Origin of the sequence: Nostoc sp. 106C, from assembly GCF_002154725.1 — a bacterium.
GTDB lineage: Bacteria > Cyanobacteriota > Cyanobacteriia > Cyanobacteriales > Nostocaceae > Aulosira.
This window is the reverse complement of the sequence record NZ_MTAW01000018.1, coordinates 1-48,686: the sequence shown is the minus strand read 5'-3', so window position 1 is coordinate 48,686 and position 48,686 is coordinate 1. Positions and strand designations below refer to the sequence as shown.

General features: G+C 42.8%; 41 protein-coding genes and 2 pseudogenes. 22 read left to right on the top strand and 21 right to left on the bottom strand.

Annotated features, from left to right (window positions below):
- Positions 1–367 precede the first annotated feature (367 nt).
- The gene (locus tag BV375_RS01160; RefSeq protein WP_086756386.1) at positions 368–1,384 is read right to left on the bottom strand and encodes an alpha/beta fold hydrolase; all 1,017 of its coding nucleotides are present in this window, start codon (positions 1,382–1,384) and stop codon (positions 368–370) included.
- Positions 1,385–1,681: 297 nt separating this feature from the next.
- Here BV375_RS01160 and gorA point away from each other — a divergent pair, with 297 nt between their 5' ends.
- The 4 genes and pseudogenes from gorA to BV375_RS01140 all read left to right on the top strand — a co-directional run bounded on the left by gorA (position 1,682) and on the right by BV375_RS01140 (position 5,617).
- Positions 1,682–3,067, top strand: a complete 1,386-nt coding sequence (gene gorA / locus BV375_RS01155; protein WP_086756384.1) for a glutathione-disulfide reductase — start codon at positions 1,682–1,684, stop codon at positions 3,065–3,067.
- Positions 3,068–3,244: 177 nt separating this feature from the next.
- The gene (locus BV375_RS01150) at positions 3,245–3,883 is read left to right on the top strand and encodes a nuclear transport factor 2 family protein (RefSeq protein WP_086756382.1); all 639 of its coding nucleotides are present in this window, start codon (positions 3,245–3,247) and stop codon (positions 3,881–3,883) included.
- 8 nt (positions 3,884–3,891) lie between these two features.
- The gene (locus BV375_RS01145; RefSeq protein WP_086756380.1) at positions 3,892–5,202 is read left to right on the top strand and encodes a glycosyltransferase; all 1,311 of its coding nucleotides are present in this window, start codon (positions 3,892–3,894) and stop codon (positions 5,200–5,202) included.
- Positions 5,123–5,617, top strand: a pseudogene (locus BV375_RS01140) (XisH family protein). Before BV375_RS01145 ends, BV375_RS01140 begins: the two are co-directional and overlap by 80 nt.
- Positions 5,618–5,756: 139 nt before the next feature.
- Here BV375_RS01140 and BV375_RS01135 read toward each other — a convergent pair.
- Positions 5,757–6,296 (bottom strand): hypothetical protein, encoded by a 540-nt coding sequence (locus BV375_RS01135; protein WP_086756378.1) that lies wholly within the window; start codon positions 6,294–6,296, stop codon positions 5,757–5,759.
- Entirely contained in the window at positions 6,296–7,162 is an 867-nt protein-coding gene (locus BV375_RS01130; RefSeq protein WP_086756376.1) for a TIR domain-containing protein, read from the bottom strand. The genes BV375_RS01135 and BV375_RS01130 overlap by 1 nt, the downstream gene beginning before the upstream one ends.
- A 629-nt stretch (positions 7,163–7,791) precedes the next feature.
- On the opposite strand from BV375_RS01130, the gene BV375_RS01125 reads away from it, so the two are divergent.
- The 6 genes and pseudogenes from BV375_RS01125 (at position 7,792) to BV375_RS01100 (ending at position 11,244) form a co-directional block, all read left to right on the top strand.
- Positions 7,792–8,052, top strand: a complete 261-nt coding sequence (locus BV375_RS01125; protein ID WP_086756374.1) for a hypothetical protein — start codon at positions 7,792–7,794, stop codon at positions 8,050–8,052.
- Positions 8,045–8,464, top strand: a pseudogene (locus BV375_RS01120) (retroviral-like aspartic protease). The gene BV375_RS01125 and the pseudogene BV375_RS01120 overlap by 8 nt, the downstream one beginning before the upstream one ends.
- Before the next feature lie 23 nt (positions 8,465–8,487).
- A complete protein-coding gene (locus tag BV375_RS01115) occupies positions 8,488–10,191 on the top strand; it encodes a D-aminoacylase (protein WP_086756372.1) in 1,704 nt (567 codons plus the stop codon).
- A gap of 131 nt (positions 10,192–10,322) precedes the next feature.
- Entirely contained in the window at positions 10,323–10,601 is a 279-nt protein-coding gene (locus BV375_RS01110) for a hypothetical protein (protein WP_086756370.1), read from the top strand.
- A complete protein-coding gene (locus tag BV375_RS01105; RefSeq protein WP_086756368.1) occupies positions 10,594–10,857 on the top strand; it encodes a type II toxin-antitoxin system RelE/ParE family toxin in 264 nt (87 codons plus the stop codon). The genes BV375_RS01110 and BV375_RS01105 overlap by 8 nt, the downstream gene beginning before the upstream one ends.
- An 87-nt stretch (positions 10,858–10,944) precedes the next feature.
- Positions 10,945–11,244, top strand: coding sequence for a DUF433 domain-containing protein (locus BV375_RS01100; RefSeq protein ID WP_243713803.1), 300 nt, complete (start codon positions 10,945–10,947; stop codon positions 11,242–11,244).
- Positions 11,245–11,373: 129 nt separating this feature from the next.
- Here the strand turns inward: BV375_RS01100 and BV375_RS01095 are convergent, their stop codons facing one another.
- Positions 11,374–12,075 (bottom strand): hypothetical protein, encoded by a 702-nt coding sequence (locus BV375_RS01095; protein ID WP_086756366.1) that lies wholly within the window; start codon positions 12,073–12,075, stop codon positions 11,374–11,376.
- Positions 12,076–12,231: 156 nt separating this feature from the next.
- Here BV375_RS01095 and BV375_RS01090 point away from each other — a divergent pair, with 156 nt between their 5' ends.
- The 7 genes from BV375_RS01090 to BV375_RS37440 all read left to right on the top strand — a co-directional run bounded on the left by BV375_RS01090 (position 12,232) and on the right by BV375_RS37440 (position 18,535).
- Positions 12,232–12,651, top strand: coding sequence for an Mpo1-like protein (locus BV375_RS01090; protein ID WP_086756364.1), 420 nt, complete (start codon positions 12,232–12,234; stop codon positions 12,649–12,651).
- Positions 12,638–13,663, top strand: a complete 1,026-nt coding sequence (locus BV375_RS01085) for an aromatic ring-hydroxylating dioxygenase subunit alpha (protein ID WP_086756362.1) — start codon at positions 12,638–12,640, stop codon at positions 13,661–13,663. The genes BV375_RS01090 and BV375_RS01085 overlap by 14 nt, the downstream gene beginning before the upstream one ends.
- 142 nt (positions 13,664–13,805) lie before the next feature.
- Positions 13,806–13,928, top strand: a complete 123-nt coding sequence (locus BV375_RS38565) for a hypothetical protein (RefSeq protein WP_279432887.1) — start codon at positions 13,806–13,808, stop codon at positions 13,926–13,928.
- A 362-nt stretch (positions 13,929–14,290) separates the two neighbouring features.
- A complete protein-coding gene (locus BV375_RS01080; RefSeq protein ID WP_086756360.1) occupies positions 14,291–16,426 on the top strand; it encodes a tetratricopeptide repeat protein in 2,136 nt (711 codons plus the stop codon).
- 68 nt (positions 16,427–16,494) lie between these two features.
- Positions 16,495–16,767 carry a hypothetical protein gene (locus tag BV375_RS01075; RefSeq protein ID WP_208099029.1) on the top strand — a complete coding sequence of 91 codons (273 nt, stop codon included), beginning with the start codon at positions 16,495–16,497 and terminating at the stop codon, positions 16,765–16,767.
- Positions 16,768–17,289: 522 nt separating this feature from the next.
- On the top strand, positions 17,290–17,784 hold the full coding sequence (locus BV375_RS37445; protein WP_208099028.1) for an IS110 family transposase: 495 nt from the start codon (positions 17,290–17,292) through the stop codon (positions 17,782–17,784).
- 4 nt (positions 17,785–17,788) lie between these two features.
- Positions 17,789–18,535, top strand: a complete 747-nt coding sequence (locus BV375_RS37440; protein ID WP_208099027.1) for a transposase — start codon at positions 17,789–17,791, stop codon at positions 18,533–18,535.
- Positions 18,536–18,644: 109 nt separating this feature from the next.
- On the opposite strand, the gene BV375_RS01065 is transcribed toward BV375_RS37440, so the two are convergent.
- The 9 genes from BV375_RS01065 to BV375_RS35690 form a co-directional block, all read right to left on the bottom strand.
- A complete protein-coding gene (locus BV375_RS01065; protein WP_086756358.1) occupies positions 18,645–20,900 on the bottom strand; it encodes a peptidase domain-containing ABC transporter in 2,256 nt (751 codons plus the stop codon).
- A gap of 3 nt (positions 20,901–20,903) precedes the next feature.
- Positions 20,904–21,455: a hypothetical protein gene (locus BV375_RS01060; protein WP_086756356.1), complete on the bottom strand. Its 552-nt coding sequence runs from the start codon at positions 21,453–21,455 to the stop codon at positions 20,904–20,906.
- Positions 21,456–21,528: 73 nt separating this feature from the next.
- Complete coding sequence (locus BV375_RS01055; protein ID WP_086756353.1) at positions 21,529–24,858, bottom strand: type 2 lanthipeptide synthetase LanM family protein; 3,330 nt, start codon at positions 24,856–24,858, stop codon at positions 21,529–21,531.
- 154 nt (positions 24,859–25,012) lie between these two features.
- Positions 25,013–25,261 carry a Nif11-like leader peptide family natural product precursor gene (locus tag BV375_RS01050; RefSeq protein WP_086756351.1) on the bottom strand — a complete coding sequence of 83 codons (249 nt, stop codon included), beginning with the start codon at positions 25,259–25,261 and terminating at the stop codon, positions 25,013–25,015.
- Between the two features lie 210 nt (positions 25,262–25,471).
- Positions 25,472–25,732: a Nif11-like leader peptide family natural product precursor gene (locus BV375_RS01045; protein ID WP_086756391.1), complete on the bottom strand. Its 261-nt coding sequence runs from the start codon at positions 25,730–25,732 to the stop codon at positions 25,472–25,474.
- Between the two features lie 203 nt (positions 25,733–25,935).
- The gene (locus tag BV375_RS01040) at positions 25,936–26,202 is read right to left on the bottom strand and encodes a Nif11-like leader peptide family natural product precursor (RefSeq protein WP_086756349.1); all 267 of its coding nucleotides are present in this window, start codon (positions 26,200–26,202) and stop codon (positions 25,936–25,938) included.
- Positions 26,203–26,276: 74 nt separating this feature from the next.
- Complete coding sequence (locus tag BV375_RS01035; RefSeq protein WP_086756348.1) at positions 26,277–26,534, bottom strand: Nif11-like leader peptide family natural product precursor; 258 nt, start codon at positions 26,532–26,534, stop codon at positions 26,277–26,279.
- A 160-nt stretch (positions 26,535–26,694) separates the two neighbouring features.
- Complete coding sequence (locus tag BV375_RS01030; protein ID WP_086756346.1) at positions 26,695–26,955, bottom strand: Nif11-like leader peptide family natural product precursor; 261 nt, start codon at positions 26,953–26,955, stop codon at positions 26,695–26,697.
- 558 nt (positions 26,956–27,513) lie between these two features.
- The gene (locus BV375_RS35690; protein WP_143841928.1) at positions 27,514–29,037 is read right to left on the bottom strand and encodes a calcium-binding protein; all 1,524 of its coding nucleotides are present in this window, start codon (positions 29,035–29,037) and stop codon (positions 27,514–27,516) included.
- A gap of 336 nt (positions 29,038–29,373) precedes the next feature.
- Between BV375_RS35690 and BV375_RS01010 the strand changes: the two genes are divergently transcribed.
- From BV375_RS01010 to BV375_RS01000, 3 genes are all read left to right on the top strand, one after another.
- Positions 29,374–30,837: an AAA-like domain-containing protein gene (locus tag BV375_RS01010; protein ID WP_086756340.1), complete on the top strand. Its 1,464-nt coding sequence runs from the start codon at positions 29,374–29,376 to the stop codon at positions 30,835–30,837.
- 67 nt (positions 30,838–30,904) lie between these two features.
- Positions 30,905–33,268: a CHASE2 domain-containing protein gene (locus BV375_RS01005; RefSeq protein ID WP_086756338.1), complete on the top strand. Its 2,364-nt coding sequence runs from the start codon at positions 30,905–30,907 to the stop codon at positions 33,266–33,268.
- A gap of 490 nt (positions 33,269–33,758) precedes the next feature.
- Positions 33,759–34,424 (top strand): DUF928 domain-containing protein, encoded by a 666-nt coding sequence (locus BV375_RS01000; protein ID WP_208099026.1) that lies wholly within the window; start codon positions 33,759–33,761, stop codon positions 34,422–34,424.
- Here BV375_RS01000 and BV375_RS00995 read toward each other — a convergent pair whose 3' ends face one another.
- From BV375_RS00995 to BV375_RS00970, 6 genes are all read right to left on the bottom strand, one after another.
- Positions 34,425–37,007, bottom strand: a complete 2,583-nt coding sequence (locus BV375_RS00995; protein ID WP_086756334.1) for a CHAT domain-containing protein — start codon at positions 37,005–37,007, stop codon at positions 34,425–34,427.
- Between the two features lie 88 nt (positions 37,008–37,095).
- On the bottom strand, positions 37,096–39,690 hold the full coding sequence (locus BV375_RS00990) for an S-layer family protein (protein ID WP_086756333.1): 2,595 nt from the start codon (positions 39,688–39,690) through the stop codon (positions 37,096–37,098).
- A gap of 370 nt (positions 39,691–40,060) precedes the next feature.
- Positions 40,061–40,840: an ABC transporter permease gene (locus BV375_RS00985; protein ID WP_243713802.1), complete on the bottom strand. Its 780-nt coding sequence runs from the start codon at positions 40,838–40,840 to the stop codon at positions 40,061–40,063.
- Positions 40,841–41,030: 190 nt separating this feature from the next.
- Positions 41,031–41,978, bottom strand: coding sequence for an ABC transporter permease (locus tag BV375_RS00980; protein ID WP_166507341.1), 948 nt, complete (start codon positions 41,976–41,978; stop codon positions 41,031–41,033).
- The gene (locus tag BV375_RS00975; RefSeq protein WP_243713800.1) at positions 41,968–43,491 is read right to left on the bottom strand and encodes a sugar ABC transporter ATP-binding protein; all 1,524 of its coding nucleotides are present in this window, start codon (positions 43,489–43,491) and stop codon (positions 41,968–41,970) included. Before BV375_RS00975 ends, BV375_RS00980 begins: the two co-directional genes overlap by 11 nt.
- A 233-nt stretch (positions 43,492–43,724) precedes the next feature.
- On the bottom strand, positions 43,725–44,726 hold the full coding sequence (locus BV375_RS00970) for an ABC transporter substrate-binding protein (protein ID WP_086756324.1): 1,002 nt from the start codon (positions 44,724–44,726) through the stop codon (positions 43,725–43,727).
- Between the two features lie 737 nt (positions 44,727–45,463).
- Between BV375_RS00970 and BV375_RS00960 the strand changes: the two genes are divergently transcribed.
- Both BV375_RS00960 and BV375_RS00955 read left to right on the top strand, forming a co-directional pair.
- Entirely contained in the window at positions 45,464–47,527 is a 2,064-nt protein-coding gene (locus BV375_RS00960; protein ID WP_243713799.1) for a hypothetical protein, read from the top strand.
- 11 nt (positions 47,528–47,538) lie between these two features.
- Positions 47,539–47,778, top strand: a complete 240-nt coding sequence (locus BV375_RS00955) for a hypothetical protein (protein ID WP_086756321.1) — start codon at positions 47,539–47,541, stop codon at positions 47,776–47,778.
- A gap of 293 nt (positions 47,779–48,071) precedes the next feature.
- Here BV375_RS00955 and BV375_RS00950 read toward each other — a convergent pair whose 3' ends face one another.
- Complete coding sequence (locus tag BV375_RS00950; protein ID WP_086756319.1) at positions 48,072–48,251, bottom strand: hypothetical protein; 180 nt, start codon at positions 48,249–48,251, stop codon at positions 48,072–48,074.
- A gap of 150 nt (positions 48,252–48,401) precedes the next feature.
- Positions 48,402–48,470, bottom strand: coding sequence for a KAP family NTPase (locus BV375_RS37905; RefSeq protein ID WP_243713801.1), 69 nt, complete (start codon positions 48,468–48,470; stop codon positions 48,402–48,404).
- Positions 48,471–48,686: the final 216 nt, after the last annotated feature.

The following is a 48,686-nucleotide window of genomic DNA, read 5'->3' as shown; positions in this document are numbered from 1 at the left end:
CTTCTTGTTGCTGATGAACACTCACACCTATGTAATAAACCTACACCTGTCAGGGAGAAGGGGTTAGGGGATGAGGGCGCGAGGTATTTGTACAACGCCCGCCGTATATAGCTTTTAGCTTAAGTTGACACGTATGGGCACTGCCGTGCCCCTACAATCTGTCGCATTCTTTTTTCAAATTGGTATTAGTCATCTAAAGATGACTTTTGCTATTAGCAAGGAACTTCAGTTCCTTGCGGTAAAAGGGTTTCGCGTTAAGTTGACACCAATGGGCATGGCAGTGCCCATACAATTTGTATTTGAACGGTATTGCACAATATCCAGATTGCTAATTCATTCGTGGATGATTCTGTATTCTCAATTGTTTTTATGTTTGAGATGGATTAATACACTTGAGATGATCGCAACCAAAACGTTGAGTCATCATTGCAGATAGCTGTTGAGAAGCTTGGCTATCAAGATTTAATTCTTGCTGAATCTGGTCATAAGTCTGTCCCTGCGTTATCTGCTTTGCTATTTGCTGAAACTGTGCCCAGGTTAAATCACTTTCAACAAATGCTTTGGCAAGGGTAATCACTAGTTCTTCATAATCATTATCTTCTAGTTTGGTCATCATTCGGTGTTCAATGTGCAGCGAATCATCAAAGCAGTAATACCAAGATTTTGTTTGTTGCTTGAGTACCATTCTAAAAAGATCCTGCTGTTTAGATAGACTAACAGCGCGATCGCTTTCACTAGACACCATTAATATAGGAGCAGAAACACGAGTTTTAGCCTGTTTTAAAACCTTCTCTCCCAATTCGAGAAATATGCGTAATGCCGGAATCTGAAAACCTTTATAACCAAAATTACCGGATGCGTCTTTGTTGAACCACTCAAAGTAAATTGGCAAGATTTTGATCAGTCGATCAAAAAATGAATGATGACTCCCCAAATAAGGCGTGAACAATAAAGCGCGATCGATTAGTTGTGGATATTCTAAAGCTAACCAAGCAGCTAAAGTTCCACCAGTTGACAATCCACCAACTACGACTTGTTGACCTAAACTTTCGGCAATCTGCAACCACTTCAAAACAAATTCCTGATAAGTCTGAATGTCTGTTGGAAGTGGTGGTGGATTTTGGCGCTTCCACTCACCTGAGATCCCATGACCGGGTTGTAGGGGAATTAAAACGTTGTATCCTTTGTTGAAGAAGGCTTTGCCAATCGGCTCAAACTGGTAAGGGCCTGCTGTGAAGCCATGCAAGAACAGACAAACTTTTGATGTAGTGTGAGGATAAACAAAGAATTTGGAACGACAAGCTTCGTTCCTCAGTCCCAGTGTGGTTTCTGATTGCTGAATTTGTTCAAGGATTTCTGCTGTCGTCTGAATGCCAAGTGTCATCTTCTTACTTGCCGTTCTGGTGCATGTATTTATACATTGTCTTAACTTAATTAGCTTTGCGTATCTAACATCTGACATATTGTTGATTACAACCTGTCAAAAGTCGTAAACCGTTCGCAAGAAAGACATTAGCTCATTCCTAAAGGAGCAGGAAAATTCATTGAAGTTGAAGGATATTAGTTTTTGTTGAGTTTGTATTGACGGATGTAGACCGAGGATTGACGCAGAGAGTCAGAAGTTTCTCGATTGGTCTCCATTGCTCAAAGTTGACAAAGTGCTAAACATGGGAGCAGGTCTGTGGTTGACTACGATTTGTTTGTGATTGGTGGAGGTTCTGGAGGACTAGCAGCAGCCAAGCGAGCAGCTCACTACGGCGCGCGAGTGGCGATCGCAGAACCGTCTTTTTTAGGCGGTACTTGTGCAGCGCGTGGTTGTATTCCAAAGAAGTTAATGGTTTATGCGTCAGGCTTCTCCCAGCTATTTGAAGATGCTGTAGGTTATGGTTGGAGTAAATCAGAATCACAATTCAATTGGCAACGGCTGATCGCTGCCATCAACAACAAAATCCAGCAATTAGACAAACTTCACGCTCACGCTCTGGAATGTGCTGGCGTTACTGTACTTCATGCTAAAGCAACTTTTATCGATTCTCATACGGTAGAAGTTGGCGATTGCAAAATTACCGCCGACAAAATTCTGATTGCAGTCGGTGGAAAAGCAATTAAACCAGACATTCCCGGCAACGAATATGCACTAATCTCAGATCAAATGTTTCAGTTACCGCAACAGCCTCAGCATCTGGCAATTGTAGGTGGCGGCTATATCGGAGTAGAATTTGCAGCCATCATGCAAGGTTTAGGAACTCAGGTGACTCAGATCGTTCGAGAAGAAACAATTCTAGATAAGTTTGATGAAATCATCCGTACTGGTGTTCACCAAGGTATGACCCAGTATGGTGTTCGCTTTTTAATGAATACAGAAGTAAAGTCCATTGAAAAAACGTCCGAGCAATTGCGATTGTCACTCTCGAACGGTTCTCTAGAAACAGTCGATGCTTTGTTGATTGCTACGGGTAGAACACCCAATATCAATGAGTTGCAGTTGGAAAACGCGGATGTAGAAATTGACCGTAAGGCGATCGCCGTGAATGAATATAGTCAAACCAGCCAACCTCATATCTATGCAGTGGGTGATTGCATCAATCGTAAACAACTCACCCCCGTGGCGATCGCTGAAGGAAAAAGCTTTGCTGATACTGTCTTTGGTAATCAACCGCACACAGTCCGCTATAGTAACATTCCTTCATCGGTATTTGGCAAACCCCAAGCAGCGTTTGTGGGACTAACAGAACTTGAAGCTAGGGAACAGTTGGGAGCTGATAACATCACCATTTATTGCACCAAGTTCCAGCCATTGTTTCATAGTCTTACAGATAGAGAAGAAGAAACAGCGATGAAATTGGTAGTAGACAAAAATAGCGATCGCGTACTGGGAGCGCACATGGTTGGCGAATCTGCCGCCGAAATCATTCAAGCCGCCGCGATCGCACTCACCGCAGGTCTGACGAAGAAAGACTTCGACGCCACAATGCCACTTCATCCAACTTCAGCAGAAGAATTGGTCACGTTGCAAATCACCGAAATGCCAGAAGAACCAATGCAGCCTTGCTGGATGGCAAATTAGACTTTTTTATTTCGTGGTCTTGAATTGGAAATAGGCTTGCAAAATTAGCGAATTATTAGTGCTCAACATTTTGACAGAACTTAGTGCTTAGTTGACTAAATAACACCTTAAAATCCATCCTGTTATTAGCATTAAAAAAATCAACCGTAAATCTAACCAAATGTACAGGTTTTTTATATGTTGAAACAGAGATGGGCAAGCCAATACAAATACACTCAGATACTTTGCAGTATTTTGTTGATGCTGGCAATTTGGAACATACCGCAATATGCTCTAGCAGATACTAATCAACAGGAAATCAACGCGATTATTCGCACGCGGGAAATTGCTCTGCAAGCGCTAAACAATCGAGATTTTTCCAAAATTGAACCTTACTTGCATCCCAGCTTTACGATTACAACAGTTGATAACCAGGTTTTTCACAAAATACCTGAATTTGAGAAGTACTGGAATCAGCAGTTCGCCACTACGATCAAAGATATCAAAATGAATCTCAAGGGAGAGCCTGTGAGGACATTTCTCTCGCCAGAAACAGTAGTTTCTTCTGGAGATGCGATCGCAACTTTCGCTTTTAAAGATGGTAACGCTGCTGATATGGGAATGCGGTGGACAGCAGTACTACAAAAACTCCAAGACAAATGGACGATTCAATCGCTGCATTTCTCGTCTAACCTCTTGGATAATCCGGTATTAAATGCTGCGCAACGACTGAGATGGATTATGGCAATTGCCGCAGGCGTGGGCGGCTTTTTATTGGGAGCAGTCACGATGCTGCTATTACGTCGTCAGTCTAAGCAAAAAACCGAGAAGGTATAGTAAATAAAGTGGGAAGAAGTACTTATCAGCCCAGCAATAATATCAGCATTCATCGCGATCGCCGTCTCAAGGCAACCTTAGTAGTTCTACTAACTTGGGGTTTTGTAAGTTTGCTGCACTTGCTACCACAGACACAGTGGTTCATCGTCGGATTAACGTTTGTGCTGACTCTGCAAATGCTGCGAATGCTGATGGCAAAACCAGCCAGTTTGGTAATTGAGAATGACGCTTATTTACCGCTAGTCTCGATTTTAGTTCCTGCTAAAAATGAAAGTGCAGTCTTAGCTGATTTAGTCCACAGCTTATTTCATTTGAACTATCCAAGCGATCGCCTAGATATTTGGATCGTTGATGACGGTAGTACAGATGAAACTCCGCAGATATTGAGGAAATTACAAACTCAATTTCCGGCGTTACAAGTTCATCGACGGGAATCACAAGGTGGTAAATCAGGAGCATTGAATACCGTTTTTCCCTTCACCCAAGGAGAAATTCTCCTAATCTGCGATGCTGATGCTTTGCTTACTGCTAATTTTCTGCGGCAAACATTACCTCTATTCCAGAAGAAAGCTATCGGTGCGGTACAAGTACGAAAAGCGATCGTCAATGCAGACACCAATTTTTTAACTCGTTGTCAGCAGATGGAAATGATCTGTGATAGCTTTCTACAAACCCATCGCATTGCTGTTGGCGGAATGACTGAGTTGCGGGGTAATGGAATGTTAGTTCGGCGGGAACTGATGGAAAAATGCAAGGGTTGGAATGAGGACACAGTTACTGATGATTTGGATCTCTGCTTTAAGCTTTATTTAGTAGGCGTTGAAATTGAGTTTGTCACAGTTCCATCGATTCAAGAAGAAGGCGTGACAACCTGGAGACAGCTTTGGCATCAACATTATCGTTGGGCTGAAGGCGGCTATCAGCGTTTTTTAGACTATTTTCCCCAAATCTTGACTTTGGGTTGGCAAAAAGAAATCGATTTATTATTGTTTTTTCTGCTGCAATTTCTACTTCCAATTGCACTAATTCCGGATTTACTTTGGGCAATATTTTACAGTGATCGCCCGGTTTTGTGGCCGCTGCAAACACTACTCAGCATCATTCTGACAGTTGCTTTCATCGCTGGACTTTACCAATTTCAAAGTCTACGAGGATTGTCTTTGCTGTGGGCAACAATTCAAGGCTCCTTCTACATGGCGCATTGGATTCCTGTGATGATGGTAGTAACTTTAAAGATGTGTGTGCAAAAACAGCGATCGCGCTGGATTAAAACAGAACATCGCGGTAAAACTATTTACAGTGATTCCGGCAGTAAATAAGGTAACGCTTTATATACCTGCAAAAGATATTTATCACTATGGGGTTAAGAATGCTTTAATTCAAGACGGCTGGATAATTACAATTACAGATGACCCTTTACATTTAAAGTAGGGTCAAAAAGATATGTATGTAGATTTAGGAGCCAAACGACTCTTAGCAGGAGAACAATGCACTAGAAAAATAGCTGTAGAAATTAAAAGTTTTGTGAGTCCTTCAGAAATGGCAGACCTCAAAGATGCTATTGGAGGATTGATCATGTATCGTGCTGTTATCAATCGTTTAGAACCAGAAAGAACATTATATTTAGCAATACGTGATAGTATATTTATTACTTTGTTTGAGGAACCAATTGGTACTCTTTTAATGGAAACTGAGAATCTGAAATTACGTTGCGTTCCCAAAGTTATAAGTTAGAAGATGTACAGTTATCTTTGCAAAGAGTGCGATCGCGTGGTTAACACTATTCAATCACAAGCGATCGGGTTGGGTTAAAACTGAGTATTGCAGTATAACTATTACGGTGATTATCTAGTAATACTGTTATTTGCTGCTTTTACTCATGTTGCAGATAAAACCGTTCAACAAGGTCGACAATTAAATCACAAGGATCTTCCCCGCGTTCTTTAATGAAGAGCATTTCCTTCAGATGCTCCTTCGTCATAAACAGAATAACTCTGCGACGCCGACTGTAAATATTATTTCTTTGGATATGAGCACCATTATTAGGAAGCTTGTTGCACACTATTATTGCAAGCTTACCCATAGGCTCTGTCAAGTAATTATCAGTTTGAATTACTTCCTCATGCCCAATATCTGTTACATCATAATTTTTGAATTCAAATAGCACCAATCTTGCTTCAAGTTCACGAAGAAGCAAGCCCCAACCATGCTTTTCGTCAAAATTTCGATTTGGAAATACTGCATCGCGTCGATTTGTACCAGAGTACGTTCGCGGCTGAATAATTGGTCTTACCAATGGCGGGACAAATAAAAATTCCAGAATTTCTACACACAGATCTTCAAACTCTCGCCAACCTTTCTGACCAGCAGGACAGTTATCAAGCCGATTAATAAAATCAGTAATTCGGCTCATTAAGCGTGACCTAAACTGGTAGCAAAGTACTTGGAAACTAGCTCGGTGTTATGAAGAAGAAGCCGCTTTAACTCTGTTCCATCAACGACACGGATTGGGATACCAGTTGATTTAGGAGCATCGCTTACCCAATCGAGAGCAACAGATGTGAGATTTCCATTTGTAACAAGCAGTGCTTTATCAATCTTTGGATTTTTCTTGACATAGCCAATCAATTGCTGGAGTGTTCTCAAGTCAGCACGCGAATCACGGTAAAATTTTGTTTCAACTGCATATACTTCCCGATTTTCAGCCCCAAATGGATCTTTGTGTCGGAATTCAACAATAGCATCAATACCTGAATCACTTTGCTGACTCTCTGATTGCAGATTGATAAAACCTAGTTTCTGAAGAAGATCTGTAACCAGTTGTTCAAAGGTTTGTGGAGACAATTTTTCAAAATCAATCTCCGCAGTAAATCTAAGTGCATTAGCAAGCTTTTCTAAGTTGTCCTCTATTCCGCTTCTCATATCAAAACACTGATACGTAGCAAGTGATGGCGGAATATCACAATCTTCCAAAAGGATAGGCAAGAATGTAATATCTCGGTTTTGCAGTTCTTTTAATACATCTTCAGTTTCTTTGCTTACCCAATGGGAGTTGACCAAATGTTTGGAAACTAAAAGCAGAAAATAGGCACTTGCTGAAACTGCAGAGCGCATAGATTCAGCCCAATTGCTTCTAGGATAGAGTTGATTGTCATCTAACCATACATTTAGATTGTGCGATCGCAGACCCCGCACAATTGCTCTAGCAGCTTCTCGATCGGCAATTGCATAACTGACGAAAACTTGTGGTTGTTTCTCCAAGTTATCAATATTGGTCATGTTCCAGTCTTTTAGCTAAATATCATCATACAAATACTCATCTTACTTAACAGCCTAACTCATCAGCCTCATATCATCCTATTAAAAACTTGCAAATAAAAAAATAGTGAAACCGATGACTAAACAAGCGAGATCGCTCCCAATCTCTGCCTTCAATTGCACTAGGCAAGGTTAAAACAAGAATAGGTTAACCGTTACAGGTCGATGCAATGGCATAACAGACCGACGTATTAACATAACAGACCGATGTATTGGCATAACAAGCCGACGTATTAACATAACAGAGCGACGTATTGGCATAACAAGCCGACGTATTAACATAACAGCCCAACGTATTGGCATAACAGCCCGATATATTAACATTGCAGGCGGTTGCGTTAATATTAAGACCGGGATGCAAATAAGCTAATCCGCCTTTCAGTTGCATAATGCTTAGCCTCGGAAAGACGCGGGGACGCGGAGAAGGGGAGACATGAAGATGCAATTTGAATGATGATTAGCTTACTAAACTCCAAGACGGGAGTAATTGCCAATTAACCAGAGCCGATTCACTAGATTTCGCAGGCGATCGCTCTTTTCAATAAAATTTCAACCTATAATGGCACTAAATTTTATTTAAGAGTAGCAGTATGCTGCTAAATGAACTGCTTCCTGCCGTTAGTCAGCTGTCACACCAAGACAAGCTACGCCTCATTCATTTTCTGTTGCTAGAGGTCGCTAGAGAAGAAGGTTGCGATTTAGAACCAACTGAAGTACAAGAGCAAGAAAACGCACTACTAAAGCAACTAGAATCCACAGAAGCAGTTGTCTGGTCTCCTTATGAGGCTGATGAAGCTGCTCAAACATTATCTGAACTTCTGGAGGCAGCAAAGCAGGAAAACGATGCTTGATGGCAAGAGATTTCCTTTCATTGAACGGAGCAACAGTCTCGGTATATCTAGTACAATGCAATATTTGCCAATTACACTGGTCTACAGAAATTGTTCTTTGGAAGTTATGGCTTTACTAGATACAGGTGCAAGCATTAATGTGTTGCCCTATGAAGTGGGTTTGCAACTGGGAGCAGTTTGGGCGGAACAAAAAGTTCCAGTTCAATTAAGCGGTAATTTAGCTCGGATGGAAGCACGCGGTTTGGTGTTATCAGCTAGAGTTGCCGAATTTTCACCCGTTCTTCTTGCATTTGCTTGGACAGCATCCAGGGAAGCACCAGTGATACTATGACATATGAATTTTTTTGCAGAGTTTGATGTGTGTTTTTACCGCTTTGATTTAGCTTTTGAGGTACGTCCAAGAAGAAAATAGCGACTAGAAGGAAACAAAGAATCATGCTAGATTTGCTGATTCAAAACGGGTTAATTTTCGATGGTTTAGGATCTGCACCTGTTCGTGGGGATATTGGCATTCAAAATGGACGAATTGTGGAAATTGCTCTTTCCTTACCCGTTGCAGCCCGTGAAGTAGTTGATGCTTCTGGGTTGTGGGTGACGCCAGGATTCATCGATATTCATACTCACTATGATTTAGAGTTGGAAATTGCACCAGGACTGAGTGAATCTGTGCGTCATGGTGTTACCAGCGTTGTCATTGGCAATTGTAGTTTGTCGATCGCGATCGGTGAAGCTCAAATGCTGGCAGATATTTTTCAAAGAGTGGAAACGCTTTCCCATCGCCTAATTGCTAAATGGCTCTTAAAGTCGCTTTCTTGGCAAACACCAGCAGAATATTTACAGCATTTACAACAGTTACCCCTTGGCCCGAATGTTGCGCCTTTGTTTGGTCATAGTGCTTTACGCGCTTATGTAATGGGATTGGAACGCAGTTTAACTGTTCAGCCCAGCAAATTTGAGCTAAACATCATGCAGCGAATCACGGCGGATGCTTTAGATGCTGGATTTGTTGGCGTTTCTATTGATATGTTTCCTTGGCATCGGATGAGTGGGGAATGGCAAGGTTACACAATTCCTTCGCAACACGCCAAGTATAAAGAGTATGCGATGCTAGCCAAACTTTGTCGAAAACGCGATCGCGTTTTTCAAGTCACTCCCAATTTACAAAAGCTGGCTTCCTTTGTAGATATTCTGCGGATGGGTTCGGGGATTGGCAAACCACTGCGGCTAACTGTCCTCTCAGCTTTAGATGCTGTCCACGATCGCAAACTATGGCGAATATTTTCTCCCCTCTTGTTTATTTGGAACCGCATTCTCAATGGGAATGTGCGCTTTCAAACATTAACCGAACCTTTCACAATTTACTCTGATGGCCCCGTCACCCCCTTATTTGAAGAATTCTCCACAGGCGCACAACTTAATGGTTGCAAATCACGACAGGAACGGCAACAACTGTGGCAATCTGAAGTTTTTCGTCGTCAATTTCGCCAAGAATGGAACAGTAAATGGCGCAAATCGTTCCATCGTCAATTAGATTTGATGGAAGTTGTTGACTGTCCTGAAGCAAGTTGGCAAGGGTTGAGTTTTGCGGAAATTGCCCATCGAAAGCAACAAGAACCAGTAGATTTGTTTATGCAGGCGTTGCAGACTTACGACACAGATTTGCGCTGGGTAGCCACAGGAGCAAACGATCGCTTAAAACCCCGTTTGGCGATGATGCGACATCCTGATATTTTCCCTGGATTTACTGATGCTGGCGCTCATGTGCATAACCTTGGCTACTATGATGGCGCTTTATCGTTGCTCAAACAAGCAGTTGCAACAAATTTCCTTTCACCGGAAGTTGCGATTTCTCGCGTTACAGGAGAACCAGCGCGTTGGTTTCGCCTGGATACAGGAGTGCTAAAAGTTGGCGCGAAAGCAGATATAGTTTTACTCGATCCCCTTGCTTTAAATCAGCCAATTAGCACGCAAGTGGAAATATCAGATCCAGTTTTGGATGGCGAACCGCGAATGGTGAAGCGTGGTTCGGATGAGATTGTGCAAGCAGTTTATATTAATGGAGTGAGGGTTATTTGTAAGGGTAAGGTGAGCGATCGCTTGGGACGTGAAAGATTGGGAAGCGTTTTGTCTCCTTGTTAGGGAGGGTATTTATTCACGCAGAGACGCAAAGACGCAGAGAATTGCCTAAACTTTTGGGCAAGTAACTCAGATTTTCCTCGGATTGGTTGCCTTACAATGGACTCTAAACACTTGAAGTTGCAAAGCAGGCGATGAATAGTACCGACAATTCCCCAATCGATGATAGGTCGTCAGAAGATTTGGTATCTGTGACAGAGTTACAGCGCCAGCTTAATGAATTACTTAAGCAATTATCACCAGAGCGATTACGGGTGCTTACTGATTTTGCAGCTTACTTAGCAAATGCTGAAAGCGAAGCTGCAACCCAAGAACTATTGGCAATTCCAGGCTTGCTAGAGCGAATTCAGCAAAATCAAGCAACTCCTAAAACTGATTACACAAACTGGAGAACTCTTCGCTCTGATGTATGAAGTTCTTCTGCACCCAGATGCTCAAAAGGTTTATATCAATGCTGACAAAGCCCTAGCGAAGAAAATTGACCGATGTTTGCAGCAGCTAGAGCAAACTCCCCAGTTGCTCCCCAACATCAAAGCCCTCAAAGGAGATTATGCAGGGTACTATCGCTACCGAATCGGGGACTACAGGGTAATCTATTCGATAGACGATGAACTGATGCAGGTATTTGTTGTAGCGATCGCCCATCGCAGTGAGGCGTATGAGCCGTGAACAGGCTAACGTTTGCTAATATTAAAAGCGAATATCTTGGTATTGCTTATGGCATTAGCAATTGTAGCTGAACCTGCACCACTGTAAATTACTGCTGAAGGTGTAGTTCGGGTAGGCAAAACTCGTGTAACATTAAACACCGTAGTTGCAGCCTTCAAACAAGGAGCAACCGCAGAAGAAATTGTTTTCCGCTATCCATCGCTTCAGCTTGCTGATGTATACGCTACTATTGCCTTCTATCTCAATCATCAGCAAGAAGTCGAAGCATACCTACAGCAACGACAGCAGCAAGCCCAAGAAATTCGCAAAATGAACGAAGCAAAGTTTGATCCACAAGGATTGCGTGACAGATTACTTGCTCGCAAAGCTCAACGGGAAGTATGTTGAAGTTGCTAGCTGATGAGAACTTTGATATAAGTTAGCGATCGCTTGGGGCGTGAAAGATTGGGAACTTGTCTCCGTGTTAAGCAGAACTCACGCAGAGACGCAGAGGCACAGAGAGAGAGTAGAGGGAAGTTAATAATTTTCAGGAAATGGCATAGAACCCATATGTGGATAGCTCAAAGCTAACAATCCATTACCTTCTTGTAAAACTGTAGAAAAACATGACAGAATCAAAGATTGAAGCATTTCTGCATAACTTTCATTACAGTTCCCTCTTACCCCAATTGTACGCGCTCCTTGAACAAATTCATCAGTACTAACTTCCGCAAAAACTTCCTGAATAATTGCTAAAACAGTAGCAATATCTTCTGGTAAGACAAACATATTACCCAAGTATCCAGGAAGTCTACTTGCTCTTTTCCAACCTAAACCTCCCCATAACATTTCAGTTGCACTCACGCGATTAGTTACGATCAGCTCTAATAAAGCTTGACTCATTGGCATAGAAATTATTGGAGCATCACCCATAAAAAGATAATCAAACATTTCTATAAAACTGCGTGGGAAGAAAAGATGATAAACGTTATGTAAATCTTCCCAATCAAAAACATCTTCATTCTCTGCTTTATTAACAAAAGCTTTAGGAAAATAACTATTAAACGTCTCTTGCTCCTGCGGATGAAATTGACTTTTATGTTCTGTCCGACTTTGCAGATAATTTTGTAGTTTATTTAAGATTTGTGAATTCTCTACAGCTTCATCAAATACCTTTTTAACCTTAATTACATCAGATGGCTGTACTCTCAGCAAACACCAAACTGGATCTGCACTCATAATCTTAGCCAATGTTCTTTTATTGTAGTGTATATTAATACCAATATAATTAGTGTTTACTTGTATCGACTATCTGACAGATCGCGATGATTACCAAGTCATCAATAGTAAAATTTAGTTTCATTACTTATCCCTTATTTGTACAAACAATCTTTTATGGATCAACTCAATTTTAATACTCAGCAAAATTTAAGAAATAAGATAAACAATCAAATACTGGAGCATCCTTTTACAGATTATTGGGATATTTTTGTTCTTAAACATCAGCATCCTGTTAATATCGCTCTACATATTGTGGGGATATTATTTTTTTATGGATTGCTCTTTTCTACTTTGCAGTTGCAAAACTTTTGGTTAATCTTAGGCTTACCATTAACTCAACTAATTGGATTAACCGGACATTTCTTATTTGAGCGTAGCCATATCGATTTGCAAGATGCTGTGTTTTCTTTGCGGGCTTCTTACTGTTTAGGCAGAATGCTATTTAGGGTTGTAATGGGCAAATATCAAGATGATATTCGACAACGTCAAGAGATATTAAATAATTATCAGTCAAGTAAGTATGCAAATATTTAATAACTGGAATATAGTTGCTAAGGGTTGGTATATTGCCTGTTCTAGTAACGACTTACCTAAAAGCAAAGCAAAATCTGTAGAATTATGCGGTCAAAGAATTGCTATATTTCGTGGTGAAGATGGACTAGTACGTGCTTTAGATGCTTACTGTCCGCATTTGGGAACAGATTTAGGAATTGGACAAGTTGATGGTAATTGGATTCGTTGTGCATTTCATCATTGGGCATTTGATGAAACAGGATTATGCCAAAATATTCCCTGTCAATCAGAGATTCCGGCTAAAGCAAAAGTACAAGCTTATGCAACTATAGAAAAGTATGGATTTATCTGGATTTATCCTGATGCTGTAGCACCTGAAGGTGTGGCTGATTTTGATGAATTAAAGGGTAAAGAAATTATTGCACAACCCGATCGAGCATTTGAAAGAAGTTGTCATCACCATATTTGTATGATGAATGGTATTGATGCTCAACATTTAAAAACAATTCATCATTTAGATATCAAAATGGATTTGTCGCTACATCGCAGCGAATTAGGTACGCAAATTGACTTTACAATGCAAGGAAAATTTCCTCAAACAACGTGGCGAGAACGTTTAGGTCAAAGATTTCTGGGTTCTACATATGAGTATTCCATGCGGTATGCTAATGGTTGCATTGGCTTATTAACAATGATGAAAAAAGTGCGACTTTTTCCGCCGTTGCACATGATATATGCTTATACTCCAATTGCCCCAGGTAGAACGCGAATTCAACCAATTTACGTAACAGAAAAACGTAAAGAAATTTTCGGTTATTTGCTGAGTAAGTTTTTGTTATTTTGTACTCGCTTGGCTTACTATATGCTCAGAGATGAAGATGGCAAGATTTACGATAATATTCGCTTTAATCCAAACTTACTCCTGAGTATTGATACGCCATTAGCTAAATATATGGAATATGTTAATCAACTAGAACCTTCTCAGTGGTCGCAGAATGTAAATAAGGCTACTATTGAGCATGAAATACGGTAGCTGATAGAAATTGTTTAGAAGTACAGACGAAAATTTATGATCGCTAGACTAAGCAGTACAAGCTAAAAATCAGTCGGGAAAAGGTTCTGCGGATTAATGAGGCGTTTTTTCAAAAATACACTCGGTAGAGTCTTGGGAACTAATGGAAGACTATACAGCAATTTATCTTGAGGCATCTCAAGCATTAGCGAATGGTGAATCTCAGCAGGCGTTTCAAAGATTGCGTTGGCTGCTGCACTACCCAGGACACTCGGAACTATACTAAAATTGGCGAGAAGTGTTGAGTTTATTTGCTCAAATTGGCGCAGCGATCGCACCTGCGAAATCTGGGATATAAGCTAAAAATTAGCTATTTTACTGAAATTTACTCATTGATGTAGGAAATTGGGATTACTAATTGCCTAACATTTCTGGCTGGTACTATTGAGAAAATATTTACTTGAGCGAATTAAACATTTCTGATGCTTTTTAGCAAGAATTAGGAAAATTTTAAGAAAGCTTGATACTTGACAAACATACGCTTAGTTAAATGTTATGGTCCGAACGATGAGTTATATTAGCAATATTAGTGAGAATAATTGAAATTATACAGGCTGTAATTCTGATAATTTATAAAATCCAAAGATTGTGATTGGTCTAATTTTAGACAGGCGTTATAAAATTATTAGCTCTTTGTCTGCGGGAGGATTTGGACATACGTATCTAGCGGAAGATACGAAGCGTCCTGGTAATCCTATTTGTGTTGTTAAACAGCTCCATCCCCCGGCTCAAGACCCAAATACGATCAAAATTGCTCGTGACCTGTTTGCTAAAGAAGCAGAAACTTTAGAAAGATTGGGGCAATACCCGCAAATCCCCAGATTATTTGCCTATTTTGAGCAACAACAAGAGTTTTATTTAGTTCAAGAATTCATTCCTGGTTCTACTTTGGCAGAAGAAATTCAAGTTGGACATCCTTGGACTGAAGAAAAAGCCCGTCAACTCTTAATTGCAGTTTTGGAAATTTTAACCTTTGTTCATGGGCAAAGGGTGATTCACCGGGATATCAAGCCGGCTAATTTAATCCGCCGCCAGTCTGATGGCAAACTCGTATTAATTGATTTTGGAGCGGTTAAAGAAATCGCTACACAAACCGTCAATTCTCAAGGACAGGTGACTTCAACAGTGGCAATTGGCACTAGAGGGTACATGCCGCTGGAACAATTGAATGGTTATCCTCAATATAGTAGCGATATTTACGCTTCTGGGGTTATGGGGATTCAAGCCGTGACAGGTTTAGGAGTTAATGACTTATTAAAGCTGAAAGACCCCGATAATCTTAGTGCTGGTGAGATTATTTGGCAAAATCGCGCTCAGGTAAGTTCTGAGTTTGCCGCTATTGTCGATCGGATGGTGCGTGTAGATTACCGCCAGCGATATCAGACAGCCGCAGACGCGCTGACAGTTTTGCGAGATACTGTGAAGATAGCGACCCGTCAACCTTCATCTTTACCTGCTAAACAGTCGGTGAATGTGGCTCAACGCTTGCGCCAATTGCCTAAGCGAGTTTGGTTGATAGTTGCTTCTGGGCTGACTGTTGTCTTACTGAGTGGGCTGGGAATTGCATCCTGGCAGAATTATCAGAAAAACGCTCAGGCTTCAGTCCTTCTAGAACAAGCTAGAGAAAAAATTAACAGAGAAGACTATGGAGCGGCAAGCTCAGATTTGAACCAGCTGCTGCGGATTCAACCCCAAAATGGTGAAGCATACTTTTGGCGGGCATATAGTCATAGTAAATCGTTCGATCTAGATTCCACCAAAAAAGCGATCGCTGACTATACGCAAGCTCTACGTTACCTAAAACCTGTGACACCGCAAGTTGGTATCCAATTTAGTGTCGATTCTAACACCAAGCTGCCAATTATTACTGATGTTCCTTATCAATTGCCTGCGGCTCAAGCAGGAGTGAGGCAAAACGATCAAATCTTAGCCATAGACGGTCAACCGACAGTCAATAAAACAGATACTCAATTACAGAAATTGTTACATGGTGAAGCTAATACACCCATAACTTTACGACTTACTCGCAAAGGAACAAGCGAATTTGAGGTAACATTCAAACGAGTTATGGCTCCTAATCAGCAGTTAGCAGTTATTTACGGACAAAGGAGCTTTACTCGATGGAGAGAGAAAGATTATGCAGGTGCGCTTCAGGACGCTCGTAAAGCCCAAGAGATCGTCCCTGGTTCCAAATCCACAGGCTTGTTTCACTACTATGAGGGACTGGCTTTGGCTGGTCAGGGTAAGAAACAGGATGCACTATACGCATATGGAAAAGCTATTACTGACGACCCGAAGCTCGAAAAGCCATACATTAAAAAAGGAGAAATTCTCCGACAGTTAAATAAACCCTTAGAAGCAGTTGAAGTTTATAATCAAGCGCTTCAAGTCAATCCCAACTTCGTCGAGGCTTATTCTGAGCGTGGTGAAACCCGTTTCAATTATTTGGGACAAAAACAAGCTGCGATTCAAGATTTTACCAAGATAATTCAGCTCCGTCCTCAAGTTCATTCTATTGTTGAGCCGAATTATCTTGCAAATGCTTATTTTCAGAGAGGTAGAGCGTATCTTGATTTAGGAAAATCTCAAGCCGCGATCGCAGATTTTAATTCCCTACTGAGTCAAAAACCTTTAGCACGCCACCCGTGCCGATCTGCTGCGCCGCATCGGAGCCTCAGCATCAGCTGCGCAGAGCTATGCGCTTGCACTCGTGCTGGTCACTAATGACAGCGAACGCCGCTTTCTGGAGCGTCGGCTGCGCGAAGTTCAACCTTAAGATTACGTTGAGGAAGATGCCAAAGCGTGGCGACATATCTGTGCGGTCAGCACTGACCATTCATCGGGGTACTGCCAACCAATCTCAAAAATCGCGCTTGGTGCTAGTACTCGGCGTCGATGCTCCAGATGCCCAAAACGCAGAGCGGCACGATCTCCAGTTTACTCGTGCTTACTATGAGACTATCCCAAAAGAGTACCAAAAACACTTTGCCTGCCGAATTGTTGACGAACTAAAACCTATCGTACAAGCACATACTATCGAGGGACTTGTCATGGGGGAGGCTTGACTAAATAGCACTAGTACATTGAGATTGTGCGGTCTTGTGCGGCTGAATGGATGATACTTACTATACTAAACAGGGGTATGAGAATCATTAGAACAGAAAACCAGGTTAAGCTTAAAAGTCTTACTACATAAGGATTTTATTTAGGGTTGTAGCTCATTTGGATAATCTTTAAGTAACGACTTGATGGTAAATTAGGGGTTTAGCGTCTAGCGTTTATTTCTCCTTCTACTGGTAGTAATTCTTGTAATAATTTGCTAAACAGTCCCTAGGACATTAGAAATGCAAATTTTGATTCTAAGTAGAGTAATTCAGATGTTGTTTTTATGCGCCGCTAATTCATCGGGCTAATGCCAAGTACTACTATATTTAGTAGATAGATGAATCTTTTATAAAAATCAGACATTAGACTTCTTGCAAAAATCCGAATAAGAATAAAAAAACCACAGATGTAGATAGGAGAATCTAAGAACACAGAGCGCTCACTGGTCGAATAATAAAAATCAGCTGTAACAAGGAAAAATCATGCAGGTTGTTTATGAGCGCTGTTGTGGTTTGGATGTTCATAAAAAGAGCGTCACTGCTTGTTTAAGCATCAGTAACGCTGGGAAAATTAATAAACAGATAAGAAGTTTTGGTACAACTACCCCAGAGTTATTGCAACTACTGGATTGGTTGGTAACAGCACAATGTACTCATGTAGCTATGGAAAGCACAGGCTCATACTGGAAGCCAATCTATAACTTATTGGAAGGAGGGTTAGAGCTTTTGGTAGTCAATGCCCACCATATCAAAAATGTACCTGGTCGTAAAACTGATGTACAAGATGCTGAATGGATAGCTGATTTACTCCGACATGGTTTGTTGCGCTCCAGCTTTATTCCCTCTCGGTCAATGCGTGAATTACGAGAGTTAGTGCGTTATCGCATTTCACTGGTTCAGCAGCGTGCCGCTGAAGTGAATCGAGTGCAACGCCGTTTTAGAAGGAGCCAACATCAAACTTTCCTCAGTAGCAACTGATATCATGGGTGTATCAGGTCGAGCCATTCTCGCACAAATCGTTGATGGTAACTCTGACCCACAAGCAATGGCAGAGTTGGCGAAAGGACGCTTACGCTTGAAACTCTCACAATTGCAGCAAGCACTGGCTGGTCGAGTTCAACCCCAGCAACGTTTCATGTTGGCACAGATGCTAGCCCACATTGATTTTTTAGATGAAGCACTCCAACAATGCAGTGCTGAAATTGAGGTACGAATGCACCCTTTTGAGCAGGATTTGGAGCGATTATGTACCATCCCAGGTATCAAGCGTAAGACGGCACAACTGCTCAGGGCAGAAATCGGTGCGGATATGAGCCGCTTTCCTACTCATAAACATTTAGCTTCTTGGGCTGGACTATGTCCTGGTAATCATGAAAGTGCTGGCAAACCTTACTCTGGTAAAACTCGTAAGGGTAGTTGTTGGTTACGTGCTGGACTTGTTGAAGCTGCCAAAGCTGCCGGTCGTACACGTACAACTTACTTGGGAACGCACTACCGACGGCTGGTTGCACGTCAGGGTAGCAAAAAGGCATCAGTTGCTGTTGCTCATACCATTTTAGTCATTGCCTATCACTTACTTAAACACAAAACTACTTATCAGGAATTGGCAGCTAATTACTTTGATCAGCAAGACAAGGAACGTATTTCTCGCCGACTGACTAAACGTTTAGAGCAACTTGGTTACCAGGTTTCTCTTGAGCCACAACCCACCCCCTCAACTCCCGCCTAAGTCTTTATTTTCATAGGAGGTCTATTGAGCCATCTTACCGGGTTGTGTCCCTCATCGCCCCGAAATTTTTAGCTCTCAATTTTATGAGAAAACTAGCTGTTAATTGAGGTCAAAAACGAAGTTTGTGACCGTTTATTAGTGAAGCATAATATCCATCTAAGCTGAGAAGTTCTTCATGGGAACCTTGTTCAACAATTGTCCCTTGATCGAGGACTAAAATTTTATCTGCATTGCGGATAGTACTCAATCGATGAGCGATCGCAATCCGTGTACATGAAAGATGATGCAAATTCTGCTCAATCAAACTCTCAGTGACAACATCAAGATGGCTAGTTGCTTCATCTAATAAGAGAATAGCAGGTTGGTGAGCTAAAGCACGCGCCAGTGCTAAACGTTGGCGTTGTCCTCCCGATAAACCACTACCACCTTCTGCCAGCCTAGTTTCGTAACCCATAGGCATTTGCATAATATCATCGTGGATAGCGGCCAGCTTTGCTGCTGCCATGATTTTCTCTAGAGCCAGGCTAGGATTGTTAACGCTAATATTTTGCCGAATTGAACCGCTAAACAGGAAAGGCTCTTGCAGTACTACACCAAATTGATTGCGTAATGTGCGCCAGTTTAATGCTGACAAGGGTATTCCATCATAAAGAATTTCGCCTGCTGTTGGTAAGTAAAGTCCAAGTAAAAGTTTAGCTAGTGTACTTTTTCCCGATCCGGAGCGACCAACTAAAGCTATTTTCTGTCCGGGTTCGATTGTGAGTGAAATATCGTGTAAGACTGGTGGGGCATTTAAATCGTAATGAAAACTGACCTGGTTTAATTCTATTCGACCTGTGATTTGTGGTGCTGTTTGAACTTTCTGTAACTTCTGCTCTGACTCAGCTGTGAGAACATCAGTTAGTCGCTCAAGATGTGCGCCTACCAATTGTAGGCGCTGACCGTTTGATACTAGCGAGGACAGAGGCATTAAAAAGGACGCTGCGATCGCATTTAATGCCAACATTGTCCCTAAGCTCATAGTTCCATTTAATACATACATCGCTCCTACCCATAACAGCAGCAACGGAGAGAATGTACGCAGCGAAACCATTACTGTATCAACCAATGCCCCTAAATGATTGCGTTGCAGCGAGACATTCAATTGCTTAAAAAATAAATTAGACCAGTAATCAAAAGCACGGTCTTCACTGCCACAGGCCTTCAGAGTCAGGATTCCAGTTAATGCTTCAACCAAGTAACTTTGAGATTCTGCTTGTGCTAACAAATCGCGTTGCATTAAGTCATGAACTCGCCTGGTCGTGCCCAGCAAAAGTATTACCTGAAGCAGTCCGACAAGCAAAACAGCGCTTCCAAAAGTTGGTTCTTGAACGAACAGTAATACTAGGTATCCCAACACAAACATACCATCTAAGATGATTGATAGCGTCTGACTAGTAAGCGTTTCTCGAATCATGGCATTACTACCAAGACGCATCAGCAGGTCGCCCACTGTACGTTGCTCAAAAAAGCGAAACGGAAGTGTCAGTAAATGCTCAAAGAAACCCAGCATTAAACGGGTATCAATGCGTGCTTGCAAATAAATTAGCAGTGCTGCGCGTAAATAACTTGTCACCATTTGCGCTAGAACGAGAATCAGCATCCCCAATCCGAGAATTGGCATGACATCAGCAATCTGAAGCGGCAAGATGCGATCTACAACTACTTTGGTCAAGATGGGTAGCGCTAGCCCTAAAATTTGTAAAAGCACAGAAGTGCTGAGGATTTGCAACAGCAAGCCTGGGGTCTGGCCTATGGATTGCAGCAAGTAGTCAGACCAGGATAATGAAGCTTTTTTGCGGCGGCGTTGGAATTGTACTCCAGGCTCGAAAGTCAATACCACCCCTGTAAAGCCCTCATTAAATTGATCGAGAGTTAATCGGTATCGTCCACTAGTGGGATCGACAATTTCAACATACTTTTTTGACCAGCGTTCTACAACTAAAAAATGCTCGAAGTTCCAATAAACAATTGCTGGTAAATGAATATATTTAAAATCCGCAAGTTCTTCTAGAGAGTATGCTTTGACACGCAATCCATAAGCACGGGCAGCTTGGGCAATGGTTTGTGCAGTCACACCATCTCGACCAATGCCCATAAACTCCCGACATTCATTAACGCGAGTCTGCCTGCCATAGTAACTAAGAATCATTGCTAGACAAGCTGCACCACATTCAACAGCATTGAGTTGTAATCTAATCGGAACTCGCCGTTGGTAATGCTGCAAAAACTTCAGCCAACGAGTAGGCGAGATGAGATATTTCAGTCCCCAAGCGATCGCTTCTAGCTGTAAATTTATTCGTTGTACTTTCTTGAGAACATTCATGGTCTATTGCTCAAAGAATTGCCCAATTAGTGGTAATAAAGATATGAGGCGTTGCGATCCAACTTCCGCTTGTGCATGACCGACACTACCCAGATATGCACTAGCAGGCAAGTTTTTGTCTATCGGCTCTAATTGTGCGATCGCTATTGCACTGGGCCGCGTAATTTGTGCGATCGCAAATCGTTTTTGGATAGTGTCGGGGCTAAAAATCTCTGGTTGAACAGTAATGATGGCAGCAGTGCGAGCGCCCCGATCAGCAAAATTTAAAAATAATTTTTTGGTTTTTCGCAAGCTTGAAAGATGTTGAGGTTCAAAAAAGGTGGCTACTACAATTCTTTGATTGCTCGAACGAACAATGATAGCTTTACCAGAAGCATACATTGGCACCTTGGTAAACCAAGCGATGATACTACTCATCCCTAGCAACCCCAACAGAAACCATAGATAAATAAACGTGCGTGGAGAAACCAGTCGCGGCAAGATAGACTTTTCCCTACCTTCCAAATAACGACGAACAGCATCTTTACGAAAGATTGAGCGAGGTGGATTTGTCATTTGTCATTTGTCATTGGTCATTTGTCATTTGTCTTCCTTGTCCCCCCACACTCCCCACACCCCCAAACAGCCCTCACTCCCACAGCAAAACTGAAGGTAATTGTTCTGGTTGTGCTAGACGAAGAAGTTGATAACCAATTCCAGCTGTACCGGGGAAGAAGCCAGGATTAAATACAGAATTAGGTAAGTTGGGGAACAGTTTATAAGCTCCGGTACGCTTGGCTTTAGCTATAATATTCGTCGCATTCTGGAAAGCACTTTCATACCAATCGGGACGGGAGTAGCGTTGACCACCAACTAACAGCACCTCAACCCGACCCATATTCCCACAGCATAGATGATCGATGGCTTGCAATGCATAGCGCTGAGTAGTTTGCAGCGCGATTTCAACCTCGCGTTCCATGTCAGGTGTGTTCGCAATCTTGAAACTACCTAAGCGAGCTAACCCAATTCCGGCTGCACCATGACACCACTGGACGGGAAACACAGGCTGTCCTGTTTGTGCTAATCCACGAAAGTCGGGCCAATTGGCATGGGATTCAGAAAAAACGCTGCGTTCATACTCAATCCCTTCTAAGGCGGCTTCTAAATAGTTGCGGTCTTCGGTGACAGCGTAGAGTTGTAGCAGGGCATAGGAAATGCCAGCGGCTCCGTGAGAGAAGCCAGTAAAGGGTGTTTCACCAATGGTAAGCCAGGCTTTAGGCCGACCTTCATGGCTGACTCGGTGAGTAAGTAAATGCTGTCCGCAAGCGATCGCTTTTTCCAATACGGTTGCTTGTTTTGTGACTCCATAAAGGGACAACAACCCTAATATGGCTCCAGCCGCACCGCTAATAATATCTAAAAATTTATCTGCTGCAATTAATTCCGGTGTCATCCAATCGCACAAAACTTGAGCATCTTGCAAGAGGGTTTCATCGCCTAGAAATTGGCTAATCTTGACGAAGGTATAAATTGTAGAACCTAAACCTGTTGTACCCCCAATTCCACTGAGACGGGCTTTTCGCTGCTGAGATTCTGGATCGAGAGTTTGAATCTGTTTACGTAACGATTGTAATGTCTGCAATGCCAGATTACGGAAACACGGTTCACCGCATACCTGATAGAGGGCGGCGAGAAACAACGCTATTCCACTGCGTCCGTCATACAGACTGTCGTTTAACACCTGTAGTTGAAATCGTTCTGCTTCCGGTATATAAACTAAGCCAATCCAGTTAACGCTACCATCGGGGTCGGGAATGGCTCTGGCTTCGAGTTCAGACGCGATCGCTCTGGCTTCCGCAATCAACTGTTGTGAGTTCAGCAATGGTAAGGACTCAACATTCCATTGTTCGCTTTCTTTACTTGCGGTTTGCGCTACCTTGGCATAGTAAGAGCCTTGAACGATCGCAACTTGTCGGGCTAAGTCAGTTTCATCCAGGGCTTGTAATTGCATTAGAACTTGTTGATAACTAGGTTGCTTAAAGTACTGCCGAATAGTTTGATTCTTAGCTACGCTCAACTCATCGCTAGCGGCACTAGCGGTAAAGAAAGGAATATCTAACTGCTGCATAGCTTGCAGTTCCGCACTCAGGATCGGCCAAGCATGGGGTTTTTCCTGAGCAACTAGAAAAGCATAACTGAGGCGATCCAGTTCAATGCTATAGTCCACTCCATTTTTGAGGTAATCGGGTGCCCACGCATTTTGGAGAATAGTACCGTAAATCTGGGTGGCGCGGAAGATAAAGCGGACTTGTTGATTTTGCATCGCAGCAAGTGGGCTGTCCGGAGCTAGAAGCCTATCCTGATTTACCATCAAGAAACGATACATCTGCTCAAATCCAGTAGCAATTTCTACCTGATAATCGTTGGCAGATAAAGCAACTTCACCCAAGCGCGGCAAATTTTTCTCTGGAGGGAATGTCACAGACTCATAGCGTTGGTGCATATTGTCAGTGTTAATTGCCTGCCAGCGACGTAATTTCCGGGGAGCTTGCTCTGAATCGATACTGCCTAACCCGCTAATATCATAAGCAATGCGGCGATCGCTGCTAAAATCCCACCGAGGTAACATCCCAGTGCGGAGTACCGAATCCCAGAGGCGTTGTGCGGCGGCTGTCTCAAACTCTTGAATAAAGGGTGAATTGTCAATGAGATTGGCTTCATGATGCAGCAGGGTTTCCATATCGATTAACACTAAATGTTCGCCACTAGCAATTAAGTTTTCGCAATGGCAATCGGTTCCCCTGAAAGCATAAAGTACGCACAACAGCATTCCAGCACGTTGATAAAAGCGTTTGACAGCGGCTTCATCAATGCAAGATTGCTGCTCAACATATTCCACCCAACCATAACTCTTGCGGTTAAGCACCTGAATTATTTTGAAATCTAAAAGCTGGCTGTGTTGGTTACACCAAGATAAAAATTCGTTAAAAGCAACTTCTAATCCTAAATCCTTGGGCTTATAGACGAGTTTGAGTCCAGACTCAAAGGTGAGCAAAATCACGCTTCTGCCGCGCTTATGTGGGTCAGAAAGAGAGGTTTGGATTTGTGCAACTTTGTCTATATCAATCGTTGAGCCAAAAACTCGCTGAATCTCGGCTCTATCCTCAGCCAATCGTTGCAGGAATTCAGCCGTGAACTCAACCCAGAAACTGACTGCTGTTGCCACTAATCGACCGAGGACTGGATACTTCTGGAAAAAAGTCAGCAATCCACTTTGCAGCAGTCGCTCAACGAACTGGGTGTAGTGAGTTTTGCGATCGCTGTCTTCTGTTTCTAGCCCTAGCAAATTGAGCAAATTCTGACCAAAGGGACGAACCTGGGAGAATTCAAAGTCTAGTGTCTTGGTGCAAAGTTCTACGAGTCGTTGCAGTAAAGTACGCTCTAAAGCTTGATAAGCGGTTTCTGTGAGCATAGAAAGAGGCAGGCTATCTTCCGTGAGTTGCTCAGAACCCAGACGAATCAGAAGTTGTTGTCTGGCAACTGCGATCGCAGGTAAAAGAATATCCTCGAAAGGAAGCGGATTGTCTGGATCGGTTGGCAAAAATGATCCAGATACAGATATAAATTCTGTCGCCGTCTGCATGATTTGTTGCAGGGTTTGCGCCCATTCTGGCAACGGCTGATTGTCTGTAATTCGCACAGTTCCCAACATCGGACGCACAGCATCAAGATTCAAACCTTCCCACTGTAAGCGTTTTTGGAATGTATCTAAGTTACCCTGTGCTGCAACTTGACACCAGCGATCGCAGCGACGCTCAATTTCTGATTCAGCCTGTTCTCCATCCACAGTAAAACCCTCTGAATCGAGACGTTCCCAAAGGAAACTGGCATTAGCAACAATTGAGGCTAAATCTGCATTGGTATAATTAACTGGAGGTGCGTAAGCGTAGTCCGTTATAGGCATCGAAATCCGAGACATAATGTAAAACTGAGGGATAGAGGAGTACTAAATGAATTGAAGGGTTTTCTATCGCCAATATTTTGTAAAGTAGGGGAAAGACACTTTCCCCCAGATTTAAAAGCAATATCACTCTTCACTTTGATTCCCAAAAATAACCCAACTCAAACAGAAACTAAAAACAATATCTATTATTTGTGTAACCAAAAGCGCCAGCAACTGTAAGTAAGTCAGTCTCGCGAAGTTCTAGCTTCTCTAACATTAGTTCGCTAGCTATTTGCGCTACCTGTTGTTCGGTCAAATAGTAACCTTTTTCAGTACCTGCTGTTGTAATGAGTTTAGTGGTTTCTGCTAAGTTGGTAGCTTCTTTGACTTGCTGTTGTAGTTCGATATTTTGCAATAGTTCTTCAATACTATTAATCATGAGTTTACTCTCCTTTTTGAAGTTAGAGAGCTACTTTAAAAATATTTAAGTAGCTCAGAGTTTTATTCAAATACATTATCCAATCTGTCTTGATAAGAAATATTGAAATTACCTAATTTTGGCAAATTCATAGCATTTCTTCACTTAAAGAAGTTTTTTATTTTGCCACTTTGGAGATAATATTCAAGAAAAAGATTGGAGATTTCTAGGTTATTCTGTGCAATAAATCAAGCCGCATTTACAATCAGGCATTAATCCACCAGCAACCATAAGTAAGTCCGATTCCGTAAGTTCATGGCTTTCTAACATTAATCCACCAACTACCTGAGCTACACTCTCTTGGCTAAACGCGTAGCCCTTTTGTGCGCCTGCGGTTGTAATTAGTTTAATGGCTTCTACTAAATTGGCAGCTTCTTTAATTTGCTGTTGCAATTGAGTATTTTGCAATAGTTCTTTGATGTTTTGAATCATGAATTTATTCTCCTGATTGAAGTTAGACAATTTCTCTTGTTTAAATTGATAGCTACTCAAATCAAACATTATTCAAGTAGCTCAGGTATTTAGTGAAGTATCAGCTAATGTATCTCGATTGCAGACAGTTAAAATATCCAAACTCAGACGCATTCACAGAAAGTTCACTCATTTATGTTCAGGATTTAAAAAAGTAAATCCTGCTAAATCCAACACGAAGTATTCCTCATTTTCGTATTACAAGGAGGAGGTAATGCTCCAGCAATTGAGAGTAAGTCAGATTCTGTAAGTTCGTGACCCTCTAACATTAGTTTGCTGACAACTTGAGCTACAATCTCTTGGGTAAAAGAGTAGCCCTTTTGTGCGCCTGCGGTTGTAATCAGTTTGATGGCTTCTGCTAAGTTAGCAGCTTCTTTAATTTGCTGTTGCATTTGAGCATTTTGCAGCAGTTCTTTGATGTTCTGAATCATTAGTTTATTCCTATTTTTGAGATTATTTGAGTTCTGAATCTATTGGCATTGAAGCTAACTCCATCAAAAGCTTACTAGCACCACATAAAGCTCTCAAACCCCGTGAAACTATTCTTGCCTCCAGCAACAGAAAGTAAGTCAGCTTCCGAAAGTTCGCGCTCCTCTAACATGAGCTTGCTTACTACCTGAGCTATACTCTCTTGTGTAAAAGAGTATCCCTTTTTTGTGCCAGCGTTTGTAATTAATTTGATGGCTTCTACCAAGTTAGAAGCTTCTTTTACTTGCTGTTGCAGTTGAGCATTTTGCAACAGTTCTTTAATATTCTGAATCATTAGTTTATTCCTGTTTTTAAGATTAGTTAATTTTGGGAAAGATAGCAGTTATTACACTAATTATTTCCCAAAAATTCGAGCTAGGATAAGCACATTTCCAAGGCGTGACAATAGCATAGAAAAACCATACAGCTTCGCCACGCCGCTTGGCACAGTTCGATTAACAACAACTCAAAATGCTTCTAGTTATAGAAGAAGCCCGCAACCCACCAGCAACTGCGAGTAAATCAGCTTCTGAGATTTCGCGCTCTTCTAACATTAACCCGCTTGCTGCCTGAGCTATATTTTCTTGGCTGAAAGAGTAGCCCTTTTGTGCCCCTGCGGTTGTAATCAGTTTGACAGCTTCTGCAAAGTTGGCAGCTTCTTTAATTTGCTGTTGTAGTTGAGTATTTTGCAGCAGTTCTTTGATGTTCTGAATCATGATTGTATCCTCATTAAATGATGCTGATAAATTTACTTGAACTAAGTACTTATAAACGGTTAGTTAAAGTATTTCGCCTTCCGTTAGTCATGCTCAAGTAGTTAATACTAGAATCTCTTGTAAATTCAAAAATGTAAATGTGGATAATTTAAGGAGTTTTATTTAATCCAATTAAGTAAAGAGAAAGCACGATTAAGTTTAAGTAAGTAAATTTAAGTTGGGTGGTTTTTGTTAGACAATGCTATTTTTAATATGGAAATTCTCATTTGCTTGAGGCATGAAAAATAGTAACTAGCTATAGACAATAACAGATACACACTGATATTTATCAATAGACCTCTTGCATAAGTCAAAATTTTGAATATCAAACCACAGATAAACACAGATGAACACAGATAAATATCGGTGTTTATCGGTGTTCATCTGTGGTTCCTTTTTTGCTGATTAGCATTTTTGCAAGAAGTCTAATGTGTATCTGTGTGAATTTGTTCAACATATCGACTTATGCAATATGTCTAATATCAGGTGGCAGATTAACGTTGAGGGGACAAGTCAAAGTTAACCAAAAATTTCGATACCAGGACTTGTTGCAGTGAGACTAACATCCTCAACCACCGCAATAATGTCATTGGAAGCAGGCGAGCCAAAGAAGATAACAGTATCTTTGATAGCTGAGGAATTTGTACCCGTACTCGTATTAGGGAAGTTTTGTTGTACGAAGGTGAAATCGCTAGCAGAGCCTTGGAAAGGAAAACGCAGACGGATTTTGTCCCCATCTTGTATAGAAAAGTCGCTGATAACAGCATGACCAGCTTGGCGATAGCCATCCAATATGAGGAACGTATCAGCAGATTGAACTCCTACGGAGGCATTTCCTCCTATTAAAATATCCACCTCTCCGGTATTAAAGCCGCCATTTCCGGTGAGGGTATCGTTACCTGCACCTCCTGAGAGAGAGTCATTGCCAGAAAATGAACCTGATAGGCTATCGTTACCACTACCACCTTTCATAGAGCCACCACCACCGCCAGCAATCAGAGTAACGTTTTGGTTGGCTTTAGAAGCATCTATGATATTGAAGCTATCGCCTCCTTGAATTGTGACGCTTTCAATACCTTTGAGGGTATCAATGCCTGTGACTGTTCCATCTGGTATGCCTCCTATAGACTTACCACCTTTGAGTGTGCTTGTGTTTGGGTCATTGACAAATGAGAATAGCTCAAAGTTAGTATCGCCTTGGATAAACAAGAAATCATCGCCTGCTCCCCCGATGTATTGGTCATTCCCTGCTCCATCAAAGTTACTATCAGAAAAACTATCGTTTCCTGTTCCGCCTTGGACAAAGTCATTCCCTGCGCCACCATTGAAATTATTACCGTCATTTCCACCGATTAGGGTGTCATTGCCATCATTACCACGTAGAAAGTTAAATCCCGAACCTCCTACTATGCTGTCATCACCCCGACCACCGTTAATCTGGTCAAGTCCACGGCTACCTGTGATGGTGTCATTGCCATCACCGCCAAAGAGAAAGGTTCGCCCTGACAACAAAGCTTGAGAGGCATTAATCGTGTCATTACCCGCAGTACCAGTGAGCCTGACATCCTCAATCTCAGAAAACTTGTGAGCTAAATTACCCACAAACAGCTGATTATTAGTCAAGAAATAATTTGAGGCTCCCTCAACACGTAGCTCGTCATTACCTGCACCGCCAATCAAGGTATCGCCAACATCGCCTGCACCTGGAAAGTTTCCGTTTTGAGCGATGAGAATATCGTTACCTGCACCACCATTAACGAGATTGTTTCCAGTTCCACCAGAAAGGGTATCGTTGTCATCGCCACCGTTAAGAGTGTCGTTACCCGCACCACCATCAAGGGTGTCTCTGTTGAATCCACCATCGAGGGAATCGTTACCAAGTCCTCCTAATAGAGAATCGTTGCCGAAATTGCCTATGAGGATGTCGTTTCCCGCGCCACCATTAACGGTATCGTTACCTGCGAGAGCATCGATTGTATCGTTCGCCCCATCAGCTAAGATTTTGTCGTCAGCAGGGGTGATAGTTCCACTAATAATTGCCATAATTTTGTGTTTCCTGTGATTTACTTATGAGTTTGTGTATTATTTTCAATCAAGCTAAATTTGACCAAGCCGAATCCCAAGCGATCGCTGTTATTACCAGGTTGCCTTTTACACTCACAAAGGTAAATGTGGATAATTTAAGGAGTTTGAGCTACAAAGTTGAACGAAAAAAGATATTAAGTAAGGTTAAGTAAGAAAATTTAAGGAGAGTCATCTTTAGCGAACTATACAAGGTGTAGATTTCAGCAATTTGAATATTGTTTGGTAAAAAATCTGGAAAGTAAAAAATTTAGACTGTAGCTCAATTCATAAATAGTTGTGATTCAGACCTGAGCAATGGACTTTGAAACAGCATTCAAAATATTAGATGCAGCAGTTGTTGCCCAGACAAAAAGACATCTGAAAGATATTGAAGTGGCAATACTTCGCTGTTCTTGGCAAGGGAAAAAGTATGATGAGATTGCCCAAACTCATGGCTACACTACTGAATACCTACAGCATGATGTTGGCCCTAAGCTATGGCAGATGTTGTCAGAAGCCATTGGGGAAAAGGTTAGTAAAAAGAATTTTCAGGCAGCATTAGAGCGTCAGCGGCTTTCGCGTACTGCGGCTTCGGCAAAGCAGTTAGAAGCAATTTTTTACTCACACAAGCTGATGTCAACTTCACCATTAAAAATGGAGAAAATGACAGCAAATAACTCAGCTTCTCAAGCAAATGAAGAAGTATTACTAACTGTTAACACAAATGAACTCACCCAACTAAATGCAGAACCAGAATTTCCTGTAGGACAAGTTCCTCTGGCTTCTAACTTTTATGTTGAACGCCCTCCAATTGAAGAGCGCTGTTATCAAGAAATTTTGCAGCCAGGTTCCTTAATTCGCATCAAAGCACCCGGACAGATGGGTAAAACTTCGCTGATGGCAAGAATCCTTGATGAAGCCAGAAAGCATGGTTGTCAAACAGTATCCCTAAGCTTCCATTCAGCAGATAAAGCCGTTTTCACTAGCTTAGATACATTTTTACGCTGGTTTTGTGAAAGTGTTGGTAGGAAGCTAAAGCGGCTTCAGCAGTTAGATGATTATTGGAGTATTTATGGTAGTAAGGACAAAACTACCGCTTACTTTGAAGAATGTTTATTAGAAGAAATTGATACTCCATTAGTAGTGAGTTTAGATGGAGTCGATCGCATTTTTCCCTATCGCGACATTGCCGAAGACTTTTTTAGCCTGTTACGCGCTTGGTATGAGTATGCCAAATATGGCGATCGCAGTAGCGAACTCTGGAAAAAACTTCGCCTAGTTTTGGTACATTCCAAAGAAGTTTATATTCCGCTAAATATCAATCAATCTCCGTTTAATGTTGGGTTGAGCGTTGAATTACAAGAATTTAGTTCCGAACAAGTCGAAATTTTAGTTGAGCGTCATCAGGGGCTAAATTGGACTAATACTCAAGTTAAACAACTGATGAACATGGTAGGGGGACATCCTTATTTAGTCAGGCTAGCTCTTTATCACGTCCAACACCAAGACATCACGCTTGAACAATTGTTACAAACAGCCCCAACAGAAGCGGGAATTTACAGCGATCATCTGCGAGGACATTTGTGTAGCCTCGAAAATCATCTCAATTTAGCAGCAGCTTTTAGCCAAGTTGCGAACAGTTTAGCACCGATAGAAATAGACTCGGAATCAGCGTTTAAATTACACAGCATGGGACTAGTTGTATATTGTAATGAAAACAAAGTAATGCCACGCTGCGATTTGTACCGCCAATATTTTCAAAATCGTCTGAGTTCTTAGGGAGGATAGGAGGGTGCGAGAGGGTGGGGAGTGTGGGGAGAAATGACAAATGACCAATGACTATTGAATGTACAAATATCAAGTTGGGGGAAGTCTACAAATTGATGCTCCTAGCTATGTACAGCGCCAAGCCGATCGCGATTTTTATGAGGCGCTCAAGGCTGGGGAATTTTGTTATGTTTTTAATTCGCGACAGATGGGTAAGTCTAGTCTGCGAGTGCAAACAATGCATAAACTGCAAGCTGAAGGTATTGCCTGTGGTGTAATTGATATTACGGCGATTGGGAGTCAGGATATCACTTCATCTGAGTGGTATTTAGGAGTGCTGCGGAGGCTGGCGCGTAGCTTCATTCCTAAATTTAAAATATTAAATTGGTGGAGCGATCGCACTGGACTTTCACCGCTAGAATGCTTGAGTGAGTTTATCGAGTCAGTGCTGCTGGTAGAAGTTTCTGAAAATATTGTGATTTTTGTAGACGAAATAGATAGCATTCTCAAATTAAACTTCAAGGATGATTTTTTAGCTTTAATTCGGGCTTGCTATAACAAACGCGCTGATAATTCAGATTACCAGCGCTTGACTTTTGCATTGCTAGGGGTAACAACTCCCTATGATTTAATTCAAGATAAACACCGGACGCCTTTTAACATTGGTCGAGCAATTGAACTCAACGGTTTTCAATGCGATGAAGCTCAACCATTAGCTGAGGGATTAGCGGGTAAATTTGTTAACCCTCAGATAGTTTTACGAGAAATATTAGCTTGGAGTGGCGGTCAACCTTTTTTGACTCAGAAGCTTTGCCAGTTAGCGATTGCATCTTCTTCTATCATTCCACGAGATGATGAAGCAGAATATGTTGAGAAAGTGGTACGTTCTCAAGTAATTGAAAATTGGGAATCTCAAGATGAACCGGAGCATCTGAGAACAATTCGCGATCGCCTTTTTTGTCGATGCGTTGATGCAAATGGCGTTTTGAGAAACGAACAGCGCATCAAGAAGTTACTAAAGCTTTATCAGCAAATTTTACAAATAGGTCAAATAACAGCAAATAATAGTCCTGAGCAAATGGAATTGCGGCTATCAGGATTAGTAGTTAAGCAACAGAGTTACTTAAAAGTTTATAACCGCATTTATGCCGCTGTTTTTAATCAAAATTGGCTGGATAAAGCGTTATCGGACTTACAATCAGTCGAGATATCACCTGTACCCAGGAAGCGCCGTTTTCAAACTGTGCTAATTTTAGCTGTGGTTGTCACAGCCTTAGTCATGGGCGTGCGACATCTGGGATTATTACAAGCTGCGGAGTTAAAAGCTTTCGACCAAATGCTGCGGTTGCGTCCTAGCGAACAACCAGATCCTAGGCTTTTAGTAGTTGCGATCGCAGAAGATGATTTTAAGCTACCAGAACAGCAAGATAGAAAAGGCTCGCTATCAGATCGCGCACTCGCTTTACTTGTACAGAAACTCGAAAAATTTCAACCACGAGCCATTGGTTTAGATATTTACCGCGATTTCGCTGTAGATCCCAAGGAAGCACCTCTAGCTGCTTGGATGCGGCGTAATGACAACTTCATTGCTATTTGCAAAGTTAGCGAACCTCAAATTAATGAACCAGGTGTTTCTCCTCCTCCAGAAATCCCTACAGCACGTCAAGGTTTTAGCGATTTTATCAAAGATAGCGATGGTATTCTCCGCCGCCATCTGATTGCGATGAAACCAGGCGAATCATCCCCTTGTACTACACCCTACGCCTTCAGTGCTCAATTAACATTTCGTTACTTAGAAAAACAGGGTATCTCTGCCAATTACACCAAAAACAACGAGTTACAAATTGGCAAAGTTGTATTTAAGCGATTGCGTTCACGAAGTGTCTCCTTTGGAGAATCGCACATGGGTGGTTATCAACAATTAGATGATCGGGGCTATCAAGTATTGTTGAATTACCGTTCTTTTAGCTCACCTTTAAAGGCTATAGAGCAAGTTACGTTAAAGGATGTGCTTAGAGGTGCGATCGCTCCCAATAAAGTAAAGAATCGTATCGTACTCATCGGCATTACTAACCAAAGTGCTGGCGATTATTTTCCCACGCCTTACACTAACGATCGAAAGCAAGAAATACCAGGAGTTATTATTCATGCTCAAATGGTAAGTCAAATTCTCAGTGCAGTTTTAGATGGGCGAACTCTCTTGTGGGTTTGGCCTGTTTGGGGCGAGGTTTTGTGGATATTTTTCTGGTCTATTTTTGGCGGGATAATAGCATGGCGCATTCGTAATTTCTTGCTATTAGTATTAGTAGGAATTACTGTAATTGTTGTTATATGTGCAATAAGTTTTATTATCCTCCTGAAAGGCATTTGGATACCGCTAATTCCTGCCGTAATAACGTTACTAGTTACAGGCACTAGTGTAGTAGTGATTCGTAATTCGTAATTAAGAAAGTGTAGATTCCGACAATAAGTTTCATGTATTTGATGAGAACAATAGCCTTCATGAGTTCGCTGGTTATATTGATCTAATAACTATAAAATTGAACAATTACCAATATAAGGATGTCAAAAATTGAAGATAAATTATTTGTAGAGAACACCAACAAGATAATTTAATATACCAAAAGATTTTGGATGCCGTGCCCCTACGAGTTATTAAATACGACTTTATTAATTTACTAATTATGAATTACAAATCACGAATTATATCATGTCCGCCAAATTGCTTACGATATGTCATTGCGAGCGCAACGCAGTGGAGCGTTCGCCGAAGGCGTTCTCGCAGAGTAGCAATCACAAGGACTCTGCGATTGCTTCACTTCGTACCCTTCGGGAACGCCAAGGGCGAACGCAATGACAAGTGTTTAACCGGACATGATATTACTATCAAACTTGCCTGCGCGTTTGCTTTCATATTGCTTTCCTCCACACAGATGGCAAAATCTCAGATTCCCGGAACGGAGATTTTTAACGCACCGCCGCCGCCACCTGATATTAACGCACCTGGTAATCGCACATCCGGAGGAAAGCGCGGCTGCGAGAGTATAGTTAAATCCCAAGAAAAGCTGCTGACAGCCTTAGTTCCTATTTATCAATCTCCCAATGCAGAACTAATCTTTGGATTAACAACTATATCTCATCCAACTTTCTGGTTTTACGTTCCTTATCAAACCACAGCTACCGCAGAGTTCGTACTACAGAATCAAGTGGGGCAAACTGTATACCAAAGTCCTGTTTCCTTGTCTGGGACACCAGGGATTGTCAGCCTCTCTCTACCATCAACAGCTGCTGCGTTAAAAATTGGCGATCGCTATCATTGGTACTTTAATATTTACTGCAATCCACAACAACCACCTGTTTTTGTTGATGGTTGGATCGCAAGAATCGAACCCAACACTGCTTTGAAAAGTCAGTTAGAAAAAGCAACATTAAAGCAGCGCGTTACTCTTTATGGTAATCATGGTATTTGGTACGATTTAGTGACTGCTTCAGCCGAACTGCATCGCCTCGACCCGAAACGTAATGATTGGGCTAACATCTTGCAATCTGTTGGTCTAAATGACATTGCTTCAGAACCGATAGTAGATTGCTGCCGATAGCTATAACCAATTCCCCACTAGGACGTAAGCTGCCCAAAATAAGGGATGTTGGTACTTAGGGTTGTTTAACAAAGCAAGCTGGGCTTGGCGGAGTGCTTCAGCTTTAGTCAGCTTTGTAGAAGTTAATTCTCGGTAGAACTGACTCATCAATTCTGCTGTAGATTTATCGTCCACATTCCATAAAGAAGCAAGGGTACTGCGTGCGCCCGCACGTACAGCTATCCCCGCCAGCCCCAAAGCAGCGCGTTTATCTCCAGCAGCAGTTTGACAGGCGCTAAGAACGAGTAATTCAATGGCATTTGGTCTTTCTGTCTCTCTAATCCGCAGTAAAGTATCGAGTTGATTGACGTTAATTCGACCATCCCAGGTGAGAATAAAAGTATCGTTAGCGTTGGAACTAAATTGACCGTGAGTTGCCAAATGTACTACAGGGAACGGAACAGAATTGATTTCTTGCTGAAAAGTTTGGCTGGTAAATTTTTGATTGAGCAGAACTTTAGTAGGCACTTCAGACTTAATTTGATTTAACTCCTGCGCCACATTGCTGAGGGCAGAAAAACCTTGGCGGGCTTCGGTAATTCCAGCAGTCAAAGCTTTGATTTGTTGTTGTGATAAAGCTTTGGGAGTTAATAACTGTAACCCTGGAGTTAAAGCGATCGCATATTTCTCGATCAGATACTTTTGACCGTCGTAAAGCGCAGCCATCGGAATGTTGCGCAAGGAACCATCCAGAACAAATACCAAAGTTTTGATTTGAGATTTAGCTAAGTATTCTTCCGCAGGTTGCAGTAGCCAATTATATACTTGCCTAGATAATGCCTGAGTTTCTTGCAGTGTATAAGGTTTGATCAGTTGTTGGCGCAATTGCTCTAGAATTTTTTCTACTTCACTCGCAGCGATGTTGGTTTTGTAATGGCGTAGCGGTTGTTGAGGTAACTTGAGAATAACTTCTAGTTTATCGTCCAAGATAATGGGATAGATAACTGCCGCAGTTGGATCTTGGCGATCGATAACAGAGTCAATTTGTATGGGTCTTCCCTCTAAGCAAGCTACGCGAAAGAAGTTGTCGAGTTCCGCTAGTTGTAGGGATTCAATCACAGCACGGGCTTGAACTAAGTTATCTTGACTCGGTTGGGAGTCGCCAGGCGATCGTAACAGCAAATTGACTAACTGACGATAGATAGGCTCTACTTCATCTCGAAAAGAAAACTGTACCTCTGGATTAACTGCAACTAAATCGTTGCGGAGAGATTGCAGGATTTTAACTGATTCGCTATAAGCGGCAATTGCACCTTTAAAATCTCCCTTAGCTTTGAGCAAGCGTCCTAACTGCCATTGCCAACGATAGGTAATATCAGGCACATTGATGGCTTGAGAAATCGCTAAGGCTTGCTGGGTAAGTTCTTGGGCGCTATCAAATTGTTGCGTCTGTTCATATAATGCTGCGAGATTTCCTAAAGCATAAGCAATTGAGCGTTGGTCTTGTAAATCTCTTGCTTGTTGAACTGCTGTCGCTAAAAGCTGGGCTATCTCTGTGACTTCTTGCCCTGTTTTGAGTTTCATTAAACTCTGAGCAAAGTTAATCCGAGCGTAAACCGCCTTGCGACTGACAGGTAAATTAGGAATTTGAGCTTGGATTTTAGACACCAATGCTTGAGCAGCATTGAGTTGATTGTCATCCAATAACAGGTGCAGTTGATTTAAATCGGCTTGGATGCGTGTAGTTGGCGAAGTAGACCTAGCAGCCGCTTGTTGATAATAATTGATCGCTGCGGGGATATCCTGCTGGGCTGTGGCGGTGTTACCTAAACTCAGCCAAGTTTCACTGATAGCTTGAGAAGATTGCAATTGCATTCGCGTTGCTACTTCTAAACTCTGGTGTAAAATCTTTCGTGATTGTTCTAAATCCCCCACGACTCGCAGTACATTACCCAGACTACGCAATCCTGTAGCTTTGAGCGTTGAGTCTGGTTGGTTTTGCAGAGTTTGATTAATTTCAGTTAATGTTTTCTGGGCTTGACGATAATTTCCCAAACTTTGTAGAGCTTGAGCAGCGTTAATTTGACTGCGAATTGACCCAGTGCGATCGCCTATTTTTGCATAAATTGCAGCTGCCTGTTGCCAGGTATTGAAAGCTGATTCAGCTTTTCCCTGTGCTAACTCTAGCCGACCTTGAATATCTAAAGCTTGGGCTAAGATTTGCGTTTGGGAATTTTCTCCAGTCTGTAATAAGTTTAGGCTTTGGGCGATCGCTTGACTCGCTTTTGTCCACTGTCCTAATTGCTGGTAAGTCAAGGAAAGATTGCTCAAGATTATGGCTTGCTTGAGTTTATCTCCTTGAGTTTTCAAAGCAATTAATGCTTGTTCAAAAACTAAAGATGCTCGCTCGAACTGTTCTGCTTCATATAAGTTTCTGCCCTGTTGCAATAACTCTTGGGCAGAGTTTTCCGCAGTCATGAAGGCGAAGCTGGGCGGTAATAAGCTTATGGTTAAAAACGTAGCTAAAAGTATCAGTATTACATAACGATGCGCTTCTACGTGTAAACGGCGGACTCTACGGAAACACGAACGTTTTCTTTTCATGTTCTTGTCCTCAATGCGTAGACGCGTTCGCGTAGCGTCTCGTAGAGAAGCGGCTTGTCGTAGACATCGCTTTATACCAACCATGCAACTACTTATGCCACACATGGCATGATTCTGAAGTTAACCCCGAATGATTGGGTGTAGCAGTGAGCAGCACTTGACCATTCTTACTCATGACCAATCCTTGCGCTTCTACAATAGGAGCAGGTGCGATCGCGGAAACAGTTGCACTAGAGTGATTTGCCTTCGGGTCGAGAGTAACTAAATTTACCTCAATGGCATCATCGTTTAGCATCTCGTTGGGACTTTCTGATAACCCGCCCCGTCCTGTCACCACAAAACTACTAATTTGTTCGCCTCTGGGAGTACAGCCTTGAGCAATCTGCTCTTGAGCGTCAACTATATTGATCGGCAGTTCCACTAATCCTTTGCTTGGGTCAACATCGGGTGTATTAAGTTCTACATTGCCACTAAACTCCGGACTTACCCCTGTAGCGGTGATGTCACTTGTGCGATCGGATAGCATATCGCGGAATTGAGTTCCAAAAATTCCTTGGGCATTAATTCTCACATTCCCGCCACGGAAGTTAGCAGAATTAGCGCTGATATCGCTATTTTCAAAAGCAACCAGGAAATTAGTGTCAATATTGATATTGCCGCCGATAACATTTTCTCCAGTAGCATTAGTTCTGATATTGCTATTGCGACTCACTATTACAAGTGGTGAGTTAATGTTAATTGTCGCCTGCTCAGAGTCGGGTTCCATTTTGACGCTGCGTGTATTAGCAGTTAGTAAGGCATTTTTGTCTAAACGGATAGAACGTGCATTTACTGTCATATTACCTGCGGTTCCTGTGCCGGAACTCTGTACAGATACTCTAGCTCCATCTCGCACTAGTAAGGTATTAGTTTTAATAGTTAAATCTCCCGCGTTCCCTGTTGAGTTGGGCTGTGCAGTAGCATACAAGCCACTGGCAAACTGACCATCTGTGCTTCTGCCAATCAGCTGCACATCAAAAGCATTAACGGTTAAATTTCCCCCTTTACCTGCACCGAATGTACTGGTAATGACCTGTGCCCCACCTTGAATGAGCAACTGACCAGTGCTAATAGTCAAATTCCCGCCCTGACCTGTAAGCAGTGTACCAGTAGTAACCGTTGCTCTATCTTGAATAATTACTCTGTCTGTGTTGATAGTTACATCACCCGCCTTGCCCGGCCCAAGTGTGGAAGCGCTAATCCGTGCCCCTTTCTGGATTAATAACTCAGGAGTATTAATCGTTAGGTCGCCTGCATCCCCTGTTGAGCCACGTGCTGCACTACTAAACAAACCAGTGTTACCTGAAATTTCTACAAAATCTGTAGCGTTTACTGTCAAGTTCCCTGCCTTCCCCTCACCAAAAGTTGCAGTAGTAATTTCTGCTCCACTTTCTAAGACGCGTAAATGCTGAGTATTAATTGTCAAATTTCCTGCATTCCCACTTCCTGACTCAACTGTAGTGAATAAATCGCTACTAATCACTTGCACAGAATTTTCAGCATTAATCGTTAAATTCCCACCTCTACCCGCACCTAATGTACTAACAGCAACTTGCGTTCCATCCTCCATTAGGAAGTGAGGGGTATTGACGATTAAATTCCCTCCCTTTCCTTGAGCTTGTTCTTGCACGTTATTGAAGACAAAGCTGCCTTCTCCTGCAACTTTGATTTCTCTTGTGGCATTGAGCGTAATATCTCCGGCAACAGAGTTAACAGATCCCAAACCTTTGCCAATACCAGCGCTGAGAAAACTTCCTGCCGTAATCTCTATATTTCGGGCATTGACTGTAATACTACCAGCATCACCAGCTTCTACGCTGACACCAGCACCGTTAGTTAAAGATATATCTGCTGGCGTAACATTCTCAGGAAAGTCCAAGCTTAAATTGTCGCCATCCACTTCTAGGGATACAGTTCCACTGGCAGACAATCCTCCTAACTCGACTCGACCACCATAAGCATTGAGTTTACCGCCATCCATGCTGACATTCCTGCCTACTAGTAGCAAACTGTTACCATCTACAACACGCAGACCAAAGGAATTTTCGCCTGCTGGAGTTAGCCCGGCGGGAGAAGTTGAGTTATTTTGAATGGATGCAGCAATTTGGTTGAAGAGTAAAGCCGAAGGATTGATTGTCAGCAAAGACGAGGGTGATTCTAAATTGTCAGCACTGAAAATACCTTGGGTTCCAAATTGTAGGGCATTGGCAGTAGTGGCAACAAACGAACCTCCAATATCTAAACTGGCGTTTTGCCCAAAAATAATTCCATTCGGATTGATGAAAAACAGATTAGCTGCGCCGTTGGCTCGAATCAATCCATCAATATTAGAGGTAGATGAACCTGTAACTCGGCTAAAGATGTTCTGAATATCCGCCGCATTATTAAAGAAAGCTGTACGTCCTGTTTGGACGGAAAATTGCTCAAAGCTATGAAATAAATTTGCGCCTCGCGTCGCGCCACCCGAAATCACATCAACGGAAGGATCGGGAGTTTGAGGCGTAACTACAGAACTTTCAGATCCCAAAGTGCGATCGGGTACAATCTGAGCTAGTGCAGCATTACATGAAGCGATCGCTCCACCCATTGCCAAGCAACTTGCTAAGTAATATTTCCATTTGCAGCTGCGATCGCTTGTAGCCATTTGAGAAATTACGCCTAATATCAATTATACCAATTTGAAAAATAATAGCGACAGATGGAAATCTAAAACGCTTATCCAATAGATGTTTCACAATCACGCCACTTGCTACAACGCGGCGGCACTTCCTACCCTGCGGGAAGCCACCCTCCGGGTGTCTACAAGTCGGCGGAGCCGCCCAACGGAGTGCCTTGGGAACCCGCGCAACGCAGTGGCTCCAAAATCTGTCTTGAAAAGTTTGCTCAAGTCGGGAAACCCTTTCGGCAATTGCTCATGGGGGACTCGGGGTCCCCTCTGGGGATTGGGGGCGAACCCCCAAGACCGCATTGCCTCACCACGCAACGCCAGTTGCTTTAAGCCGGGAAGAAATCCCTTAAGCCCTCTGTGCGATGCGCTGCTGGAAGATGACAACCAGAAGCAGGAAACCGCCCCGAAGGACAAGCTGCCACCACGGGGTAATAGTTCCCTCAAGATTCAGCAAGTTGTACATCATTCCGAGCAAAAGCACACCAGCAAGCGTCGGAAACACGTTTCCCTGTCCCCCACCAAGAAACGTTCCTCCCATGACAGCCGCAGCGATCGCATCGGTTTCCCAGCCAAAGGCGGCCACAGGTTGACCCGCCCCTAAACGACCTGCGAGAATCACACCAGCCAGCCCAGAAAGCAGACCGCTAATTGTGTAGACTGCAAGTTTTACCCGATCTGGACTCACGCCCATGAGTCGGGAGGACTCTTCGTTGTCACCAACAGCGAATATGTGCAAGCCTAATAAACTTTTGTGCAGCATAAACCAAGTTGCATAATATAACAGCGCAACTAAAAGCACTGGGACAGGAACCGGGCCAATGAACCCCCTACCCAGCCAAACCAGCCCTGATACTGTCGATGATACTGCAATCGACCTCTCCCCGGTGATGCTCAATGCCAGTCCCCGCGCCGCACTTGCGGTGAATAACGTCACCACAAACGGCTGGATTCTGGCGCGGGACACGAGAAGACCATTAACGACACCGAGTAAGGTGGTGCTGGCAATACCGCCGACGATTGCTATAATGCTTCCTTGTCCCGCCAGCATGGCAGCAACGACACCGCCTAAAGCCACCAGCCCACCTACAGATAAATCGATTCCTCCACTCAAAATCACAACCGTCATGCCCAGCGCCACGATCGCCAGCATACTGTTCTGCCGCATAATGTTCATCAGGTTAAGCGGTGTCAGAAAGGTTTCATAACGCAAGGATGCAAACAGAGCTAAACAAAAAAGCAACAGTAGCGCGCCCTGGGAGGTAAGTACTCTCGCCACGCGCGTACCGATAAGGGCAATCCTGGTGGCAGCCATCCCGTTAGACCTCCCTTGGGCGCTGTAGAACAACAGCAAAAAGAATAATTACAGATTTCAAAACTAATGACCAGGTGAAGGGAATTAACAGCATATTGAAACTGGTAGAAATTACCTGCATAATTAAGGCTCCGACAACAGTTCCCAGCACATTTGCACGACCACCAGAGAAGGGTGTACCACCAACAACCACAGCCGCGATCGCATCGAATTCGGCGTTGACACCAATTTTGCTCGGATCGCCCATCGCCAGCCTTGCTGTCTCGATCAGTCCAGCTAACCCAGCCAGTAGAGCGCTAATGATATAGACGATAGATTTCACACGCTCCGCACGAATACCCGCCAACCGTGCAGCCTGTTCGTTGCCACCAACTGCAACGATATAACGCCCAAAAATTGTCGAGCGGATACAGAAGAATGCGGCTGCAATTACAACTGTGGCGATCGCAACCTGAATGGGAATAGGGCCGATATAACCCTTACCCAAGGCTTCAAAGGTGGGATGGGCAAAGGGAACAATCTCGCCATCCCCGATTACCTGAGCAATTCCTCGCCACACAATCAAAGCCGCCAAGGTGGTAATTAAAGGCTCAAGTTTCAGTCGGGCGATCAGATAGCTGTTGAGAATACCAATTAACAGGGCACTTCCTAAAGCAGCTATAAGAGCGATCGCCATGCCATACTTAATCAGCAATGCCACAATAATTGAAACCAATGCCATAGTGGAACCAACCGTGAGGTCAATACCCCGTGAAGCAATGACAAACGTCATCCCAACGGCAACGATCATTGTCGTAGACACCTGAAGCAACATATTTAAGGTGTTGCTAAAGGTAGCGAAACGCGGAGTAAACAAGGCGTTCGCAACATAAAGAATCAGGAGCGCCGCAGGTGCGCCGAAGTTTGGGTTCCACAGAGTTCCCCAAGATAAACCGAGCTTCTTAATATTCATTTGCGTCTTGCTCTTCCTTGGCATCTGCACCTTCCGCCATAGCGTGCAGAATTGCTTTGATGTTCTTCTGCTCGCCACTGAGTTCTGCAACTGACTGCCCATCACGCAGAACCACGACACGTTGTGAGCCTTCAACGAGTTCTTCCACTTCCGAGGAAATCATCAGCACTCCCAGCCCTTGCTCTGCGAGTTCAGCAATTAGTCGCTGAATCTCGCTTTTTGCCCCAACGTCAATACCGCGGGTCGGTTCATCGAGGAGAAGCAGTTTCGTATTCTTGCACAGCCATCGCGCCAGAAGCACCTTCTGCTGATTACCCCCCGATAGTTCGTGAATCTTCTGCTCGGCGCTGGCAGCTTTGATACCAAGACGCTGCATAAAACGGTTGACGAGTTCGCCTTGTCGTTTTTTGGAAACGATACCCCATCGCGTCAAGGATGGTAGAGCAGCGAGTGTGAGGTTTTCGCGCACCGAAAGTTCAGGAATGATACCATCAGCCTTACGGTCTTCGGAAAGGAAAGCCATTCCTGCGTTGATGGCATCATGGGGACTATGCACTTTTAGAAGGCTACCTTCGAGTTTTACAGTTCCAGCGTCGAGTGGTTCAGCGCCAAATACAGCACGCGCCGTTTCGCTGCGACCAGAACCGAGCAAACCCGCCAGCCCAACGATTTCACCATGTCGCACTTCAATTGAGACACCAGCGAGTCGGTTTTGATATTTCAGGGCTTCCGCCTGGAGTAGCACTGGCTGACCTGCGGCGTTTTGCGATCGCTCTGCAAACGCCGTGACTCCTTTGCTCACCTCATCAGGCTGGCGACCCAGCATATAACAGACGAGATCCAGACGATTGAGGGTGGTTAGCGGCTGCGTTACGATGTTGCGTCCATCACGCAAAACCGTCACGTGATCGCACACGGCATAAAGTTCTTCAAAACGGTGGCTGACGTAGACGATGGCTGTTCCTTCCAACTTCAGACGACGCATAACGTTAAATAGAACAGCAACCTCAGTTTCCGTTAGCGAACTCGTCGGTTCATCGAGAATCAGCACCCGCGCCCCAAAAGATATAGCACGGGCGATCGCCACCATCTGCCGATGCGCAATATTAAGCGAACTCACAAGCGATCGCGGATCGATATCTAACCCCAAGCGCTCTAAAATCTCGGTCGCAAGAGCGTTCATGCACTGTCTGTCAACGATGCCAAAGCGATGCGGCTCTCTACCGAGAAAAATATTTTCGGCAACGGTGCGGAAACCCACAAGCTGAATCTCTTGGTAAACGGCTACAATGCCTACTGCCTGAGCTTCGGTCGGGTTCTGGAATGCAACAGAATTATTTTCATAGTCTATAACGCCTGAGTCCCGCCGATAAGCTCCCGTCATAATCTTGATTAGCGTTGATTTGCCAGCACCGTTTTCACCAACCAGCGCATGGATTTCCCCAGCCTTTAGTTCAAAATCAACGCCCCAGAGCGCTGGCACACCGGAAAAACTTTTCTTAATGTCCGTCATGTGGAGGACAGTTCGAGTACCCTGATTCATCGGCTTTATACCAATTGTTGAAAATTTCGCCAGAGATTCAAACTCTAAAACCTAGATTCTGTAAGACTTCACTAATTGCATCCAACAATGTACTTTACGTAAATACGCTTGAAACCCTTACAAATGACAAATGACTAATGACTGCCCTCTCCTATCGGAGACGCTACGCGAACACCAGCTATCTTTAAATTGCATCGCTCTACTTAATATGCTTCATTCACAAAATCCTTGGCATTTGTTGCGTCAAAAAGTCTGTCCTTGAGAATGATTCGCGGTGGAATTTTTTCACCAGCAACATACTTCTCCAGCGTAGCGAAAACAAGCGGGCCAAAACGCGGGTTTGACTCGACGCTCACACCAAGCTCACCCCGGATAATCGCTTCCAGCGCAGTTTTCTGACCGTCAATTGAACCGATGATGACATCCTTACCCGGCTTCATACCTGCGGACTTGATAGCTTGGATTGCACCCAATGCCATTTCGTCATTGTGAGCATACACTGCGGTAATCTCAGAACCCTTAGCTTGAATGATGTTTTCCATAACACGCTGGGCCGCAGCCCGGGAAAAATCTGCTGTCTGCGAGGCGATAATCTTCATGTTGGGATAATTGGCGATCGCATTACGAAACCCCTTAGCCCGCTCAATTGCAACCGATGAACCTGCCGTTCCTGTAAGTTCCACAATAGCTGCCTTACCATCGGTCGCCTTGGCGAGCCATTCGCCAACACGGCGGCCTTGGGCGATAAAATCCGACCCCAGAAAACTTACGAAGTCCTCGCCTGGTTTTCCCGCAGCTTCACGATCAATGAGAAACACCGGAATTTTTGCGGCTCTCGCAGCCTCCAACGCTGGTGTGAGGCCTTCATACTCCCGTGGTACGAGGAATATGGCATCAACTTGTCGTGCAATCAAATCCTCAATGTCAGAAAACTGCTTCGATGTCTGCCCTTGCGCGTCCGTCATCAAGAAGTCGTAAGTTTCCTGACGCTTGGCGGCTTCAGCCTTGATACTATTCGTTTCCGCAACGCGCCACGGGCCGATGTTCTCGGTTTGCGAAAATCCGACAATCTTTTTCGTTTTCTCACGTACGCAGCCAACTAGCGATAAAGCCGCTATGGTAATCGCAACATAGACGCTAAATACTAAAAACCTTGACATATAAACTCGGAAAGTTGAATATCCGAAACAGGTGTCATTTTTCATCACCTCAAAAGAATATTTTTAATCCTTGAAATCGTGAAAACCAATATTAATTCTGATTCTTTAAGTATATTGATAATTTACCTAAATACTAGGCAAAAACAAGCCCTAAAAATACATTTATCTTCTTATTCTTGAGTTTGCTATTTCAAATTTACAGCAGAATACAAACCTTTTATATTAAGCAGGCTTGATGTGTAGATTACATATCAGCTTAATAAAGGTATAAGTATAATTAAATCTCAACGATAATAATAATTCACTAGTTTCAGCCGTTAATTATATAAATTTAGGATTTCAGATCATCCCCTGAACAATAGCAATAGCAAAAGTGATATTAGACAGCTAAGGGCAAGCTCAGGTAGCTGAGTGCAGAATTAAGTAGTAATAAATGGCGATCGAACTAAGATTAGATGTTTTTTCAGCGAAATCATTCCCTGATTAAGGATGAAATCGGCTATAAGGATGAGGTTTTTAATTTAATGCTCCGCTTAAATGTGACTTGTATCAAGTTGAGAAGGCAGGAGGCAGGAGGCAAAAGGGAAACCTTATAAATAAATTTACGAGATTCAATAGGGACGTAGTATTTCTTGCGCCTACTCGATGGAATATATATTTTTTCTTTTTTCATAAATAAATTTATTTGCTCTAAACCCTTTTGGCACAGAGCAAAAATTATATTTTCTTCCTTCTGCCCTCTGCCTTTCTTCGGTAAGTGTTTCATCTGTAACATCGAAATTATGAAAACTGACCCAGGTATCAGTAAAGATGTCAATATTCCTAAAATAGAACCTCAAAAAAATAGATGGCGAACTATTGGCATATTATTATTTTTAGTGGTTATTGTGAGTTTTTTCGCTTACAGGCTAGAAATTGTTTTAGGTAAAACTCCTAGTCTAGATAAAACTTTTACACCTGTGACACAGGCGGCGCCTCAAGAAGTTGGTGATTATGATATTTTGGGATACGCGATTAACAAAGAAGAGGCAACACGCTTACTAGAAACAGAAGCAGGGCGCAAACAACTGTCAAGAGAAAATGGGGCGTTTGCTGTGACTGAGGAAACTTTAAAGCTAGGACGGGATGCTTTTTACTCAGACACTTTTGGTAATGAAATTTTTCAAACTGATGTTGTGGGAGCATTGAACGGCCCGATTAATCTGGTCACCGTGGGTCAGGCGATCGCAAAACTTGGTGGTAAGCATACAACTAACCTCCAAATTCCCATCAATGAAGATGTGACCATTGGTGGACGCACTTTTAAAGCTGGCACATTGTTAAATACAGGCTTAGACGTACCCGCCAATTCGGTTGTACCACTGGGTATGCGTGCCAGCTTCACTAAAGGTAAGCTGAGATTTGGGATTACCTGCGCTTTATGTCACGCTACAGTTGATGATAAAACCGGACGCATCCTCGAAGGCGCACCAAACAATGACGTGAATACAGGTTTAGTTCTGGCATTTGCAACTAATTCCGCAGCCATGTTTCGCCAAACAGATGTTAATCCTACCCAATTTCCATTGAGAGAACATAGTTATATCAACGCTGATGGTGCAGAGTCGCGCTTACCAGATGCCAAAGCTTTGGAGGATGCTGTTGATGCCAAATTACTAACTTGGCCGCCAGGAAACTTTGATTCTACTGGCACTCTAGTAAATAATCCCTCACAAATTCCTTCATCTTATACTTTTGATGCTTGGCCTTATGGTTGGAGTGGTCATTCAGCAATCGGTTGGTTTCATGGTTTGACTACCTTAAATAGCAACGTCCACGCCACTAATTCAGATGGGACAAATGGCGCTGATGGGAGTCAAGCTTTATTGGGAATTGATAAAGAAACTTATTTAGGTGTAATTCTGCAAAATGCCGCAAACCCAGATTTTAGGTTGCCTGAAGGTGCAAAACCATCAGAATTTTTCGATAAAATCGACCCCACACCTGGAGAACCTGCAATTAATGAAGTGATTCGGATGCCTGGATATCCCAAAGGTTCGCCGTTTATGTTGGATGGATTAATGGCATCTTCTCCTGGTTTACCTGTTGGCGAACAACTCAATGGAATGTCTGCTTGGCAGAATACTCTAGCACCACCACCCATTCAAGTGAGTGATGTAACTTCTTTAGAAAAAGGTGCGGCTGTATTTACTCGCGCTGGCTGCATTGAGTGTCATAGTGGACGCTACTTTACTAATCATGATGTGATTGCTCAAAACGAGATTGGGACTCAACCATCACGTGCTCCCACACTAGCAGCATTTGCAAATAACTTCACTACACCTCAAACCTACCCCAATAGCATCTCTGTTCCCTTACCACCTAACCCTCCGGTGTTAGAAGTTCCTACAGATATTACGCCGCTAAAAGCACAACAGTTAGCTTTTGCTATTAACAATCCCGCAGGTGGTTATAAAGTACCAAGCTTGATTGGGTTATATCTAACTGCACCTTATTTACATGATGGTGGCGTGGCTGCTAGTGCCTCAGCACTCAAGCAAGATGAACAGGACGGACATTTTGTAGTAGCAAATCCTGAACAGATTGGTATGGCGGGTACATTAATGCAAAATATTTTACCCAATCCAGAAGCAAGCTTACGTGTGTTAGTTGACCGCAATCTTCGGGAAGCGACAGTTGCAGCAAACCAAGCTCATCCAGATTTGAAAAAATCAAATGTAGACGGTAGTGGACACGCTTATTGGGTAGATACAAAAGCTGGCTTTACCACTGAAGAACAGACAGATTTAATTCAATTTCTCTTAAGTTTAGACGATCAGCCAGAAGTTTTACCCAGTTCACGTTAAATCAAACAGACATGGAAAGAGAAGTTAAAGATACCGATGGCATTACATGGAGCTGTCTGCAAGCATTTTCCGGACTATCTGATAATTCGGAAGCTCAAGATGCAGCTCAAGTTAAAGGAGAACCAGATACTTACTGGGTTGTCTGCACTCCTAGCGGCGGCGCACAGTCTGTGCGGCTGAAGTTACAAGGCGACTGGGAAAAAGAATACTCTGATGAGGCGTTACTCCAGGAAATTAAAACCCACCAATAATTAACTTTGGGTCTCTTTCTTGCCCATCCGTAATTTTTTCGGACGGGCAAGATGCTCATCCTGTAAGCATATTCAAGCCATTCCTACACCTGAATCGCGAATTAAGCCGCTTAGTAGATCGTTACCACCGATAGTGATGAGTGCAATCGCTCTTCCTTCCACTCGCAATCCTTGCGCCTGAGATGGCAGACCCTCAACCGTTGCGCCATAATGGGCACGATGCTCAAGGCGAGCAGCCCCGCGTGATTTGAGATCCTGTCCTTGAAATTCAGGAAATAGGCGATCTTTACTTGTTATAACTTCTCACCTTTAATTGGCTCAGATATCAACTCCTGAATTACTTGTGCAAATGCTTTAACCCAAATATCAGCTAGCACTAACTGATAGTCAAAGCTAGCCTTAGATAAGTTTATCCAAGCATTAATACTTTTAAATAGTTGATTCAGAGAATTGGTAGATTCTTGCTGTGCCACTATCAATTACTTCCTATTCTTTATTCTGAAAATCGTGTTTTACATCAAATTTGGCAATAGTTTCTTCCAATTCTTTAAGGTGTTTTGGGTTCACTAGCCATCGCTCTACCAAATTAGATTTATGTAGCTCATATCTACTTTTTTGCTGTTTTAGAAATGAACTAAAAAGTTCGATAGTGTGGATTTGCCAGAGTTCCACGAGCCGTAAACTGCAATCACAAAACCTTCAGAAAGGTCATTTTGCAAATGGATACTTAGCGAAGCTGGCGTGTCCTAGCAAGTCTTTTTCAGAAGCAACTAGAGAGATATGTGCCGATATATCGTTAATTTCTGCCTGTCGCATAAAAAATTTTCTTACTCATAGTGCGATCGCATCCCAGTAATACCAATTCACTAAAACTGTGATACAGATAAAGAAGGAATAAATATCAACGA

Coding starts and splice junctions, on each gene's coding strand:
- BV375_RS01095 (WP_086756366.1), bottom strand. CDS start 12,075: ATGAGTGCAGATCCAGTTTGGTGTTTGCTGAGAGTACAGCCATCTGAT.
- BV375_RS00985 (WP_243713802.1), bottom strand. CDS start 40,840: ATGACGGTTGTGATTTTGAGTGGAGGAATCGATTTATCTGTAGGTGGG.
- BV375_RS01060 (WP_086756356.1), bottom strand. CDS start 21,455: ATGACAAATCCACCTCGCTCAATCTTTCGTAAAGATGCTGTTCGTCGT.
- BV375_RS01040 (WP_086756349.1), bottom strand. CDS start 26,202: ATGATTCAGAACATCAAAGAACTGCTGCAAAATGCTCAAATGCAACAG.
- BV375_RS00990 (WP_086756333.1), bottom strand. CDS start 39,690: ATGGCTACAAGCGATCGCAGCTGCAAATGGAAATATTACTTAGCAAGT.
- BV375_RS00970 (WP_086756324.1), bottom strand. CDS start 44,726: ATGAAAAATGACACCTGTTTCGGATATTCAACTTTCCGAGTTTATATG.
- BV375_RS01010 (WP_086756340.1), top strand. CDS start 29,374: ATGGACTTTGAAACAGCATTCAAAATATTAGATGCAGCAGTTGTTGCC.
- BV375_RS01045 (WP_086756391.1), bottom strand. CDS start 25,732: ATGATTCAAAACATCAAAGAACTATTGCAAAATACTCAATTGCAACAG.
- BV375_RS01115 (WP_086756372.1), top strand. CDS start 8,488: ATGCTAGATTTGCTGATTCAAAACGGGTTAATTTTCGATGGTTTAGGA.
- BV375_RS01050 (WP_086756351.1), bottom strand. CDS start 25,261: ATGATTAATAGTATTGAAGAACTATTGCAAAATATCGAACTACAACAG.
- BV375_RS01125 (WP_086756374.1), top strand. CDS start 7,792: ATGCTGCTAAATGAACTGCTTCCTGCCGTTAGTCAGCTGTCACACCAA.
- BV375_RS01075 (WP_208099029.1), top strand. CDS start 16,495: ATGCCAAAGCGTGGCGACATATCTGTGCGGTCAGCACTGACCATTCAT.
- BV375_RS01135 (WP_086756378.1), bottom strand. CDS start 6,296: ATGAGCCGAATTACTGATTTTATTAATCGGCTTGATAACTGTCCTGCT.
- BV375_RS01055 (WP_086756353.1), bottom strand. CDS start 24,858: ATGTCTCGGATTTCGATGCCTATAACGGACTACGCTTACGCACCTCCA.
- BV375_RS00980 (WP_166507341.1), bottom strand. CDS start 41,978: ATGAATATTAAGAAGCTCGGTTTATCTTGGGGAACTCTGTGGAACCCA.
- BV375_RS01065 (WP_086756358.1), bottom strand. CDS start 20,900: ATGAATGTTCTCAAGAAAGTACAACGAATAAATTTACAGCTAGAAGCG.
- BV375_RS01110 (WP_086756370.1), top strand. CDS start 10,323: ATGAATAGTACCGACAATTCCCCAATCGATGATAGGTCGTCAGAAGAT.
- BV375_RS00995 (WP_086756334.1), bottom strand. CDS start 37,007: ATGAAAAGAAAACGTTCGTGTTTCCGTAGAGTCCGCCGTTTACACGTA.
- BV375_RS01160 (WP_086756386.1), bottom strand. CDS start 1,384: ATGACACTTGGCATTCAGACGACAGCAGAAATCCTTGAACAAATTCAG.
- BV375_RS37440 (WP_208099027.1), top strand. CDS start 17,789: ATGGGTGTATCAGGTCGAGCCATTCTCGCACAAATCGTTGATGGTAAC.
- BV375_RS35690 (WP_143841928.1), bottom strand. CDS start 29,037: ATGGCAATTATTAGTGGAACTATCACCCCTGCTGACGACAAAATCTTA.
- BV375_RS37445 (WP_208099028.1), top strand. CDS start 17,290: ATGCAGGTTGTTTATGAGCGCTGTTGTGGTTTGGATGTTCATAAAAAG.
- BV375_RS01000 (WP_208099026.1), top strand. CDS start 33,759: ATGGCAAAATCTCAGATTCCCGGAACGGAGATTTTTAACGCACCGCCG.
- BV375_RS00975 (WP_243713800.1), bottom strand. CDS start 43,491: ATGACGGACATTAAGAAAAGTTTTTCCGGTGTGCCAGCGCTCTGGGGC.
- BV375_RS01090 (WP_086756364.1), top strand. CDS start 12,232: ATGGATCAACTCAATTTTAATACTCAGCAAAATTTAAGAAATAAGATA.
- BV375_RS38565 (WP_279432887.1), top strand. CDS start 13,806: ATGGAAGACTATACAGCAATTTATCTTGAGGCATCTCAAGCATTAGCG.
- BV375_RS01150 (WP_086756382.1), top strand. CDS start 3,245: ATGTTGAAACAGAGATGGGCAAGCCAATACAAATACACTCAGATACTT.
- BV375_RS01130 (WP_086756376.1), bottom strand. CDS start 7,162: ATGACCAATATTGATAACTTGGAGAAACAACCACAAGTTTTCGTCAGT.
- BV375_RS01035 (WP_086756348.1), bottom strand. CDS start 26,534: ATGATTCAGAATATTAAAGAACTGTTGCAAAATGCTCAACTGCAACAG.
- BV375_RS00955 (WP_086756321.1), top strand. CDS start 47,539: ATGGAAAGAGAAGTTAAAGATACCGATGGCATTACATGGAGCTGTCTG.
- BV375_RS01005 (WP_086756338.1), top strand. CDS start 30,905: ATGTACAAATATCAAGTTGGGGGAAGTCTACAAATTGATGCTCCTAGC.
- BV375_RS01105 (WP_086756368.1), top strand. CDS start 10,594: ATGTATGAAGTTCTTCTGCACCCAGATGCTCAAAAGGTTTATATCAAT.
- BV375_RS00960 (WP_243713799.1), top strand. CDS start 45,464: ATGAAAACTGACCCAGGTATCAGTAAAGATGTCAATATTCCTAAAATA.
- BV375_RS01085 (WP_086756362.1), top strand. CDS start 12,638: ATGCAAATATTTAATAACTGGAATATAGTTGCTAAGGGTTGGTATATT.
- BV375_RS01030 (WP_086756346.1), bottom strand. CDS start 26,955: ATGATTCAGAACATCAAAGAACTGCTGCAAAATACTCAACTACAACAG.